At 68.9% G+C, this 57,671-nt stretch carries 42 protein-coding genes (2 of these 42 cut by a window edge); 25 read left to right on the forward strand and 17 right to left on the reverse strand.

The features are described 5' to 3' along the window. On the reverse strand, positions 1 to 676 hold the 5' portion of the coding sequence (locus ABD848_RS16020) for a glycosyltransferase family 4 protein (RefSeq protein WP_344972769.1). Its footprint begins 536 nt before the window's first position; 676 of the gene's 1,212 nt are visible here — the first part of the coding sequence; the start codon lies at positions 674 to 676; its stop codon lies beyond the left edge, outside the window. Between the two features lie 262 nt (positions 677 to 938). After that, positions 939 to 2,261, reverse strand: a complete 1,323-nt coding sequence (locus tag ABD848_RS16025) for a nucleotide sugar dehydrogenase (protein WP_344972675.1) — start codon at positions 2,259 to 2,261, stop codon at positions 939 to 941. Between the two features lie 699 nt (positions 2,262 to 2,960). Here ABD848_RS16025 and ABD848_RS16030 point away from each other — a divergent pair. Together ABD848_RS16030 and ABD848_RS16035 are read left to right on the forward strand one after the other, a co-directional pair. Further along, positions 2,961 to 4,658: a hypothetical protein gene (locus ABD848_RS16030; RefSeq protein WP_425567563.1), complete on the forward strand. Its 1,698-nt coding sequence runs from the start codon at positions 2,961 to 2,963 to the stop codon at positions 4,656 to 4,658. 71 nt (positions 4,659 to 4,729) lie between these two features. After that, entirely contained in the window at positions 4,730 to 6,862 is a 2,133-nt protein-coding gene (locus ABD848_RS16035) for a glycosyltransferase (RefSeq protein WP_344972771.1), read from the forward strand. Positions 6,863 to 6,940: 78 nt separating this feature from the next. Here the strand turns inward: ABD848_RS16035 and ABD848_RS16040 are convergent, their stop codons facing one another. The 3 genes from ABD848_RS16040 to ABD848_RS16050 form a co-directional block, all read right to left on the reverse strand. Next, on the reverse strand, positions 6,941 to 8,323 hold the full coding sequence (locus ABD848_RS16040) for an LCP family protein (RefSeq protein ID WP_344972679.1): 1,383 nt from the start codon (positions 8,321 to 8,323) through the stop codon (positions 6,941 to 6,943). A 351-nt stretch (positions 8,324 to 8,674) separates the two neighbouring features. Next, positions 8,675 to 10,111, reverse strand: coding sequence for an LCP family protein (locus ABD848_RS16045; RefSeq protein WP_344972775.1), 1,437 nt, complete (start codon positions 10,109 to 10,111; stop codon positions 8,675 to 8,677). Between the two features lie 22 nt (positions 10,112 to 10,133). Further along, positions 10,134 to 10,961, reverse strand: coding sequence for a TIGR03089 family protein (locus tag ABD848_RS16050; RefSeq protein ID WP_344972681.1), 828 nt, complete (start codon positions 10,959 to 10,961; stop codon positions 10,134 to 10,136). Between the two features lie 280 nt (positions 10,962 to 11,241). On the opposite strand from ABD848_RS16050, the gene ABD848_RS16055 reads away from it, so the two are divergent. From ABD848_RS16055 to ABD848_RS16075, 5 genes are all read left to right on the forward strand, one after another. Further along, positions 11,242 to 13,299: a hypothetical protein gene (locus tag ABD848_RS16055; protein ID WP_344972777.1), complete on the forward strand. Its 2,058-nt coding sequence runs from the start codon at positions 11,242 to 11,244 to the stop codon at positions 13,297 to 13,299. 104 nt (positions 13,300 to 13,403) lie between these two features. Next, complete coding sequence (locus ABD848_RS16060) at positions 13,404 to 14,342, forward strand: glycosyltransferase family 2 protein (protein WP_344972683.1); 939 nt, start codon at positions 13,404 to 13,406, stop codon at positions 14,340 to 14,342. 1,070 nt (positions 14,343 to 15,412) lie between these two features. After that, positions 15,413 to 16,246 (forward strand): hypothetical protein, encoded by an 834-nt coding sequence (locus ABD848_RS16065; RefSeq protein ID WP_344972685.1) that lies wholly within the window; start codon positions 15,413 to 15,415, stop codon positions 16,244 to 16,246. Beyond that, a complete protein-coding gene (locus ABD848_RS16070) occupies positions 16,243 to 17,424 on the forward strand; it encodes a glycosyltransferase family 4 protein (RefSeq protein WP_344972687.1) in 1,182 nt (393 codons plus the stop codon). Before ABD848_RS16065 ends, ABD848_RS16070 begins: the two co-directional genes overlap by 4 nt. A 131-nt stretch (positions 17,425 to 17,555) precedes the next feature. Further along, entirely contained in the window at positions 17,556 to 20,174 is a 2,619-nt protein-coding gene (locus tag ABD848_RS16075) for a bifunctional FO biosynthesis protein CofGH (protein ID WP_344972689.1), read from the forward strand. A 466-nt stretch (positions 20,175 to 20,640) separates the two neighbouring features. On the opposite strand, the gene ABD848_RS16080 is transcribed toward ABD848_RS16075, so the two are convergent. Further along, the gene (locus ABD848_RS16080; protein WP_344972691.1) at positions 20,641 to 21,894 is read right to left on the reverse strand and encodes a coenzyme F420-0:L-glutamate ligase; all 1,254 of its coding nucleotides are present in this window, start codon (positions 21,892 to 21,894) and stop codon (positions 20,641 to 20,643) included. 73 nt (positions 21,895 to 21,967) lie between these two features. Beyond that, positions 21,968 to 22,930, reverse strand: a complete 963-nt coding sequence (gene cofD / locus ABD848_RS16085) for a 2-phospho-L-lactate transferase (protein WP_344972693.1) — start codon at positions 22,928 to 22,930, stop codon at positions 21,968 to 21,970. Positions 22,931 to 23,224: 294 nt separating this feature from the next. Between cofD and ABD848_RS16090 the strand changes: the two genes are divergently transcribed. The 4 genes from ABD848_RS16090 to ABD848_RS16105 all read left to right on the forward strand — a co-directional run bounded on the left by ABD848_RS16090 (position 23,225) and on the right by ABD848_RS16105 (position 30,052). Beyond that, entirely contained in the window at positions 23,225 to 24,607 is a 1,383-nt protein-coding gene (locus tag ABD848_RS16090) for a mediator complex subunit 15 domain-containing protein (protein WP_344972695.1), read from the forward strand. 213 nt (positions 24,608 to 24,820) lie between these two features. Next, positions 24,821 to 25,108, forward strand: a complete 288-nt coding sequence (locus ABD848_RS16095; RefSeq protein ID WP_344972697.1) for a WhiB family transcriptional regulator — start codon at positions 24,821 to 24,823, stop codon at positions 25,106 to 25,108. Between the two features lie 226 nt (positions 25,109 to 25,334). Continuing rightward, on the forward strand, positions 25,335 to 28,607 hold the full coding sequence (locus ABD848_RS16100; RefSeq protein ID WP_344972699.1) for a glycosyltransferase family 2 protein: 3,273 nt from the start codon (positions 25,335 to 25,337) through the stop codon (positions 28,605 to 28,607). Further along, positions 28,604 to 30,052: a DUF5719 family protein gene (locus ABD848_RS16105; protein ID WP_344972701.1), complete on the forward strand. Its 1,449-nt coding sequence runs from the start codon at positions 28,604 to 28,606 to the stop codon at positions 30,050 to 30,052. The genes ABD848_RS16100 and ABD848_RS16105 overlap by 4 nt, the downstream gene beginning before the upstream one ends. Before the next feature lie 31 nt (positions 30,053 to 30,083). Here the strand turns inward: ABD848_RS16105 and ABD848_RS16110 are convergent, their stop codons facing one another. Next, positions 30,084 to 30,476, reverse strand: a complete 393-nt coding sequence (locus tag ABD848_RS16110; RefSeq protein ID WP_344972703.1) for a DUF3499 domain-containing protein — start codon at positions 30,474 to 30,476, stop codon at positions 30,084 to 30,086. 120 nt (positions 30,477 to 30,596) lie between these two features. Between ABD848_RS16110 and ABD848_RS16115 the strand changes: the two genes are divergently transcribed. From ABD848_RS16115 to ABD848_RS16135, 5 genes are all read left to right on the forward strand, one after another. Then, positions 30,597 to 31,022: a metallopeptidase family protein gene (locus tag ABD848_RS16115; RefSeq protein ID WP_344972779.1), complete on the forward strand. Its 426-nt coding sequence runs from the start codon at positions 30,597 to 30,599 to the stop codon at positions 31,020 to 31,022. Between the two features lie 105 nt (positions 31,023 to 31,127). Next, entirely contained in the window at positions 31,128 to 32,492 is a 1,365-nt protein-coding gene (locus ABD848_RS16120; RefSeq protein WP_344972705.1) for a phosphomannomutase/phosphoglucomutase, read from the forward strand. An 84-nt stretch (positions 32,493 to 32,576) separates the two neighbouring features. Next, positions 32,577 to 32,753, forward strand: coding sequence for a Trm112 family protein (locus ABD848_RS16125; protein WP_344972707.1), 177 nt, complete (start codon positions 32,577 to 32,579; stop codon positions 32,751 to 32,753). An 86-nt stretch (positions 32,754 to 32,839) separates the two neighbouring features. After that, the gene (locus ABD848_RS16130) at positions 32,840 to 33,964 is read left to right on the forward strand and encodes an SIS domain-containing protein (protein ID WP_344972710.1); all 1,125 of its coding nucleotides are present in this window, start codon (positions 32,840 to 32,842) and stop codon (positions 33,962 to 33,964) included. Between the two features lie 32 nt (positions 33,965 to 33,996). Beyond that, positions 33,997 to 35,367, forward strand: coding sequence for a serine/threonine-protein kinase (locus ABD848_RS16135; RefSeq protein WP_344972712.1), 1,371 nt, complete (start codon positions 33,997 to 33,999; stop codon positions 35,365 to 35,367). Positions 35,368 to 35,512: 145 nt separating this feature from the next. Here the strand turns inward: ABD848_RS16135 and ABD848_RS16140 are convergent, their stop codons facing one another. Both ABD848_RS16140 and ABD848_RS16145 read right to left on the reverse strand, forming a co-directional pair. Continuing rightward, a complete protein-coding gene (locus ABD848_RS16140; protein WP_344972714.1) occupies positions 35,513 to 36,745 on the reverse strand; it encodes a hypothetical protein in 1,233 nt (410 codons plus the stop codon). 801 nt (positions 36,746 to 37,546) lie between these two features. Beyond that, positions 37,547 to 37,927, reverse strand: coding sequence for a MerR family transcriptional regulator (locus tag ABD848_RS16145; RefSeq protein WP_344972716.1), 381 nt, complete (start codon positions 37,925 to 37,927; stop codon positions 37,547 to 37,549). 115 nt (positions 37,928 to 38,042) lie between these two features. On the opposite strand from ABD848_RS16145, the gene ahcY (ABD848_RS16150) reads away from it, so the two are divergent. Both ahcY (ABD848_RS16150) and ahcY (ABD848_RS16155) read left to right on the forward strand, forming a co-directional pair. Continuing rightward, on the forward strand, positions 38,043 to 39,479 hold the full coding sequence (gene ahcY, locus ABD848_RS16150; protein WP_344972718.1) for an adenosylhomocysteinase: 1,437 nt from the start codon (positions 38,043 to 38,045) through the stop codon (positions 39,477 to 39,479). Between the two features lie 177 nt (positions 39,480 to 39,656). Further along, positions 39,657 to 40,919 carry an adenosylhomocysteinase gene (gene ahcY, locus ABD848_RS16155; RefSeq protein WP_344972720.1) on the forward strand — a complete coding sequence of 421 codons (1,263 nt, stop codon included), beginning with the start codon at positions 39,657 to 39,659 and terminating at the stop codon, positions 40,917 to 40,919. 1,039 nt (positions 40,920 to 41,958) lie between these two features. Here the strand turns inward: ahcY (ABD848_RS16155) and ABD848_RS16160 are convergent. Next, positions 41,959 to 43,266 carry an RDD family protein gene (locus ABD848_RS16160; protein ID WP_344972722.1) on the reverse strand — a complete coding sequence of 436 codons (1,308 nt, stop codon included), beginning with the start codon at positions 43,264 to 43,266 and terminating at the stop codon, positions 41,959 to 41,961. Positions 43,267 to 43,406: 140 nt separating this feature from the next. On the opposite strand from ABD848_RS16160, the gene ABD848_RS16165 reads away from it, so the two are divergent. Next, a complete protein-coding gene (locus tag ABD848_RS16165) occupies positions 43,407 to 44,402 on the forward strand; it encodes a stage II sporulation protein M (protein ID WP_344972725.1) in 996 nt (331 codons plus the stop codon). A 6-nt stretch (positions 44,403 to 44,408) separates the two neighbouring features. On the opposite strand, the gene ABD848_RS25030 is transcribed toward ABD848_RS16165, so the two are convergent. The 6 genes from ABD848_RS25030 to ABD848_RS16190 all read right to left on the reverse strand — a co-directional run bounded on the left by ABD848_RS25030 (position 44,409) and on the right by ABD848_RS16190 (position 49,936). Then, positions 44,409 to 44,624 (reverse strand): type II toxin-antitoxin system Phd/YefM family antitoxin, encoded by a 216-nt coding sequence (locus ABD848_RS25030; protein WP_425567564.1) that lies wholly within the window; start codon positions 44,622 to 44,624, stop codon positions 44,409 to 44,411. A gap of 43 nt (positions 44,625 to 44,667) precedes the next feature. Beyond that, entirely contained in the window at positions 44,668 to 45,969 is a 1,302-nt protein-coding gene (locus ABD848_RS16170; RefSeq protein WP_344972727.1) for a DUF58 domain-containing protein, read from the reverse strand. Positions 45,970 to 45,981: 12 nt separating this feature from the next. Next, positions 45,982 to 46,965 carry an AAA family ATPase gene (locus ABD848_RS16175; RefSeq protein WP_344972729.1) on the reverse strand — a complete coding sequence of 328 codons (984 nt, stop codon included), beginning with the start codon at positions 46,963 to 46,965 and terminating at the stop codon, positions 45,982 to 45,984. A 75-nt stretch (positions 46,966 to 47,040) separates the two neighbouring features. After that, complete coding sequence (locus ABD848_RS16180) at positions 47,041 to 48,312, reverse strand: DUF4350 domain-containing protein (RefSeq protein ID WP_344972731.1); 1,272 nt, start codon at positions 48,310 to 48,312, stop codon at positions 47,041 to 47,043. Then, the gene (locus tag ABD848_RS16185) at positions 48,309 to 48,917 is read right to left on the reverse strand and encodes a DUF4129 domain-containing protein (RefSeq protein WP_344972733.1); all 609 of its coding nucleotides are present in this window, start codon (positions 48,915 to 48,917) and stop codon (positions 48,309 to 48,311) included. Before ABD848_RS16185 ends, ABD848_RS16180 begins: the two co-directional genes overlap by 4 nt. Next, complete coding sequence (locus ABD848_RS16190) at positions 48,914 to 49,936, reverse strand: glycerophosphoryl diester phosphodiesterase membrane domain-containing protein (RefSeq protein ID WP_344972735.1); 1,023 nt, start codon at positions 49,934 to 49,936, stop codon at positions 48,914 to 48,916. Before ABD848_RS16190 ends, ABD848_RS16185 begins: the two co-directional genes overlap by 4 nt. A gap of 781 nt (positions 49,937 to 50,717) precedes the next feature. Here ABD848_RS16190 and mtrA point away from each other — a divergent pair. The 6 genes from mtrA to ABD848_RS16220 all read left to right on the forward strand — a co-directional run. Beyond that, positions 50,718 to 51,395 (forward strand): MtrAB system response regulator MtrA, encoded by a 678-nt coding sequence (gene mtrA, locus ABD848_RS16195; protein WP_344972737.1) that lies wholly within the window; start codon positions 50,718 to 50,720, stop codon positions 51,393 to 51,395. A gap of 8 nt (positions 51,396 to 51,403) precedes the next feature. Then, positions 51,404 to 53,191, forward strand: coding sequence for an MtrAB system histidine kinase MtrB (gene mtrB, locus ABD848_RS16200; protein ID WP_344972739.1), 1,788 nt, complete (start codon positions 51,404 to 51,406; stop codon positions 53,189 to 53,191). After that, positions 53,188 to 55,068, forward strand: a complete 1,881-nt coding sequence (locus ABD848_RS16205; RefSeq protein ID WP_344972741.1) for an LpqB family beta-propeller domain-containing protein — start codon at positions 53,188 to 53,190, stop codon at positions 55,066 to 55,068. The genes mtrB and ABD848_RS16205 overlap by 4 nt, the downstream gene beginning before the upstream one ends. Positions 55,069 to 55,303: 235 nt before the next feature. Next, complete coding sequence (locus ABD848_RS16210; protein ID WP_344972743.1) at positions 55,304 to 56,002, forward strand: ComF family protein; 699 nt, start codon at positions 55,304 to 55,306, stop codon at positions 56,000 to 56,002. Between the two features lie 663 nt (positions 56,003 to 56,665). Beyond that, positions 56,666 to 57,361: a ribosome hibernation-promoting factor, HPF/YfiA family gene (hpf, locus tag ABD848_RS16215; RefSeq protein WP_344972746.1), complete on the forward strand. Its 696-nt coding sequence runs from the start codon at positions 56,666 to 56,668 to the stop codon at positions 57,359 to 57,361. Positions 57,362 to 57,548: 187 nt separating this feature from the next. Beyond that, positions 57,549 to 57,671, forward strand: the beginning of a protein-coding gene (locus tag ABD848_RS16220; protein ID WP_425567561.1) for a response regulator. The gene runs 606 nt beyond the window's last position; only the first 123 of its 729 coding nucleotides appear in the window; the start codon lies at positions 57,549 to 57,551; the stop codon falls past the right edge of the window.

The raw sequence follows: 57,671 nt of genomic DNA on the forward strand, positions 1-57,671 counted from the left end.
CCTCGCGCAGCAGCGAGCGACTCGGACGATCCGCCGGGCCGATCGCATCCATCGTGATGCCGTGGGAACGCAGCAGCCTGCCCAGTGCGACGAGTTCCTCGGCGCCGCGGGAGCTGGAGATTCGGCCCAGGTGTACGACGCGGTCAGGGCGGGGGGAGCGGGCGGGCCGCTCGGGAACGGTGGTGGTGTTGGGGGTGACCGGGTGCGGCTCGTGAAACCGGTCGCGGTAGCTCTCCTCTGCCAAAAGCAGGTGAACCCGTCGCTCCGCGTAGCGCTCGAACCGGCGCACCAGCGCCGCCAGGGTGCGCCGCAGCGTGGGGTTGGCCCGCGACGTGGCCAGCAAGGCCGCGGTGTCCTCATGGACATCCCATACGGCGGCCGGTCGCCTGCGGGGCAGCGACAGCAGCAACTCGGGGTCGTGGAACAGCACGATGTCGGCGGACGAGGCGTGCTGGGCAATGGCCTCCCGGGCGGCTCGCAGCGACTTCAGCCACGTGCGTCTTCCCGCGCGCGGCACGTCCACGGCCCGCAGTTCCAGCCAGGGCACCACCCGGTGTTCACGAAACGGCGCGATGTAGGTGACGCTGTGCCCAGCGTCGAGCAGTGCCCGAATCTGGCGGTGCAGAATGCGCGCGTCCTCGGGATGATGAGCCACTGTGGCCACGAGTACGTGCATAGCAGCCGTCACCTGACTTTCCTGGCCGTACGAAGTCCCCCGCAGAGATGGTGCTTCAGTCTGACCGTGACTCTAAGTCATCACGGGAAACAGCAGGTGAAAAGCTGGGTTACGCCAGAGTGGGGCGCGGATGAATCCGTGTTCGGGCGCCGCCCTCGCCCGCCTCACGCCACGGACCCGGGAGCCGACATGCCCCCGGGTCACCTCCCGACCGGCCGCGCCCATCCCTCTTTGCGCCGGCCCTGAACTCGGAATTCGTGGCCTAGAGAACCTCGACGCCCTCACGGGTGATCGGGCTGGTGGTCCGGTGCTCATCGCCCGCCGCAAGGGGCAGCCGCCGCAGTACGCCGCGGGTGTCGAGCAACAGGCGCGCGCGCTTGGTCAGCACTTCGGGTGTGTACTCTTCGTGATCAGTCAGCAGCACCGTCAGGTCGGCCTCAGCCAACGCCGTCTCCAAATCGAGAGCGCGTGGCACAGGCTCGCCGGTGGGTGCCCACTCCTCGACGTAGGGGTCGTGGTAGAACAGCGAAGCCCCCTTGGCGGCGAGCTTGCGCGCCACCGGCAAAGCCGGCGACTCCCGTTGATCGGCGATGCCGCGCTTGTAGGTGACGCCCAGCAGCAGCACTTTGGCCCGCGACAGCGCCAGCCCCGCGTCGTTGAGGAGATCCTGGGAGCGTTGCAGCACGTAGGTGGGCATACGTGCGTTGATCTCGTGGGCCAGTTCAACGAATCGGAACGGGTAGCCCAGGGTTTTGACCTTGTAGGACAGGTAATTCGGGTCGATGGGGATACAGTGTCCGCCCACGCCGGGACCCGGGTAGAAGGGCTGGTACCCGAAGGGCTTGGTGGCGGCGCAGGCGATGGCGTCCCACAGGTCGATCCCCAACTCCTGGCAGAACACCGCCATCTCGTTGACAAGGGCGATGTTGACGTGCCGGTAGGTGTTCTCCAGGAGCTTGGCCATCTCCGCCTCACGAGTGCCCTGCGCCAGCACCACGGTGTCGACGAATCTGCTGTAGAACTCCATGGCGAGTTCACCGCAGCGGCTCGTGAGACCTCCCACCACTTTGGGGGTATTGGCCACCCCGAAGGCAGGGTTGCCAGGGTCGATCCGCTCGGGGGAGAAGGCTAGGTGGAAGTCCACCCCAGCGCTCAGCCCCGATTGTTCCAACAGCGGCCCCACCACCTCTTCGGTGGTTCCGGGGTAGGTCGTCGATTCCAGGATCACCAGCGTTCCCTCGCCCAGGCGCCCGGCGATCGACGAGGCGGCTGCCGTGACGGCGCCCAGATCCGGGCCGCCTTCGTCGGACAGCGGAGTCGGTACGCAGATGACGATAGTTCGCGCACTAGCCAGCACGCTCGGGTCTGTGGTCGCGTGAAAACCCGCCTCCAGCATGGTGGCGATGTCGTCATTGGAGAGATCGTCGATGTGCGACTCCCCAGCGGTCAGGCTTTTCACAACGTCCTGGCTGGTGTCGAGGCCGGTGACCGCGAGTCCGCTGCGGGATGCCTCGAACGCCAGCGGCAGGCCGACATAGCCCAGACCGATGACGACCAGATTGGATGTGGAAGTAGCGACGTCCACAGGTGTCCCCTTCGATGGAGTTCGGTGCGGGAGTTGAGGACAGCGATCCCGCTCACTAGACGTCTGAGGTTAATCCGGTTGTGGCTCGTCCCTCAGGCGATGGCCTGCTTCGGACACGTAGCGGCTCACCGCACGCCGAACCGCGGTTCGACAGATAGGAGCGGCGATGCGTTGGTACAGCGGGACCGCATGCGCGGGTGCGCCTGCCGGAGCCGCCATGCTGCTATTCATGTGATCTTCTTCTGACGTTAAGACGTTCTGGTTCTTTGCCCTGGGAGCACTTCACGGAGATGAGTGGGAATTAACTCATTGGTTACCCCTGGATCAACAAAGCCCCGAGGGTCCCGTGTGCCCCCTCTCCGCCCTACCCGATCGGGGAGGGCGGCGCAGCAGCCGCACGCCGGGCTGTCCGGTGTCGGCCGCGAGGCGGGCGGAAGCGGACCGCGGCGGTAAAGGGTGGTAGGGGACGGCGATAGGCAGCGCCCTCGACCCCGCACGCCCCACCACTCGTCGGAACCTTCCGACGAGGGCGGTACAACGGAGATGGTGGGGAACCATCGGTGTCCCTCGACCGTCGCGGTTCACCGAGTGGCCCGACGCCATTGTGGGGACACGCCTTGCCCCACGGCCCGTGTTCGGCTACCCAAGAGTTGCGATTCCCTCCCCGAGCCACCGGCCGGGCACCCTCGGAGGTCCATGGTGAAACGGCGTGAACAGAGCCAGACTGAACAGCTTCGCCGCGCACTCGCCGACCGCGAGGCCCAACTCCAAGAGGCCCAAGCCCGGCTCGCCGCCCTGGAAGGGTCGACGTCGCTCCAGGTGGGGCGCGCCCTGACGTCGGCGGCAAAACGACCGGGGCGCGGGATCGTGCGGCTGCCACGCGACCTGTTCCGGCTGTGGCGCGGCGCCGGCGAGTCCCGCTCGGCGACGGCCGGCGCCGCGCCCGTGCGTTCCTTCGACACCGAACGCCCCGAAGCGCGCCTGTTAGCCGGCACGGCCGGTTCCCGCGACGGGCGTCTGGTCGTCGCCGGGGTGCTTTCGGCGCACGCCCGAGCGGCCCTCGAACCCTACGCCCACGTTGTCGCGCTGCGGCCTCATGACACCCAAGTCACCTTCGACACCATCGACGCCGACGTAGTGCTGGTGTCGGCGTCGGCGGCTGCGCCGGGGACGGTGTGGAGCCACGTCGGCGACCCCGCCGTCGCCGACCGCACGCGGGCGCTGAGCTGGCTCCTCGCCGCCGCGGCTGCGCGCTCGATTCCGTCGGTCCTCGTCGCTGACGCGCCCGCCCCGCCCGCTCTCGCAGACCTCGGTTTCGATCACGTACACAACGGTGACCTCGGGGTTCCCCTCCACCGCTTCAACCCCGTGGCCGCGCCGACCGAGCGTAGCGCCGCCCCTGTCCTGGTGGCGGGCCCTTCGCCCGCTCGTGGCCCGGTCGTCGCGCTGAACGCAACCCTGATCGCTGCGGGGCTGGAACGCACCGAGCCGGATTGGTGGGCGCTGCCCGACACGCTGCGCGCCCGCGCCTGTGTCGTCGCCGACACTCCGGCCATCGCCGACCGGGCTCTGGCGTGCGGCGCCCGCCCGCTGCTTCTCGGCAACACCGGCGACTCCGATCGCGCTGACCGTCCTGTCCGCACTGTTTCGGCCGGCAGCGGTGGCCCCGGCGCTGAGAGCGCGCTGGCCCGGGTCCGTGCCGCCGGCACGCTCGCCCCCACCGAGGTGCGCGCCGTCCTCCGTTCGCTGTTTTTGCGCGATGCCACACCGGTACGGTTGGCCGAGTTGTTGGGTCAGGTTTCCCTCGCCTCGGGCGCCGGCGATTCCCTGCTGCCGCTCAGGGGGCGCGCGGTCGCCGTCTTGGCGTTCCCGCGTGACGACATCGACTCGCTGGCCTTCGCCGACGATGTCCTCAACCAGTCGCACCTGCCGGCCGAAGTCGTGGTTCCGCGCGCCTCGGTGCGCTTTACCGGCGTCGAGCGGCTCCGTTCCCACGGCGCCTTGGTGCGCACGGTCGAGGGAGTGGCTCTCGATCCCGCCCCCGACGACTGGGCACGCATGGCGGCGCAGGCCACCACGCCTTGGACGGCGCTGTGGCATGGCCCCCACGGGCCGAACTTTCTCGCTGACGCCCTTTGTGCGGCCGAGTGTTCCGGAGCCGATGCCGTAGGACCCGCGCTGGGCGGCGCCGGAGCCGGCTCAGAGCCCGACTACGTTTTCGTCAGCGCCATCCAGCCCCACCTGACGCGCCGTGAACTCCTGTGCCGCGGCCTGCACCACGGGCAGTGGAATCGCCACGGCGCCCGGCTGCTCGCGTTGGCGCCCCTACGGGGGGCCGAGAGCGGTGCGTCCCACGACCGCCCCCAGGACACTCCTGGGACGAAGGGAACCATGTGACTCTCCGAGCGCTCGTCTATGGTGACGTCGATCTCAACCTCGTCGACGGGGCGGCGGTGTGGGCCCAGTCGATGACGCGGGCGCTGGCCGCAGCGGGCTGTGAGGTCACCCTGGTGTTGAAAGCGCCGGTCACCACAGACCGGATGCTTGAGCCCTTCCTGGAGACCCCGGGGGTGACCCTGCGGCGTCCTTACGAGGAGCAGTTGCTCGCCGACGTGGGGCCGCGCGGCCTCACCCCCGAACAGGCGGTTACCCTCCTGACCCGTCTCGACGCCGACTCCGCCTTCGATCTCGTGGTCGTGCGGGGGCGGCGGCTTTCCGTGCTGGCGGCCCACGAGTCCCAATTGGAGGGACGGCTGTGGACCTACCTCGCCGACATCCCGCAGCGCGTCACCGATCTGGTGTCCACGGCTGTATCGGAGTTGACCGACATCGCCGTGGCCTCGCGGTTCCTGCTGTGCCCCACGGGCCATATGCGCGACTTCCTGGAGTCCAACGTGCCGGCGGCTTGCGGCAAGAGCGTCCTGTTCCCGCCGGTCACCGCTGTTCCGGCGGGGGTTGCCGCCCCCGGGGCGCCGGGGCGGCCCCTGCGGCTCGTGTACGCCGGCAGGTTCGCGCCGCGCTGGAACACGCTGGAGCTGACCGAGCTACCGGAGGCGCTGTCCGAGCGCTCCATCCCGGCCGAGCTGCACGTCATCGGCGACCGGATGCAGCGCGAATCCCCCGACTGGGACCGGCGCGTCACCAAGGCGCTCCAGGAAACGCCGGGGGTCACCTGGCACGGCGGGCAGTCGCGCGCGGCAGCGCTGCGCCTGGCGTCCGACTGCCACGTGGGGCTGGCGTGGCGCTCCCCCGAGTTGGCCGCCGGCCTGGAACTACCGGTGACCGTGCCCGAGTTCGGCGCTTTGGGGCTGCCGGTGGTCCTCAACCACACGCCCATGCACGAAGAGCTCCTGGGCGCCGACTACCCCCTGTTCGCCGGGGACGACACCGAATCCGTGGTCGACGCGCTCACTTTGGCCACCGACCCGCGGGTCTACACGTGGGCCGCGCAGCGCTGCGCACAGGCGGCCGAGGCGTTCACCCTGGAGCGCGCGGCCGAGCGGCTGCGCGGATACCTGGGCCTGGCGTTCCCGCCCGCTCCTGTGGGCACGAGTGCGCAGCGCCCCCTGAAGGTCGCCATCGCCGGACACGACTTCACGTTCTTCGCCGGGATCATCGAGCACCTGTCGGCGCTGCCGGGAGTGGAGGTGCGGCTGGACGAGTGGGAGTCGTTGCACTCCCACGACCAGTACCGCAGCCGAGAGCTGGCCTCCTGGGCCGATGTGGTGATCTGCGAATGGTGCGGGCCCAACGCCCTGTTCTACGCTCGCTACAAGCGGCGGGGGCAGCGCCTCCTCGTGCGGCTGCACCGTTTCGAGCTCTACGCGGAGTGGCCGCGCAAGCTCGACATCGAACAGGTCGACGCGATCATCTGCGCCAGCCCTCGCTATGCCGAGCTCACCCGCGAGCGCGCCGAGTGGCCCGCGAGCAAGGTTGTCGTAGTGCCCAACTGGGTCGACGTTGACCAGCTTGACCGGCCCAAACTGGCAGGAGCCTCCCACACGCTGGGCATGCTCGGCATCACGCCCTCACGTAAGCGTGTCGATCGGGCACTGGACGTCCTGGAGGAGTTGCGTCGACACGACCAGCGCTACACGCTCGCGATCAAATCCAAGCAGCCGTGGGAACACTGGTGGGTGTGGAACCGGCCTGAGGAACGCGCCTATTACGAGCGCACCTACCGCCGTATCCAGCGTTCGCAGACGTTGACCGACAGCGTGGTGTTCGATCCGTTCGGTCCCGACACCGCGGTGTGGCTGCGCCGCGTGGGGTTCGTCTTGTCGACCAGTGACGATGAAAGCTTCCACCGCGCCCCCGCCGAGGGTGCGGCCTCCGGCGGCGTCCCCGTGGTGTTGTCCTGGCCGGGGGCCGAGGCGATCTACGCTCCCCACTGGCTCCACGACACTCCCGCCGAGATGGCCGCCGCCATCCACGCCATCGTCAGCGAAGGTCGGTTCGACTCCGCTCGGCGAGTCGCCCAAGAAGAGATCAGGGCCAGCTACGATCTGCGCCGCGTCCGGTCACTGTGGACCGAGTTGATCGTCAACGCGACGGTGCCTGAGGGGGGAGCACCGGAGCAGACGGGGACCGCTACCCGTTGACTCGGGCCTGCCCCGGAGGGCCGGCGCCGGCCCGGGCCGTGTGTGTCGGGCACGGGGAGCCGCCGCCGGCCGTGCCGGTTACGAGCAGGCGTTGGTCTGTTTCTCGGCGGTCTTGCTTTCGGTCGAGTCGGGCAAAACCGCCTCCTCGCTCTCGCTGAGTCCGTTCCAGTCGTTGCTGATGACGAGTTTGACGGTGCTGCCCAGGGTGGGGTCTTCTGCGGTTGTGGCGGTGGCTAGTTCGTCGGCCAGGGTTTGGGCGTGGTTTTGGTGGCCGGTGCCGTAGTAGACCGTGGTCTGTTCTGGCACCGTTCCCTGCGGGTTGGCCGCACCGACGACCTGGAAACCCCGCTCGGTGAGTTGGCTGCCCACGTCACTGGCCAGGCCAGGGGTGCCCTCCCCGTTGATCACCTCGACGGAGACGACGGCCGGCTCGACGGTGGCCGTGTCGTCCTCGGAGCTGTCGCCGGAGTCGTCGTTTCCGCTGTCGTCGCTTTCCCCGTCCTCGTCGTCGGAGCTGGAGAGGTCCTTGTCGGCGGCGATGGCGGCGAAGAGTTGGGAGGCGTCGGGCTCGCTCCAAGCAACCCGGTTCTCGTTGTCGGGGTGCAGGCCGTTGGGCACGGTGATGAAGCGGATATCGCTCATCTTGGTCTCGCGCATCGTGATGGCGATGTCCACCATCCGCTCCAAGGTCAACTCGTCGTCGGTGGTGATGGAGTCGGTGACCGAGCCGAGGAAGTCGTGCAGGTTGGCCGGGCTGGCCAGGATTTCGCTGCTGGTGGCCTTGCGCAGCATGGCGCCCATGAAGTCCTGCTGGCGTTTGATCCGGCTCAGGTCGCTGCCGTCGCCCTGGCCGTAGCGGGAGCGCACGTAGCCCAGGGACTGCTCCCCGTCGAGGACCTGTTGGCCCGCATCGAGCTCTAGGTGGGCTTTGGGGTCGGAGATGGGCTCGGGAATGCACATCTCCACGCCCCCTAGGGCCTCCACCACCTCGATAAACCCGGTGAAGTCAACACTGACGAAGTGGTCGAGGCGGATTCCCGTCAGCTCCTCGACGGTTTTCCACAGGCACTGCATCCCGCCGAAGGCCACCGTGGAGTTGATGACGCCTTGGTGGGCGGCGTAGCCCTCCTTGTCGTCGATAGGCGAGCAGGCCGGCAGTTGCAGGAGGGAGTCGCGGGGCAGGTTCACCAGGGTCGCCCCGTGATCGGGGGAGATGTGGGCGATGATGATCGTGTCGGGGCGCTCTCCCTCGATGTCGTCCCCGCCGTATTCGGCGTTGGCGCCGCTGCGCACATCGGAACCGGTCATCAGGATGTTGATCACGCCCTCGATCTTCTCGGGGCGCTCACCCATGGCGTCGGTGTCGATGGTTTCCTGGTTGATGTTGCCGTAGATGTCGTGGTAGGCGCCGTAGGCGGTCAGGCTGGAGGCGATCACCAGCACCGTGGTGATGACCGCCACCCAGCCACCGATGCTGAGCCGCCGACTGGTCTTCCGGGGTTTTCTGGAAGAACGGGAGGAACGTTGTCCAGGCATCACGAACCAAGGGGGTCAGGGGGCACGTGTCGATGGCCTGACGAAAGGCACACGAGCGGGGAGGCCACGAATACCCGTCGGCGGCCAATGCCAGACGGTGAAAAATCAAGCCAGAGAACGACCATAGTCCAAAACATGAATTATGTCAGCCTCTGATTGCTGTTTTCGGAAGGCACAAACCGGGTTACCGGCTTGCGAGCCGGCGGCGAATGCGCGGGCCGGAGCACCGCTGGGAAAGGAGGGGAGCCCCGCCGCGGTGGCCGCCGGCCGTGCCGGTTACGAGCAGGCGTTGGTCTGTTTCTCGGCGGTCTTGCTCTCCTCCGCGACGGACTCGGGGACTTCCCCGGCCTGGTTGAGTCCGTTCCAGTCGTTGCTGATGACGAGTTTGACGGTGCTGCCCAGGGTGGGGTCTTCTGCGGTGGTGGCGGTGGCTAGTTCGTCGGCCAGGGTTTGGGCGTGGTTTTGGTGGCCGGTGCCGTAGTAGACCGTGGTCTGTTCTGGCACCGTTCCCTGCGGGTTGGCCGCACCGACGACCTGGAAACCCCGCGCGCTCAGCCCATCGGCGGTCTCGCCCGCCAGGCCGGCGATCCCCGTGCCGTTGATCACCTCGACGGAGACGGTGGCCGGCTCGACGGTGGCCGTGTCGTCCTCGGAGCTGTCGCCGTCGGGTTCCCCGTCCTCGTCGTCGGAGCCGGAGAGGTCCTTGTCGGCGGCGATGGCGGCGAAGAGTTGGGAGGCGTCGGGCTCGGTCCAAGCGACGCGAGCGGGATTCGCTGGGTGCAGGCCGTTGGGCACGGTGATGAAGCGGATATCGCTCATCTTGGTCTCGCGCATCGTGATGGCGATGTCGGCCATGGTGTTCACGGTCAGCTCGTCGTCGGTGGTGATGGAGTCGGTGACCGAGCCGAGGAAGTCGTGCAGGTTGGCCGGGCTGGCCAGGATTTCGCTGCTGGTGGCCTTGCGCAGCATGGCGCCCATGAAGTCCTGCTGGCGTTTGATCCGGCTCAGGTCGCTGCGGTCGCCCTGGCCGTAGCGGGAGCGCACGTAGCCCAGGGACTGCTCCCCGTCGAGGACCTGTTGGCCCGCATCGAGCTCTAGGTGGGCTTTGGGGTCGGAGATGGGCTCGGGAATGCACATCTCCACACCGCCCAGGGCGTTGATCATCCCCTTGAAACCGGTGAAGTCGACACTGACGAAGTGGTCGATATGCACTCCCGTGAGCTGTTCCACCGTTTTCCACAGGCACTGCACCCCGCCGCTGCTCATCGCCTCCCCGATCATCCCGGTGTGGGCGCGCACGCCGGGCTTGTCGTCGGTGGCCTCACACGAGGGCAGGTCGACGAGGGAGTCGCGGGGCAGGTTCACCAGGGTGGCGCCCTCGGTGCGGGGGGAGATGTGGGCGATGACGAGGGTGTCGGGGCGCTCTCCCTCGATGTCGTCCCCGCCGTATTCGGCGTTGGCGCCGCTGCGCACATCGGAACCGACCAGCATGATGTTGAGCGCGCCTTCGACCCGGCTGGGGCGGTCGCCGAAGGCGTCAGTGTCGATGGTTTCCTGGTCGATGTTGCCGTAGATGTCGTGGTAGGCGCCGTAGGCGGTCAGGCTGGAGGCGATCACCAGCACCGTGGTGATGACCGCCACCCAGCCACCGGCGCTGAGCCGCCGCATGGGCGAGCGTGGGGCCGACCTACGGGAGGAGCGTTGTCCGGTCATCACCAGCCAATAATGGTGGGGTTCAGGTCAGCGGCCTGATCGAGCCTGCAAGTGAGGAGAACTCGGCACTGGAGCCGGCAACCGCCGAGACGTGCTCCATCTCAAGCCGTGACTGTAGGTTAGCCGAATCACTATCGCAGGTGAGCACCAAAGCTGCTCCCGCATAGACCGTCGCCAGGTAGAGGTCGAGCGCTTCCCCCAACACCGTCAGCGCTGCCTGTCCGTCGGTGATGATCGCCAGCCGGTCCGTGGTGGTGAGATCCCACTGTTCGGCACGCCTGCCCGCCGTGGCCACCAGATCCGCCCCGGAGCGCGCCTCGCCCGCTGCGCCGCCCCACACCAGGGCGGGGCCGGCCGCGTCGCCGGAGTGCGGCTCGAACACATCGCCATAGCCGCGGGCTTCCTCGCCGAAGTCCAGCGCAGCCGGGTCGCAGGCGGGCAATGGCGCCCCAAGGGGGTGCAGCCCGGTCACGACCACCTCGCGCGCGCCCGCGTCCAGCGCCGCCGCTGTGCGATCCCCCATGGCCACGATCACCTCACCCGCCGGGAAGTCCTCAGCGCTCTCGGGCAGCTCCCCGCAGGGCAGCGCCGTCGCCCCTACCGCCCAGCAGGCGGTGAGCCACACCAGGCTTTGCCAGTGCAGCGGCAGCGCCAGCACCACACGGTCGCCAGGCTCGGCGCCGACCCCGTCGCGCAGGAAGTTCGCGGTCTTGGCCACCCAGTTGTCGAACGTGGCATAGGACAGCTCTACCCGCCCGCCAGTGGCCTCGTCGTAGGAGGTGACAAAGGGTCGGGCCGCGTCGATGGCCACGGCTGCCCGCCATAGCTCGAAAGGTGTTTGTGTCGGCACGGAAAAGCATTCCTCGTCAATAACTCGGTGGACTAGGCAGCTCCAGACACCGGCCACGGGCTCGGCCAGCACCGCGCCGGGTCGCGAAGCCCTCGGGGCCAACAGTGGGCCAACCGGGCACATCGTAGGCCAGGTGCCGTCCGGAAGCCCGCGCATAGGCCCCTCACCGCTTATCGGGTTGGCTCTCCCAGGCGGCACGCCATGTGGCAAGGTGACCTTGGCACCGTAGCGAACCGGTGCCTCACCCGCTCGCAGACCATAGAACTGGTTCGTCTCTTTGATACGCCTCAGCCCCGGACACCTGCTTGCCCGCGTCACCGCTCTCCCCGTGCTCGCGCTCGCGGCTTGGCTGCTGGTTACGTTCCCGCTCCTGCTGGCGGGCCAGTTCACCCCGATCGTCGCGCTCATTACGGCCGGTCCCGTCGTCGTCGCGGCCATCGCCTTCCTGCCGCGCTGGGTACCTGCGCCCCGCCCTCCCGGTGGCGACGACGCCAAAGACTCGTGGTGGCCGCTGATCGCGATCGTGGTCATCGTGGTGGCGTTCGCCCTCGTGGAGATCGCCTACCACTCCGAACAGATCGTCGTCCGCCGCGACGCCGCCTCCTACTCCCAGTTCACCACCTGGATCGCCCAGCACGGCTCGTTGCCGATCCCCCAGCAACGCGACCTCATCGCCGGCGACCTGACCGGCCTGTCCTACGACAGCCCCGCCTTCTACCAGGTGGGCGACGTTATCTGGCCGCAGTTCCTCTCCGGCGCCCCCTTGATCCTGTCGGTGGGCTACTGGATCAACGGTGTGCCGGGGATGCTCGTCACCGCCCCCCTCCTGGGCGCCCTGGGCGTGTTGACCTTTGCCGGGCTGGCGGCGCGGCTCCTCGGCGCGCGCTGGGCGGTACTGGCCACCCTCGTGCTCGCCGTGTGCCTGCCCCAACAGTGGGTCAGCCGCTCCACCTACAGCGAACCCGCCGCCCAGATCCTGCTGTTGGGCGCTTTGCTGCTGGCCTACGACGCGCTGGCGCGGCGCCCCGACCGCCGCCAGCCCACCCTCTGGCAGTCGTGGAACACCACCCACCTGCTCGCGTTGGCTGCCGGTCTCGCATTCGGCTTGGGGCTCGTGGCGCGCATCGACGCGCTGCGCGACATCCTTCCCGTCGTGGCCTTCATTGGCCTGTTGCTGCTCGCCCGCCGTGGCCAGGCACTGCCGATGCTGGCCGGGCTGCTGCTCGGTGCCGGCTACGGCTTCGTCGCCGGCTTCTGGCTCTCCCAGCCCTACATGGAGCACCTGTCGGGGTCGCTGCAACCGCTGCTGCTCATCAGCGCCGTGGCCGTGGTGGCGGTCGGCGTGGCCACGGCCGTGCTGTGGCGCCGCGGTATCCCTCGTGTCGACCGCTCGCGTTGGCTGCCCACGGCCGTGGCCGTGGTGGCGGTGGTGGCTATGGCCGGTTTCGCGCTTCGGCCGCTGATCTATGTCCAGCACGGTCATGCCGACGAGCTGACCGCCTACTACATCGGTCAGGTACAAGAGATCGAGGGGGTGCCGATCGACCCCAGCCGCACCTACGAGGAGATGACTCTCTACTGGGTCGGCTGGTATCTGGGGCTGGCCACGGTCCTGTTCGCGAGCATCGGCGTCGCGTTGCTGCTGCGGCGGGTCATGCTGCGCCGCGACACCGAGTGGGTGCTGCCGCTGTTGGTGTTCACCTGGACCGTTGCCACGACGCTGGCGCGGCCGGCCATCACTCCCGACCACCCGTGGGCCAGCCGCCGGCTCGTCGTACTCGTCCTTCCGGCCTTCATCTTGCTCGCGGTGTGGTTCCTAGCGTGGTTCACGCGGCGGCTGCGGTCAGGGCCCACGGCCTCGCCGACGTGGTTCACCGCCCCGCTGATGTCGGTGGCCGCGCTCATCCTGCTCGTGCCCACTGCGCTCACCGCGAGCGGCGTCATGAGCTACCGCATGGATGTTGGTTCGGTGGCCGCGACCGAGCAACTGTGCGATGAGATGCCGCCAGACGCCAGCGCGCTCATCCTCGACGGCGCCACGTCAGCCAAGTTCATGCAGGTGATCCGCGGGATGTGTGGTGTGCCCACCGCCCACGTCAAACAGCCTGACTCGCCGGTGCTCGACCGCGCGATCAGTGAGATCCACCAGCGGGGGCGCCGCGCCGTACTCGTCGCCGACCGAGCCGAGAAGCTCACCCCCCACCTGCCCGCTGGAGTCGATCCCGCTCACCCCTTCAACGTCCGTACGGAGAAAGACCCGAGCACCCTGATGAAGCCGCCCCAAGGACCGTGGATCTTCGACACCGACGTGTGGGTCGCCGTCGTTCCCCAGCCGTGACCGGTAAGCCGCGTTCACGCTCGTCGGTCTCGCTATCCTTAGAGCCGTTGCCCGGCTCGGTAAGGGCCGGCCAAGCCCGACGTCCAGAGCCCCCGTGAGCCCCCATGCCCCAAAAACACGACGATACGGCGCGATCCGGTGACGCAGCCCCCTACGTCAGCATCATCCTGCCGTGTTACAACGAGCAGGATCACATCGCAGCCGAGATTGAACGTATCTGTGCAGCGATGGACGCTTCGGGCCACAGCTACGAACTGCTCGCCATCGACGACGCCTCCACCGATGGCACGCTCGCTCGGTTGCGCGATATTGAACACAAGTTCCCGGCGATGGAGATCGTCGTCTTCCCGCACAACGGCGGCACCGGGACGGTGCGCCGGATCGGCAGCCAACGGGCGCGCGGCGAGATCGTGGTCTGGACCGATGCCGACATGAGCTACCCCAATGAGCGCATCCCCGAGTTCGTCGCGTTTCTGGCGAACGAGCCCGAGATCGCGCAGGTGGTGGGTGCGCGGACCTCGGAGGCGGGCACGCACCGGTTCCTTCGGATTCCCACCAAATGGTTCATCCGCAAAGTGGCCGAGCGGTTGACCAACACCAAGATCCCTGACCTCAACTCCGGGATGCGCGCGTTCCGCCGTGAGGTCTCGCTGCCCTATCTACGGCTGCTGCCGCCCGGCTTCTCCTGCGTCACCACGATCACGCTGGCGTTTCTGTCCAACCAGCATCCGGTGCACTACATCCCGATCCACTACGCCAAACGAGCGGGCAACTCCAAGTTCCACTTCATCAGCGACGCTTACCGCTACATGTTGCAGGTGCTGCGGATGGTGATGTACTTCAACCCCCTCAAGGTGCTCATGCCGCTGGCGTTGTGGCTGTTGGGGATCGGTTTTGCCAAGGGGGTCTACGACGTCGTCACCGACTTCGCCAACCCCTTCTACATCAGCAACAACACGATCATGGTGTTTTTGACCGGTCTGATGGTGGCCTCCATAGCATTGCTGGCCGACCTCATCGTGCGTTCCCGCGACGGGGCATGACCCCTGCTGGGCCTGCGGGGCGCGACCGTTGGCCCGACCTCCCTCAAAGGTAATGAGGGAGCGGTGGGGTGGGGCTTTGGTCTGCGGAGAGCATGTGGGGTTTCCCGTCGCTCGTGCCTCGATCGCTGCGCGATCTCAGCAGCCCGGGGCGGGTTGTGCCTGAGGTGGAACGGGTGCCACGACGGGGCTGGGGGCCGACGGGGTGGGGCCAACACCGTGACCGGGCGGACGGGGATGGAACGGGTGCCACGACGGGGCTGGGGGCCGACGGGGTGGGGCCAACACCGTGACCGGGCGGACGGGGATGGAACGGATGCCACGACGGGGCTGGGGGCCGACGGGGTGGGGCGAGCGCCGTGACGGGGCCGACGGGAGCGGGGCGGCTCGAGGTCTTCCGGCGCGTCCTCAGCCACCATCCCACCGAGACGCTGCCCCACCGGCGTATCCCCCACACCAGCAGCACCCGGCACAACAGCGATGTGTCAGAGACACAGCGCCCCTTTTTGCAGTGCCCCTTTTAAGGCTGCCGAGATCGCGCAGCGATCGAGGCAGGAACGAACGGAGAACACTCCCGCCCCGGACACACACCAGCCCCCACCTACACCCCACCCCGACGTGACAAACCCATAGAAACACCCCCGGGTAGAGCGCAGCATCCCGCCGGACTCGCGCCGCGCCGTGGGGCGGCCTTGCCCGGGAGCGCCGCCGCGTGCGGCGGACCGCGGCCACGCCGCCGCGTGCTTTTGACCCTCGCGCGCTTGCCCGGCGGGGCTACTTACGGCGGCTCGCCGGCTGGTCTCGGGCGGGACGGCTCGACACTCACAGTGGGTTAAGCGACGAAACAATCACGCTCGGCTACATTCTTAATTACACTTTACCTGCGAAGCCATACGCTGCGCTCGTACGGAGGTTTGGGGCGGCTCGCGCGGCGATCGCTCCAGCGCTTCCGCGCGCCTTCGAGAGCCCGAGGCCCGTCCCGCTCACGGCCGATTCAGTCGAGACGTTCCGGGCAGTTGTGTGGCCATGCGTAATCGGCGGCTACACGCTCGCACCGGGCTCCTGGGGGGACAATGCAGGCCGAGATAAGCCGAGTAGACGTTCACGACACACTGCATCTGAGGTTTGGCGAAGCGCCGCCGGCGCTGGTGGGGGAATCCGAGCCGGCGCTCGCGCTGCGTTCACGGGGCGATCACACCGAAACCGTTCGGGTCCGCCGCGTCCAGCGCGAAGGCGGCCATGTTCGAGCCGATCTGTCGGAACTGCCGTTGGCCGACGGCGTGTGGGATGTCCTGCTCCTCGACACTGAGGGCAAGGCTCGCCCTGTGACCACCGCCGACTCCTGTTTCAGTCTGGCCGAGCGCGCCGCCTACATTGAGGTGCCGCGCCAGCGTGAACTGCGCGTTCAGCGGGGGGCAACCGGCCAGTTACGGCTGCGCTCGGCCCAGGCACGGCCCTACGCCCAGATCGAGTGGGTCGAGGTCGGCGACACCCACGTCACTGTGTCTGGGGTGCCGGCCTACCTGCCCCAGCGCTCCGGGCGTCAGGAAGCCCACATCGTGGCCCGACAGCGGAAACGCCCCGGCGTGGTCACCGCCGATGCCGAGTTCGTCGACTCCACGTTCCACTGCCGGATTCCGCTGCGGCCGATGGTCGACGCCCATGACTTCCAGCGCAAGCACAACGAGTGGGACCTGTGGTTGAGCGTCGCCTACGCCGGGGTCGAACTCCGTCTGGCCTCGCACGCCGATGACGTCAACGGCAAGAAGGAGCGCGTCTCCTTCCCCGGCGCCGTCCTCGACGCCGAGGCCGGACGCCACGTGCGGGTCAATCCCTACTACACGGTCTATGACGGGCTGTCGCTGCTGGCCCGGGCCGTAGCCGGGGGGAAAGGGGGGAAGCGGTGAAGATCGTCCTCGTCATCGCCAACGCCTATGGCATGGGCGGCACGATCCGTACCGTGTACAACATCGCGGGAGGGCTCGCCGCTGACCACGAGGTCGAGATTCTCAGCCTCGTCCAGCACCGCGAGCGCCCCTTCTTCGCCCCGCCCCAAGGTGTACGGCTGCACGCGCTGTGTCCCACCCCCGGCTGGACCGAACGTCCACGTCAAGGGGTGCTACAGCGGTGGCGGGAGAAGCGGCCGACCTTGACGGTCGCGCCCTCCGAGCAGCACGACAACGCCGCCTTCAGCGCCCGTACCGAGCGGGAGTTGCGCACCTACCTGCGGGCCAGCGACGCCGACGTCGTCGTGGGCACCCGCCCCGGAATCAACATGCTCCTCGCCAAATGGGCGCCGGAGCGGCTGCTGACCATCGGCCAAGAACACGTCCATCTCGACAACCACAAGCCCGACGTCCGCAGCCGTATCGCCGCGCTCTACCCCCGGCTGGACGGCATGACCGTCCTCACCCAGGCCGATCTGCGCTCCTACGAGGACTTCCTGCCGGTGCAGTCCGGCTGGCTGACCACGATGCCCAACGCGCTGCCTCCCGGGGAGTATCCGCGTTCCACCCTGGAAAATCCCATCATCGCCGCGGCCGGCCGGCTGACCCCGATCAAGCAGTACCCCAAGCTGCTGGAAGCCTTCGCGGTCGTGGCCAGGGCGCATCCGAACTGGCGGCTACGCATCTACGGGGGCGGCGGCAACGAGAGCAAGCTCAAAGCCAAGATCGCCGAACTCGGCCTGCACAACCAGGCCATGGTCATGGGCCGTACCAAAGACCTCACCGGTGAACTCGCCAAAGCCTCGATCTTGGCCGTCAGTTCGCGGGCCGAAGGGTTCGGTATGACCATCATCGAAGGTTTCTCGGTGGGGCTGCCCGCGGTCAGCTTCGACTGTCCGCACGGTCCCCGCGAGATCATCACCCACGAACGCGACGGACTGCTCGTGCCGCACCAGGACGTCACCGCTCTGGCTGAGGGCATGCTCCGCCTAGTCGAGAACCCCGAGGAGCGCCGCGCCATGTCGGCCGAGGCGTTGAAGTCGGCGCGCCGCTACGACCTGCCGCTCATCACCGAGCGCTGGGAGAAGTTCCTCACGGAGCGGATGGCGGCCAAGCCCAACCGGGCCAACCGCCGCTGACCGGCGGGGCCGCCGCTGTCACCGCCGCAGTTCCGGGTCGCCGGTGAGCCCGGAAACCGGTCGGGGTGGTGACGCGCCCAATCGGGCCCACCACCCCGACCGACGTGCCTCGCTGCGCGTATCGTGCCGGTATGAGTGGCTCCGAAGACGACCGCACCGATTCCGCCCCCACACCTGCCGCAGTGCGTCGTGCGCTCGCCCGAGCGCGCGACGGCAAAACCCTCGATCGGGATGAGGCCGAGACCCTGCTATACGCGCGCGGCGACGAGTTGGAGACCTTGCTCTCCCACGCCGCGCGGGTCCGCGACGCCGGCCTGGAAGCGGCGGGGCGGCCCGGGACCATCACCTACAGCCGCAAAGTCTTCATCCCCCTCACCCGGTTGTGCCGCGATCGATGTCACTACTGCACCTTCGCCACGACCCCCGGGCGGGTCGAAGCTCCCTACCTCTCGCCCGACGAGGTCGTGCGGATCGCGCGGGAGGGTGCGGCCATGGGATGTAAGGAAGCTCTCTTCACCCTTGGCGACCGCCCCGAGGACCGGTGGAGTCAGGCGCGACAGTGGCTCGACGAGCATGGCTACGATGACACGCTCTCGTACGTGCGGGCCATGGCGATCACGGTTCTCGAAGAGACCGGACTGCTGCCCCATCTCAACCCCGGCGTCATGAGCTGGTCGGATATGCAGCGGCTCAAGCCGGTCGCCCCCTCGATGGGCATGATGTTGGAGACCACCTCCCAGCGCCTGTACACCGAACGCGGTCAGGCCCATTACGGCAGCCCCGACAAGGACCCGGCCGTGCGGCTGCGCGTGCTCCGCGACGCCGGCCGCTGTAGTGTGCCGTTCACCACCGGCATCCTCATCGGCATCGGGGAGACCACCGCTGAGCGCGCCGATTCGATCTTCGCCATGCGCGGTGTCGCCCGCGAGTACGGCGGCATCCAAGAAGTCATCGTGCAGAACTTCCGCGCCAAACCCGACACGGCGATGATGCACCGCCCCGACGCCGAACTCGCCGAACTGGCGGCCACGATCGCCGTGACCCGCCTGGTGATGGGGCCGGGAGTGCGGGTACAGGCCCCTCCCAACCTCATCGGCGACGAGTACGCGCTCATGCTGCGCGCCGGCATCGACGACTGGGGCGGCGTGTCCCCGCTCACCCCAGACCACGTCAACCCCGAACGCCCCTGGCCCCACATCGAAGAGCTCGCTCGCCGCACCGCCGAGGCAGGGTTCGACCTGCGGGAACGTCTCACCGTCTACCCGGGCTATGTACGGCGGGGCGAACCGTGGCTGGACCCGCGCGTCATGGGCCACGTCACCGCCCTAGCCGAGCCCGAGACCGGGCTCGCCCGCGAGGACGCCGTTGTCTCTGGCCGACCGTGGCAGGAGCCTGAAGCCGGCATGACCGCCTCCGGCCGTACCGATCTGCACGTCGGCGTCGACACCGAGGGGCGCACCAGCGACCGGCGCGGCGATTTCGACGCCGTCTACGGCGATTGGGATCAGCTACGCGAGCGCGTGGCCTCCGCCGACTCCGGCGCTGTGCACCACTTCGACCCCCAGGTCCGGGAGGCGCTGCGCCGCGCTGAATCCGATCCCGCCGGCCTCACCGACGCCGAGGCGCTGGCCCTGCTGCACGCCGACGGCCCCGAACTGGAGGAGTTGGCGACACTGGCCGATGGCCTACGCCGCGACACCGTTGGTGACGACGTGACGTTCGTGGTCACCCGCAACATCAACTTCACCAACGTCTGCTACACGGGCTGCCGCTTCTGTGCGTTCGCGCAGCGCCGCACCGACGCCGACGCCTACACGCTCTCGCTGGACCAGGTGGCCGACCGGGCCGCCGAAGCCTGGCAAGCGGGGGCGACCGAAGTGTGCATGCAGGGCGGAATCCACCCCGACCTGCCCGGAACCGCCTACTTCGACATCGCCCGCGCCGTTCGGGAGCGCGTGCCCGAGATGCATATCCATGCGTTCAGCCCCATGGAGATCGTCAACGGCGCGGCCCGCACCAACCTGCCGGTGCGCGAATGGCTCACGCGGGCGCGCGAGGCCGGCCTGGGGTCCGTTCCCGGCACCGCCGCCGAGATCCTCGACGACGACGTGCGCTGGGTGTTGACCAAAGGTAAGCTACCGGCCTCGGAGTGGGTCGACGTCATCACCACGGCCCACGATCTCGGGATCGCGACGACGTCGACGATGATGTACGGCCACGTCGACACCCCGCAGCACTGGGTCGCCCACATCAAACTGATCCGTTCGCTCCAGGAACGGGCGTTGAACGCCAACGGCCGCCCCGGCTTTACCGAGTTCGTGCTGCTGCCCTTCGTCCACACCAACGCGCCGATCTACCTCGCCGGCCTGGCGCGCACCGGTCCCACCCAACGGGAGAACCGGGCGGTGCACGCACTGGCCCGGCTGCTGCTGCACGGCACGATCGACAACATCCAGTGCTCTTGGGTTAAGCAGTCCGACGAGCCGTGCCGACAGTTGCTCAACGGTGGGGTCAACGACATCGGTGGCACCCTCATGGAAGAGACCATCAGCAGGATGGCCGGTTCCGACAACGGCTCGTTCAAGACCATCAGCGACATCCGCGCCCTCGTGGAACCCCTGGGACGGCCGGTGCGCCAGCGCACCACCCTCTACGGGGAGGTGCCCGCAGACCGGCGCGAGGCGGCGGCACTCAGCGACGGCGTCGCCGAGAGCGTGCGCCGGCCGCGGTTGCCGGTGGCCCAGGCATAACCGCAGCGCTGCGGATGGCGGAACGCCCCGGGTGAAGGCAGGTGCGTCGTGGGTGGGGCAGGGCGGGCGACCGCGCCCCGTCCGGCCCGCGACGCCGGTCCGGCCGTAACCGCAAGCGAATATGTGTGCACGATTTGTAATCGAGTGGAGTATGAGCTTTGAGCACATCACGAGCAGCGTGCCCGGGGATATCGCGGCCAAGGCCCGACGCGCCGCCGAGTTCGGGCGGGTGCAGGTTGTCGGATGACGTTGTGCGTCTGGCACAACAAGAACCCGACTGGGCGGCGGCTGGTGGCGAGGGGAGCGGCTGGGTTGTTGTTTTTGGGAAAGGGCGGCGAGAGTGGGCGGTGGGCGCACGCTGGTGAGCGCCCCCGCGGCTGTCGAGAGCGCGAAGCGATCGAGGCACGAGCGAACGGCGCCCCCTCACCTCTCGGCGCGTGCCGGCGTGGGAAGAGGGCGACACCTCTCACCTGGTCTCGACGAACCCCTCCGGGCTTTGCGGGGGGTACTCCGCGAGGTGACCCTCACGACGGTCGGCGGGGTGGCCCACGGCCACGGCACCGAGGGGCTGCCAGTGCCCGGCCAGCCGCAGCGCCGTCCGCACGGACGCGGGGCGCCACGGCGGCGCCGGCAACCACGCCGAGCCCAGCCCCTCAACCGTCAGCGCCAGCAGCAGGTTCTGCACCGCCGCCCCCAGCGACAGCAGCGCAGCCGGGTCGGGTTCCTCGGAGCTGCCGGAGCGCGCCCCCGCGGCCAGGCAGACGACGACGATCGAGGGCGCGCCCGCCAAGGTGTCGCGGTCGGCGCGTTCGGCGGCGTCTCCCGCGCCGGTCGCCTCCGCTGGGAGAGACAGTTCGTCGAGGAGGTGCTGACGTGCCGCCGCCGATTCCACCACCACGAACCGCCACGGGGGCGGGCCATGGGGAGTGGGCGCGGTCAGCGTGGCGGCGATCGCCTGCCGCAGCACGGCCGGATCGACCGGGGCGGCGGTGAACTCCTCGGTTGTGCGCCAGGCGGTGACGACGTCGCGGGAGCCGTAACGGAACAGGTCGGCGTCGGCGGAGCGGATCAGCGCAGCCGCCCCCGTCCCGTCCTCGCCGGTGACCCGGTGTTCTAGCCCGCGCACCACCGCCGCCGGAACACCACTGGCCTTGCCTTTGACCAGTTCGCCCGCTGCCGCGATCTCGTCGGCGATCGCGCTGAGCGTTACCTCCATGACGTTGCCATGGGTGTCGGTGTGCCCGCGCAGGTCCTCCAGCGCGTCGAGGCCGGCCACCCCGATGGCGATGTCGGTCTGACCTACCCGCCAGGGGCGGCCGAACGTGTCGGTGATGACCACCCCCACGTCGACGCCCGCCTGTTCGCGCAGCCCGTGGCGGAGGCGGCGCGCGGAGGCGTCGGGGTCTTCGGGGAGGAGCAGTACGTGGCCGGCTTCGACGTTGGAGGCGTCGACCCCGGCGGCTGCCATGACCATCCCGTGCCGGTTCTGCACGATGCGGGTGGTGCCACGTTGGGCCACCACGCGCACCGTCTCGGCGTCGATCGCTGCCTCGCGCGTCATGCGCCGCGTTCGCCCTTCGGCCTTGCTGACGACTTTCGAGGACACGACGATGATGTCGCCGGCACGCGGGCGCGCGGCCCGCGCGAGCAGCCCGGCGAGATCGTCACCGGCCTGTACCTCCCCGATGCCGGTCACGCCGTGGATTCGGATTTCGTTCACGCTGTCCCCCGTGGGTCTCCCGCCCCGACCCCGACCGCGCGCTCCCGGAACCGGTGTGGTGACTGGCGGTGACTCAGTCTCGAAGTTCTTGGGCGAGTTCGATCGCGGCCGCGGCGATGGCCGAGGTTGATTCGGGGTCGTGCATGTACAGCGGGAGCGAGCGCACCTCGATCCCCTCGACCTGCACGTCGGAGTCGGCCACGTCGACCAGCCAGCCGTCGAGGAGTTCCGGGCCGTAGTGCGCGGCCACCGCGGCGGCACTAGTCTCCACGCCGATCGCGCTCAGGCAGGCGTCGGCCATGCCCCGCACCGGTGCCCCGCTGATGATGGGGGAGACCCCCACCACCGTGGTCTGCGCCATAGCTTCCCGGATGCCGGGCACGGCCAAGATGGTGCCGATACTCACGACCGGGTTCGACGGTGGCAGCAGTACGAAGTCGGCCGCGGCGATGGCCTCCAGGACCCCCGGGGCCGGTTTGGCGCTCTCGGCTCCCACTTCGACGAACTCTTGCGCCGGTAGCGCGGCGCGGTGGCGCACCCACCACTCTTGGAAGTGGATCGCGCGGCGTCCTGCGTCGTCGTCGACGACCACATGGGTCTCCACCCGATCGTCGGTCATGGGTAGTAGCCGCACGCCGGGCTGCCATCGGTCGCATAGCGCTTCGGTGACAGCCGATAGCGGGTAACCCGCCGCCATCATCTGTGCCCGCACGATGTGAGTGGCGATGTCGCGGTCGCCCAGTCCGAACCAATCGGGCAGTACCCCGTAGGACACCAGCTCTTCGCGTACGGTGAAGGACTCGCGTGCTCGGCCCCACCCTTGGGCCTCGTTGATCCCGCCGCCAAGGGTGTACATCACCGTGTCCAAATCCGGACACACCCGGAGTCCGGCCAGAGTGATGTCGTCACCGGTGTTGCCGATGACCGTGATCGTATCGCCGGCGTCGGCCTCCGCTGCCTCGGCTCCTAGTGCCGTCTTGAGCCCCCGCAAGAAACGGGCTCCTCCGATGCCGCCGGCTGGTACCACTATCCGCATAGCTTCAAGTCTGGCAGGCTGGTAGCGTGCACGCGCCGTGCGCCGCTATAGCTTGGGCGCAGGCATCCGTAGCGGGGCTGCGGGCCTCCCCCGCGCCATTGCAGGCAGCTGTGAAAAGCCGGATCGGCCCGGCCACCTCTTCTCCCCACCCGCATCGCCGGCGCTGCGGAGGATGTCGGCGACTTCGGATGTGGCCTTCGCTTATGCCTCCCGTTCTTGCCGATTCACTTGACATCGTGACGATATGCAAAGCTTCCACCGACGCGATAGCGATGCAGCGGAGGGAAACCTCTCTTGAATAGTGAAACCATCCAAAGGCTGCGGGAGCCTGCCGCATGGGTGCTACTCGGCGCCGTGCTACTGCGGATGCTCGCCGGCCTGATTTCGACGTTTGCCAGCGGGGCGGCCGGTGCCGGCGGTGCTCCGGTGGCGACCAATATGCTTGCCCAGCGCGAGGCGTTCTTTGGTCCGGTCAATATCGGGATGATTGTCTGCGCCGTGCTTCTGGTGGCTACCTCCCAGCAGAAGTCGCCGCGTACGCACCCGATCGTGCTGACCGCTCTGGTCGTCACCGGTGTCGCCGGCCTGCTCGGGGGCATCGTGCTGATTATGGGCTTTATCGCCACCGGCCCCTACAACGCCGCACTGGGGTTCAGTAACTTCTTCACCACGGTTGCCTACCTGGCGATGGGGGCTGTCGGGGCGCTCTTTGAACTGCGGATCTTCAACAACCACGAGCTTGTGCCGCGCGCTCCCGCCCGCGCGCCGGCCATGGGCTATCCCCAGACGGGTGCTCAGCCGGGCTTCGCCGGTACCGGTGCCCAGCAGTCCTTTGCTCCCCAGCCCGACCCGAACCAGACCGGGCAGGGTTACGTCGCCCACGCGCCGGGCGCTTACCCCTCCCCCCAGGATGAGTGGGCCGCGCACCACGGCCAGTACCCGCAGCAGGAGTGGGGCGCCCAGCCCTACGGTGGGGCGGTACCGGGCTATGGCCCCGGCTATGCCCAAACGGGGGGCCAGCAGCCCTACTATCCGCAGTACGATCCCGGTGCCTATGCCGGTGGCCCCTATGAGGCCCAACAGCCCTCTCCCGACCAGCAGGCCTACGCGCAGTCGCTGGGCCAGCAGCCTCAGGAATGGCAGCCCGGCCAGCCCGACTTCTACGGCCAATACCCACAGCAGGGCTATGCCCAGGCAGGTGGGCATCCCCCCTACGGGCAGGAGTGGGGGCAGGCGGCTCAGGTCGATCAGCCGCCCTACGCCGGCCAGCCCAGCTACAGCGACAGCGGCGGCCAGCCTCCCGGCTACGACCCCTACGCCGCGCAACAGCAGCCGATGGCCTACGGCACCGGCGGCCAGTCGGGTTTCGGTTCCGGCGAAGGGTTCCCTCCCAGTGACCAAGCGGCCCAGCAAGCCATCCAGTACGGGTGGTACCAGCAGCCCGTGGACAACGTCGCCCCAGAGCCCCAGCCCCAAGAGCAGCGCCGTGATACGCCACTGGAGCAGTTCTTCCAAAAAGACGAGCGCGGCAGTGGCGCTGCCGAGGCGACGCCCCGCCATGACCCGGGGTATCCCGGCGCCTACGGGGATAACCATCCGGTCGACCAGCAGCGGCATGCCGGCACCGATTCCGATGAGCAGCACTTGGGCTGGTACCGCGACGACGACCGTCGCTGAACAGCCCGCCCTCCGCGTTGGAAATTAGCGTGGTAATCCTTTGCCGCACCGCGTGCGAACAGCGAGTTGTTGTTCGTTACGTGATATTCAAGGGATTACCACGCCGCGTGCTTGACGTATAGCAAGACGCGCGCGTGTAATTTCTACAGTGTGATTCCACCCTCCCGGGGGTCGAATGGGAGGGAACATCGAGGGGGGCAATAGGAGGTGCGCATGAGCGAGGTTATCCCGCTGGCGCACGGCGCGGATGAAGATCTGGGCTGGCAGGAACGCGCCTTGTGCGCGCAGACCGACCCCGAGGCGTTCTTCCCCGAGAAGGGCGGCTCGACGCGAGAAGCGAAGAAGGTCTGCCAGTCGTGCGAGGTACGTGCGGAGTGCCTGGAATATGCACTGGAGCACGATGAGCGCTTCGGTATCTGGGGGGGTCTCTCCGAACGTGAGCGGCGCCGGCTGAAGAAAGCCTCCGGACAGGATTTCGATTTCCTTTCCGACATGCTCTAGCCAACCGCGCTGCTTGTGTGCCCTGGGTTTCCACTCAGGGCACACTCTTTTTATGTTGACTTTACCCGGATAATGGTAGAGCCGTCGCTGGGCCTTGGTGGAGTTGAGGCCAGCCCTTGCGGTCCCCCTTGTGCCCGTGAGTGGCGTATCGTGATCTGCCATCGGCGCCGGACCTGTCGTCCCAGCGCCGTTACCCCGATCTGCAACCCGAGAGTCGACACTCGCCGTGCCATCCCTGGACCCCGCTCGCCACATCGTTACGGCCGTCGTGGTCACGCATGACGGCGCTCGCTGGCTGCCCGAAACCCTGGAAGCCATTCGAGGCCAATCGCGGCCGGTACAGCGCGTGGTGGGCGTCGACACCACAAGCCGTGACCGCAGCGGGGCGATCCTCGCCGAGTACCTCGCTCCCGACGCGATCCTTACCCCGCCGCGCGACACCGGGTTCGGTGACGCGGTTCGCGCAGCGCTCGACCATCCCCGCGCCAACACCAGCTTCCCCGGCGCCGCAGAGGCCACCGAGTGGGTCTGGCTGCTCCACGACGACTGCACGCCCGACCCGGAGGCGCTGCGCCACCTGCTGACCGCCGCCGACGAAGATCCGCGGGCGGCCGTGCTAGGGCCGAAGCTGCGCGACTGGTTCGACCGCCGCCTGCTGGTAGAGGCCGGTGTCACCATCGACGGAGCGGGGCGGCGCGAGACCGGGCTGGAGCCGCGCGAGTTCGACCAAGGACAACACGACGGCACCCGCCAAGTGTTGGCCGTCTCCAGCGCCGGGATGCTCGTGCGTCGCGACGTCTGGGATGCCCTGGAAGGGTTCGACCCCCGGCTGCCGCTATTCCGCGACGACATCGACTTTTGTTGGCGCGTCGGCGGTGCCGGCCACCGCGTTCTCCTCGTCGCCGACGCGGTGGCTTACCACGCCGAAGCCGCTTCGCGCAGACGTCGCCGCATCAGCGCCACCAGCGACCACCCCCGCAGAGTCGACCGGCGCCATGCGATGTTCGTGCTGCTGGCCAACCTCCCCGCCGGCGCGATGGCCGTGGCACTGGTGCGCAACTCCTTCGCCTCGCTGCTGCGCATTTTCATGTACCTGCTGCTCAAGCAGCCGGCCAATGCTTTGGACGAGGCCATCGCGATCACCCTCGTCTACCTGATGCCGGTGCGGCTGATCACCGCGCGGTTCCGGCGCCGGCGCGACCGCCGCCGCACCTACAGCGCCATCCAGCCCTATCTGGCGCGCGGTGTGGCGTTGCGCCAGTTCATGGACATGGTGGGCAACCTGTTGGGGGGTGCGCCCTCGCCCGACAGCCCTGGCCGCCACCAAGCCGTGACCGTAGCTCCGCAGGCCGAGGAGGACGATCCCCTCCGCGATGACCACGGCCTCCTGCGCCGAGCGATCACCCACCCCGGTGTGCTGCTCGTGGTCAGCCTCGCCGTGGTCACGCTCGTGGCCGAACGTTCCCTGCTGTTGGGCGACCGGCTCGCCGGAGGCGCGCTCTTGCCCGTGTGGGGAAGCGCCAGTGATCTGTGGTCGATCTACCTCGCCAGTTGGCACGACGTCGGGGTCGGCTCGTCGGCGATCGCCCCGCCCTATATCGGGGTGTTGGCGATCCTGGCGACGCTATTGCTGGGCAAACCGTGGCTGGCCGTCACCATTTTGCTTTTGGGGTGTGTCCCGCTGGCCGGGTTCACCGCCTACCTGCTCGCCCGGCGCGTCCTGCGCCACTGGCCGGCTCAGGTGTGGATGGCCGCCTCCTACGCGCTGCTCCCGGTGGCCACCGGCGCCGTGGCCCAAGGCCGTATCGGCACGGCGCTGGTCCATGCGCTCTTTCCGGTGTTGGGCATCCTCTTGACCCGGGTGCTGACCCTGCCGCCGCGCCTGTCGCGCCGCTCGGCGTGGGCATTGGCGTTGTTACTGGCGCTGGCCACGGCGTTCGTTCCGCTGGTGTGGCTGCTGGCGTTGCTCACCGGGCTGCTGGTCGCCGTGGCGTTCGGGCATATGGGGCGCAGGCTTCAGGTGAGCCTGGGGATCGCGCTCGTCGTGCCGCTGCTGTTGCTGATGCCGTGGACCCTCGACCTGCTGCTGCACCCGTCGCTGTGGCTGCTGGAAGCGGGCCTGTACCAGCCCGACCTGGCCGATCCGCGGTTGGCCCCCGAGGCGTTGCTGCTGCTGTCTCCCGGCGGCCCAGGGGTGCCCCCGCTGTGGGTGACGGCCGGCTTCCTCGCAGCGGCCCTGTGCGCGCTGCTGCTGCGCCGGCGCCGGATGCTGGTGGCGGTGGGCTGGAGTATGGCGCTGTTCGGGATTCTCGTGGCGATCGTGCTCAGCCGGGTCGCCGTGGAGCCGATCCAGGGCGGGCCCGCCGCTCCCGCCTGGCCGGGGGTCGCGCTGGCCTTCGCCGCGACCGCGATGCTGCTGTCGGCGGCCACCGCCGCCGACTCCTTCGACGTCATGCTGCGCATGGGCGGACTGCGCCGCGGCTTCGCGTTCTGTGTGGCCCTGTTGGCGCTGACCACCCCGGTGGCGTCGGCCGGGGTGTGGATGTGGCACGGAGTGGAGGGGCCGCTGTCGGGCAACGCGCGGCCCGCCATGCCGCCGTTCCTGGAATCGCTGAGCGCTGACGGCACCCACCCGCGGACCCTGCTCATCTCGCCGGAGGAGGATGGTCCTATCAGCTACAGCGTGCTGCGTGGCCGCCCGCCGCGGTTGGGGGAAGCGCAGATTCCGCCGCAGGAGGCCGCCAGCGACCAACTCAACGCCGTCGTGGCCGCCCTCGTCGGCGGACGAGGCGGCGAAGAGGCCCAAGCGTTGGCCGAGTTCGGTATCCGCTACGTGGTGCTGCCGGCTCCCACCGTGGGCGACGGCGTGGATGTCACGCTCGTCGACACGCTGGATGCCACGCCCGGCTTGGAGCGGCTCCAACTCACCACCGACTTCGCCCTGTGGCGCTCGGTCTACGACACGGGACGGCTGCGCATCGTGGGGGAGTCGTCCGACGATCCGGTAGTGGTGCTCCAGAGTGGGTCGGTTGGTGCCGGGGTCGACGTCCCCTCCGGGCAGCAGCCCCGCACGCTGGTGCTGGCCGAGCCCGCCGACGAGGGGTGGCGCGCCACGCTCGACGGCACCGAACTCGCGGCCTCTTCGACCGAATACGGCATGCAAGCCTTCGAGTTGCCGGAGCGGGGCGGGCAGGTCGAGATCACCCGGGTCGGGGTGGCGCGTCAGGTGTGGCTGGGAGTCCAGGCTGTGCTGTTCCTCCTCACCCTGGTGCTCGCGCTGCCGGGGGTGCGCACCGAGGAGGAGTTGCGTCGCCAGGCCGAGCAGCCCAGCCCCCGCCCGCGGCGCCCCCGCGGCAGTACGGGCACGCGCCGTGCGGCGCGGCGCGGCCACCGGGGCACGCGCGCTCGGGCGGGCGGGCGCTCCTCGGCGGGGTCAGGCACGCCGGATGAGTCCAATCGGCACGGTCAGGCCAGTCGGGAAGGAGCACCGTCGGCGTGAGACTCATCGTTGAGAACCGGTTCGCACTGTTGCTGCTGGTCGTGATCGCCCTGGCCGCGCTGTTCGGCGTTGCCACGGTGACGCGCCCGCCGGCCGATGCCACCTCCTCCGGCGCCGACCCCGTGGTCACCAGCGTGGAGTCGGCCGTGCGCGTGTGCCCGCCGATGCAGGGTGAGCAGCGCGCCTCCCGCCTGAGTGCCATGGCACCCGGCCGCGACGAGGAGGGGGGAACGCTGCTCGTCGGCCCCAACGAGACTGACGCCACTGCGCTCGACGAAACCCGGAGCGTGGGCCAACCTTGGGGGGTGGCGGTCACCGATATCGAACGCCACACCGTAGTCAAGGCCACCGGTGCCATGGCCGCGGGGCTGGAGGTCACCCAGACCACGATCGACACCCAAGAGGCCGACCGGCCCGCGATGACGGAGCTTCGATGCGGCGAGCCGTCGCTGAGCACCTGGTTCGTGGCTCCCGGGGGCGAGTTGCTCGACGAGCTGCGGGTGTTTCTCGCCAACGTCGACGACACCTCGGCCACCGCCAACATCGATCTCTACGCCACTGACGGCCCCGCCTTCTCCGAGGCCACGCGCGGCATCTCCGTGCCGGCTCACGGCGAGGAAAAGGTGGATCTGACCGGTCTCGTCGGCTCCACCGACGTGGTGGCGGTGCACGTTCGCACCAACTCCGGGCGCGTCGCCTCCTCGGTACTCACCGATGGCCCCGGAGCGGCGATGGACTGGGCACCCCCCACGGCCGCCCCAGCGACGCGCCATGTCATCCCCGGGGTTCCCCCGGGAAACGGCCCCCGCACGCTCATCGTCGCTGCGCCGGGCGACTCCGCCGCGGCGATCTCGGTGCGCGTCCTCACTCCCGAGGGCGAGGTCGAGAACGAGACCTTGGAAGGGTTCAGCGTCCCCCCGGCCGCCGCGGCGTCGCTGGATCTCGAAGGGCCGCTGGGTAAGCAGCCGGGCACCGTGGTGGTCGAGTCGCAGCAGCCGATCCTCGCCGGCGTGGCGATGCGCCGCGGCGACGATGACCCCGACATGGCCTACGCGACGGCGGTTGACCCGTTGGACGGCCGGCTCAACGGGCGCGCTACGGTTCCCGCCGCGCCGGAGGGCACGACGACGTCACTGGTGTTCGGCGCGGTCGGCGAGTCGGCCACCGTGCGCGTCACTCCCGTCTCGTCCGAAGGTGAGCAGGGCGATACCGAGGAGGTCACTGTCGAACCCGATCACACGGTCATGCCGGAGCTGTCCGTCACCGAGGGCGGCAACGGTTGGATCGTGGATCTCGCGGAAGCCTCAGGGCCGGTGTACGCCGCCCGCCAGGTGCGGCGCGAGTCGGGCGAGGAACACGCCACCTCGATGCAGTCGTTGCGCCCGGCGCCGATGCGCCTCACGCTGCCGTCGGTGTGGAACACCCTGTCCAGCACGGTGCCGTGAGTGAGGGGCGTGGCGAGGGCGGCGGCGCGGTTCAGGTGTCGCGGCGCGGGGGCCTCGGTGACTCTTCGCGCTGTTCGGGGTCGGATTTGACCACGCGCAGGTGAGCGCGCCGGTTGGTCTCCACCCCCTGCCCGACGGGGCCGGGGTTCGCGGGCGGGCGAGCTGCCTCGCGAACGGCGTTGGCCAGGGCCTCCAGGTCGTCACTGCCGGGCCCGCCCGTGTTGTCGGCGGGGAGCCGTACCACCTCCCAGCCACGGGGGGCGGTGAGGCGATCGGCGTGCATCGCGCACAGGTCGTAGCAGTGTGGCTCCACGTAGGCGGCCAGTGGTCCGACCACGGCCGTGGAGTCGGCGTAGACATAAGTAAGCGTGAAGACTGCTGGCTGCCGGCACGCGGTACGCGAGCAGCGACGTACGACGCTCACAGGCACAGACGCTATCCGGTTCGGGGGCCACGCGCCAGCATGGGGGGCTTCGTGTCCATCACGCCGGCGTCGGGGCTGCGCGAGGAGGCGTCGATGACTTAGTCTCGAAGTGTGCGACGAATGCACCTTCACCGGTCTCAAGCCGACCGAGTGCGACGTAGGGACCGCCGCGGGCGGGGTATCCGCGGACCCCTGACGCCGCCGGAGCTGCCTGTTTCGCGGACCCGAGCCCAAGTCTTCGATGATCTGGTCCTCGACGCCGTCGAGCGCCTAGAACGGTTGTGGGCGCGCGAGCTCGCCGCCGTCGAGTTCTTGGTCGAGGATGTCCCTCTTGTGCCGAGAGGTGTCGGGGCCGAAGACGGCATTCCGTTCTCCCGGTTGGAGACCTCACCTTCGGGCCAGGCGCGCATCATCGTCTACCGGCGGCCGGTCGAGATCCGCACCACAGATCCCGAGGAGATGGCCTTACTGGTCTATGACACGGTCGTCGAGGAAGTCGCCAACCTGCTCGGTCTGGAGCCGGAGACCATCGATCCCGAGGCGTGAACGCGACAGTCTGCGCTGTGGCGGCGGTTGTGTAGGTTGGGAACGCGCGGTCTGCCGCGGGGCCGTGCGACCTGGAGACCACACATCAACCCGTCCGGAGTAGCAGTGGATGACCTCGGTCAGATCTTCAAGGCTTACGACATCCGTGGTGTGATTCCAGACACACTTAACGCTGATATCGCCCGTTCGATAGGGGCGGCCTTCGCGCGGGTGATCGACGGCTCCGCAGTCGTCGTCGCCCACGACATGCGCCCCTCGTCCCCGGAGTTGGCTACGGCTTTCGCCGCGGGGGTCACCAGTCAGGGAGTGGACGTCACTCTGGCCGGACTGGGCTCCACCGACTTGCTTTACTTCGCTTCCGGCTACCTCGGGCTCCCGGGCGCCATGTTCACGGCCAGCCACAACCCAGCCCAGTACAACGGCATCAAGATGTGCCGGGCCGGGGCCGCCCCGATCGGCTCCGACAGCGGCCTAGCCGAGATCCAGCGCCTGGCCGAGCAGGGGGTGCCCGCTTACGACGGCCCGCAGGGCTCGACTGTCGAGCGCGACCTGCTGTCCGCGTACGCGGCCCACCTGCGTTCTCTGGTCGACCTCTCCGGCTGCCGCCACCTCAAGGTCGTCGTCGACGCCGGTAACGGCATGGGCGGCTACACCGTGCCCGCCGTGCTCGGTGACACGCTGCTCGATCCCCTGCCGTTGGAGATCGTGCCCATGTACTTCGAGCTCGACGGCACCTTCCCCAACCACCCCGCCAACCCCATGGACGCGGCCAACATCGTCGACCTACAGGCTAAGGTCAGAGAGACCGGAGCCGACATCGGGCTGGCCTTCGACGGCGACGCCGACCGCTGCTTCGTCGTCGACGAGCGCGGCGACCCGGTCGCGCCCTCGGCGGTCACCGCCCTGGTTTCGGTGCAGGAACTCGCCAGGGAACCGGGCGCGACGATCATCCACAACCTCATCACTTCCAACGCGGTGCCCGAGATCGTCCGTGAGCACGGCGGCACCCCGGTGCGTACCCGGGTGGGCCACTCCTTCATCAAGGCCACCATGGCCGAGACGGGAGCCATCTTCGGCGGTGAGCACTCGGCTCACTACTACTTCCGGGACTTCTGGCGCGCCGATACGGGCATGCTCGCGGCCATGCACGTGCTGCGGGTGCTCGGCTCTCAAGATCGGTCGCTTTCAGAGATCACCGCTGAGTACGCGCGCTACGCCGCCTCCGGGGAGATCAACTCCGAGGTGGCGGACCAGGCGGAGCGATCCGCCGCTGTCGAGCGCGCCTACGCCGGCCAGGAGGGGGTCACCGTCGACCATCTCGACGGGCTCACGGTGGCTTTCGCCGACGGTTCCTGGTTCAACCTGCGCGCCTCCAACACCGAGCCGTTGCTGCGGCTCAACGTCGAAGGGCCCGATCAGGCGACCATGGCCAAGCTGCGCGACGAGGTGCTAGCCATCATCAGGGCCTGACCCCTCGCCGCGTCCGTTCCCAGCCCCCGCCCGCTCTGGTCAACCAGTGGCGCGACATCGGCCGATCAGGAGAAACTGAGAGTTATGACGACGAAAATCGACGATTGGCTGCTGGAAATCCTGGCCTGTCCCGAAAGTAAGGCGCCGCTGCGCCTCGACTCCGAGGCGGGCGAGTTGGTCTGTGACGAGAGCGGGCTGGCCTACCCCATCCGCGACGGTATCCCCGTCCTGCTGGTCGACGAGGCACGAAAGATCAACTAGGGCCGGTGTCACGGGCCGCCCCTCGCGAGCGGCGCAGTCGATTCACCGATAGGCCCTAAGAACACCGGTTTCCACTGGAGGTAGCTGTGTCGCTCGTGTTTGAGGAACACCGTCTCGACGATGTCGCCGCGCGTCCCGAGCTCGATCCGGGCGCGCTGCTGCGTCGGACCGCCTCGGTGGCGGCGCGGGCGCGTTCGGCGCGTTCGGTCGCGCTGGAGGCCGGTTTGGCCACATTGGCAGAGCAGGGCCGTCCCCGCGCCGTCGTGGTCGTGGGAACCGGGGAAGCCGCGCTGGCCGGGGAGCTGCTCGCCGCTGTGTGTGCGGGCAGCTCCCCGGTTCCGGTGAGCGTGGTCTCGGGCAGTCATCTGCCTGGGTGGGTCGGCGCCAACGACCTCGTGATGGCCGCTGCGGCCCTTCCCGGGCGCGAAGCCGACGACATCGCACAACTCGCTATGGAGGCCGTGCGGCGAGGCTGCCGGTTCTTCGCGGTGGGGTCGTCCGACGGCCCGCTGGCGGCGGTGGCTGAGCAAGCGCGCGCGCCCTATGCCGCGGTCACCGCCGAGCCCGGCGCCGCGCTATGGCCGATCGCCATTCCCCTGCTCACCGCCGCTACCGAGGTCGGGGTGGCCGCGCTGCCCACCGACGTCTACGAGGCCGCGGCGGCCAAGCTGGAAGAGGCGGCCTGGATCAACGGCCCTTCCGTCGAAACCTTCGAGAACCCGGCCAAGACGCTCGCCTACGATCTTGCCGGCACGTTGCCGGTGGTGTGGGGCGCCGGCCCCGTCGCCGGGTTCGCCGCACGGTGGTTCGTGGCCAAGCTCGCCGCCAATGCCGGCTATCCGGCCGCGGCCGGCGAGTTTCCCGGGGCGGGCGCCGAACAGCTCACCCTGCTGCGGGGGCCGTTCGGCGGCACAGGACCGCGCAGTATCTTCGACGATCCGATCGAGGACGACGTCACGCGGTTGCGCGCGGTCCTGCTGAGCGACACCGCCGATCCTCATGGGGCTGAGGGGTCAGTGGCCGAGCGGGAGATGGCCGCAGCAGTCGAGTTGGCTCGCGCCCGAGGTGTGGCGATTAGTGAACTCGGAACCGAAACCGGACGTGTGGTGGAACGAATGGCCGGTTTGCTCGCTCTAACCGAATACGTCACTGTTTACCTTGCTGTGGCTTATGGCCTAGACCCGTCAACGAATACTCTGGTCGCCGGATAGAGCTATCCGCGCGACCGCTCTGGAGGATACCGATGCCCGATCCCGAGTCGCTGTCCCCGAGCGATCCCACCTCGTTCGGTGGTTACAGCGTCGTGGGGCGGCTGGGGCGCGGTGGTCAAGGGATCGTCTATCTCGCGCGCAACGACGATGGCGACGAGTTCGCGGTCAAAGTGCTCAACGAGCAGTGGTCGCAGGACGAAGCGCTGCGCAGGCGCTTCGAGAAGGAGGTGCGGGCCGCACAGAAGGTCGCCTCCTTTTGCACCGCCGCGATCCACGAGGCCAACCTCGAATCCGAGCCGCCCTATGTGGTCAGCGAGTACGTGCCGGGCCCCTCGCTCCAGGACGCCGTGGTCAGGGAGGGGCCGCGCCGGGGCGCCTCGTTGCAGCGCCTCGCCGTCTCCACCGCCACCGCCCTGGTCGCCATCCACCAGGCCGGCATCGTGCACCGGGACTTCAAGCCGGGCAACGTGCTCCTCGGTCCCGACGGTCCGCGCGTGATCGACTTCGGGGTGGCGCGGGTGGTCGATGGCACCGCCACCATGACCAACTCGATCGTGGGCACGCCCTCCTACATGGCGCCCGAGCAGATCGAGGGGCGCGACCTCACCGACCGGGCCGACATCTTCGCCTGGGGCTGTGTCATGGCGTTCGCCTCCACCGGTAACACGCCCTTCGGGGCCGACAGCGTGCCGGCGGTCGTCCACCGGGTGGTCAGCGCCCCACCGTCGCTCGACGGTATCGCCGAGCAGTTGCGTCCGATCGTCGAGGAGTGCCTCAACAAGGACCCGGCACAGCGCCCCACCGCGCAGCAGTTGCTGATGCGGCTGTTGGGCCATGAGCACGTTGAGGCCGCCTCCCCCGACGAGGTGGTGGCCGCAGGGGAGCGGGTCGTCGAGCACGGTTCACCCAGCGGACCGCAGTACCCGCACAGCGCTCCCCCACCCCCGCATCAGGGCGGGCCGCAGACCCCGCAGCCCCAGAGTGGCCCCCAGGCCCCCCAGCAGGGCGGGCCGCAGACCCCGCAGCCCCAGCAGCCCTACCGTCCCACGCCCAGCGGTCCGCAGACGCCGTTTCCGGGCAGCCAGTCACCGTCGCCGGGCGCCCCGCCACGGTCTCCGCAAACCGGTGCCTACCCTCCGTCGCCGCATGCGCAGCAGCCCCCGCCCACCGGGGGACATCCGGGGATGGGCGGTGCGCAGCCACCTATGGGCACCCCCACCAACACCTCCTACAGTCAGGCGCCCCCCAACCGGCACCCGCATGCCAACGTGCCCCCTAAGCAGTACCCCCAACAGCAGCAACCCGTGGAAGACCCGGTGCTGTCGCAGGGCTGGATCGTTCCCGCTGTGCTCATCGGGATCATCATCTTGCTGCTTTTGCTGGTTCTGGCCTCGTTCACCTAGCTCTGGCGGCCTCGGCCCGTCGGGGCCCGGGGCTGCCGGCGCTGGGGCGCCGCCGTGCCTGGTGGCGGGCGGTCCCTAACCCAGTGGCCGGCAGTCCCCCGGCTTCCCGAATCCGCCGTCAGCCGCGGCGCTTTTCCGGTACGCCTTAGGCCATGAGCTGTTCCACGGTCCGCGAGACCGTGTCGTCCACGAACGCCACCACGTCGCCCTGCCGTTCGTCGGCACTGTCGGCGGGGATGATGGTCACGCAGTCGGTGCTGGCCAGGTCGAGCATGTCGTGCCCCCCGCCCGCTTCACCGTGCCGGGCGTCGGCGGTGACCGCGAGCACCCCGGTCGCCGGTGTCCCGACGTCTTGAACGGCCACCACCAGGCTCACAGTCGTACCGGCCACGGTCGCCGTCAGCTCCACCCAGCGGCACTCCGGGCCGGGCAGGAACAGGGCGCGTTCGGCCGCGGCCTCAAGGCGTGCGCGAAGCGCCGGGGGCTCCGGACCCGCGCCTTCGCCCACGGCCGTGCGCGCGTTCGCGTCGATCTCTCGTAGGACCGGCGTCAGCGAGGCGGCGCAGCCGCGCATGTGTTCCAGGAGTCGGCGGTGGATCGTCGTGCCGAGCGCGCCGGTGGCGGCGGAGCGGCCGGGACCGGTGGGGGTCCAACTCAGCTCGCCGCGCATGGCGGCGGTCTGTAGGCCGATGAACAACTCCACCACGACGCCGAGGTGTTCTTCGGCGTCTGGCCGGTGGGGCGCGCCCGCCAACCGCCGGTCCATGACCAGCGGCGGGTAGTTCGCCCGCATGAGGGAGAACGATGCGACCGCCCACGGCAACAGCCAGTGCCAGGGCGGCGCCTGCTCCGGGGGCGCTTGCGCCGTGGCCATCAGTGCCCGTTCGCACGCCACGTACAGGTGCGCGGCCCGGATGATCGGATGGGTGTCCACGGTGGCGGCTGCGGCGATCTCGTCGCTGAAACCTTCGGTTATGGAGGTCGGCTCCCCGCCGGCAGGGAGCCGGCGCGCCAGATATTCAAGATAATCGGGTGTGAGCGCCTGTCCAGCGCGGCAGTCCTCTGCCATAGCCAACAGCGCCTCCTCGGTGCGCCGGAACCGCTCGCGCGTGGCCGCGTCGATCTCGGCGCTCTCCCAGCCACCTGCCACGAGGTGCCGGACGGTCGCCTCCGGTAGGGGGTCCGCTCCGCTCAGCGCGTGCAGTTCCAGCATGTGGCGGCGGAAGAACCGCCGCTGCACCTCGCCCTCCTGCTGCCCCGGCCGGCGGGTGGGATGGCTGGCCCACACCTCGCGTAGCCGGTCCACAGCGGTGAGCCGGCGGCGCACGTCGTCCGAGAAGCGGATCGGTGCGAGTTCAAAGCCACGTCGCAGAGTCACGTAAGTCACCGTAACCAGGGGGATGCCCAGGAAAACCGATACAGCCGGTTTTCGGTGACAGGCGGCGGCCGGCAACCGTCCGGAGGGGGTCTATGGGGCTATCAAGCCGGAGGTTGGGGTGCGGCTGGGGTGCCGTTCGCTCGTGGTCATGTGTTTCTTACGCGTCGCCCTGCGCGGGTGGGTTGTGGCTGGAGGGTTTGCCGTTCGCTCGTGCCTCGATCGCTTCGCGATCTCGGCAGCCTGAAGGGGGCGCCGTGGCTGAGGCGACCGGAAACGATGCGGGCGGCCACGGAGGTGAAGGAACGTCGCTCTGTCCCGGGGGTTTTCGTTAGTTCAGGGTCTTTGTGGTGTGGCTCTGTTGGATGGCAGTCGCACTCCGGAGCTTTCTGCTAGCCCAGGATGTTGCTGTAGCGCGGGGATATAGCGATGGGCGGCGATCTCTTCGGGGATGGCGCCGGGCGCGGCACCCACCCCGGGTACAGCCCACCTCAGGCTGTCGAGATCGCGAAGCGATCGAGGTATGAGTGGTGGGAAGCACCACATGCTCTCCCGGGTACAGCTCACTTCAGGCTGTCGAGGTCGTGAAGCGATCGAGGCACGAGCGGTGGGAAACACCACATGCCCTCCTCCGCACCCAGGCCCCGCGTACGCGGATGCCCGGCCACCGCGTGAGGCATAGACACCACCACCGAGGCTGCCAGGCCCCCGCGCGGGTGCCCAGTCGAGGAGGAAACCGGGTCCCCACCCCTGGGGAGGGGGAGGCAGCTCTCGTTGCACTCTGGTGCGGTTCGCGGCGTTTTCTCACCGTCCCTGCTGGCGCAGCAGCCGCAGCGCCTTTTGTTTTTCAAAGTCCATGGCGCGTGCGGGGCGCGGGGCCAACCGTCCTAGACGCTCACCGTAGGCGCGCACGCTGGCCATGGTGGCCGGCTCGGACAGGACGCGCAGTGCGAAGGACAGCGCCGTTGGGGTGATGTCGTAGCTGCGCTCCAGCTCTAGGCCGGCGGCGACGGTGGAGAGGTCGGCCTCGGAGAAGCGGCGGTGCCGGTGGCCGCGTCCCGTGGGCTGCTCCTTGGTGACCGGGAGCAGGCCAAGGCTTTCGCGGTAGCGCAGCATCCGGGCCGTGGTGCCCAGTTGTTCGGCCGCGGCTGAGATGGGAATCGAGCGAGCGGAATTGTGTTCCATACCACCGGATTAGACATAATCTAACAAAGCGCTGTCAATTTTGCCGGTTTGGCGCTGCCGAATCGGGCTCTCGGCCCTAGACTCGGGGTGCACCGACAGCGAGGAGATATGACGTATGGCTTTCGACTACAAGGTCGCCGACCTCTCTCTGGCAGAGTTCGGACGCACGGAGATCCGGCTTGCAGAGCATGAGATGCCGGGTCTGATGGCTACCCGTGAGGAGTACGGCCCCTCCCAGCCGCTCCGGGGCGCCAAGATCATGGGTTCCCTCCACATGACCGTGCAGACCGCAGTCCTCATCGAGACCCTCGTCGCCCTGGGCGCCGAGATCCGTTGGGTCAGTTGCAACATCTTCTCCACGCAGGACCACGCCGCCGCGGCGGTTGTCGTCGGCCCTGACGGCACCCCTGACAACCCCAAGGGTGTGCCGGTCTTCGCCTGGAAGGGCGAGACGCTGGAGGAGTACTGGTGGTGCACCGAGCAGGCGCTCACCTGGCCCGACGGTGAGGGTCCCAACATGATCCTCGACGACGGCGGCGACGCCACGATGCTCGTCCACAAGGGCGCCGAGTACGAGAAGGCCGGCGCCGTGCCCGACCCTTCGACGGCCGACAACGAAGAGTTCCGGGTCGTGTTGCAGCGGCTCAAGGACAGCTTCGCCCAGGACTCCCAGAAGTGGACGCGTATCGCCTCCCGCATCAAGGGCGTCACCGAGGAGACCACCACCGGCGTGCACCGTCTCTACGAGATGGCGCGCGACGGCAAGCTGCTCTTCCCCGCCATCAACGTCAACGACTCCGTCACCAAGAGCAAGTTCGACAACAAGTACGGCTGCCGCCACTCCCTGGTGGACGGCATCAACCGTGCCACCGACGTGCTCATCGGCGGTAAGGTCGCCGTTATCGCCGGCTTCGGCGACGTCGGCAAGGGCTCCGCCGAGTCCCTGCGCGGCCAGGGCGCCCGGGTTCTCGTCACCGAGATCGACCCCATCTGCGCCCTGCAAGCCGCCATGGAGGGCTACGAGGTCGTTCGCCTTGAGGACGTCGTCGAGACCGCCGACATCTTCATCACGACCACCGGCAACTTCAACATCATCACCGCCGAGCACATGAGCCGGATGAAGCACCAGGCCATCGTCGGCAACATCGGCCACTTCGACAACGAGATCGAGATGGTCGGCCTGGAGAACATGCCCGGGGTGGAGAAGAAGGAGGTCAAGCCGCAGGTCCACGAGTGGCGCTTCCCCGACGGGCACTCGATCATCGTGCTTTCCGAGGGTCGCCTGCTCAACCTGGGCAACGCCACGGGCCACCCCAGCTTCGTGATGTCCAACAGCTTCACCAACCAGACGATCGCCCAGATCGAGCTGTTCACCAAGACCGAGGAGTACTCCCTCGACGTCCACGTGCTGCCCAAGATCCTCGACGAGAAGGTCGCCCGGCTGCACCTCGACGCCCTCGGCGTGAAGCTCACCGAGCTCACCAAGGAGCAAGCCGCCTACATCGGCGTTGACGTGGCCGGCCCCTACAAGCCGGACCACTACCGCTACTAACGGCCGCGGGCCTGGCGTAGCCGGCCCCCCGCCGTTCATCGCGTGTCGGCCGGTGCCAGCGGTTGCGCTGGCACCGGCCGGCGTGTCCCAGCGAGGGCGGGGGCATCGGGTCTCCCGGCCCTCGCCGCCTTCGCGTTCGGCTTTTCACAATCACCACGAGAGGGGCGTGGTCGGCTGATGACACTGTCGCAGTACGACGTCGCCGACCTTGGCCTAGCCCCGGCCGGAGTCCGCCGGGTCGAATGGGCCGAGCGCGCCATGCCGGCGCTGTCGAGCATCAACGAGCGCTTCGCCCGCTCCCGCCCCCTCGACGGGCTGCGCATCAGTGCCTGCATGCACGTCACGGCTGAGACCGCGAACCTGCTGCGGGTACTGCGCTCCGGCGGGGCCGAGGTCATGCTCGCCGCCTCCAACCCCCTGTCGACCCAGGACGACACCGCCGCCGCACTCGTCGCCGAATACGGCATGCGTGTCTACGCCCGCTCCGGCATCGACGCCGCCACCTACGACCGCAACCTCGCCACCGTGTTGTCGCAGCGCCCTCACCTGCTGCTCGACGACGGCTGCGACCTCGTCAACACCGCCTACCACACCGGCGCCGAGCTGCTCGAACACACCATGGGCGGCTGCGAGCAGACCACAACCGGGGTGATCAGGCTGCGCCAGATGAGCGCCGAAGGCGTGCTCCAATTGCCGATGGTCGCCGTCAACGACACCGCCACCAAGCGGATGTTCGACAACCGATACGGCACCGGGCAGTCCACGATCGACGGCATCATGCGCGCGACCAATGCCTTGCTCTCGGGCCGCACGCTGGTCGTGGCCGGATTCGGCTACTGTGGCCGCGGGTTGGCCGAACGCGCCCGGGGGATGGGCGCGCGCGTCGTCGTCACCGAAGTCGATCCGGTCAAGGCGCTCGACGCCGTCATGCAGGGTTACACGGTGCTGCCCATGGCCGAGGCCGCGCGCGTCGGTGACGTATTCGTCACCGTCACGGGCAACCGTGACGTGATCCGCGCCGAACACCTGGCCGACCTCAAGGACGGCGCGGTCTTGGCCAACGCCGGCCATTTCGACGTCGAGATCGACCTGGCGGCCCTGGATGACCTGGCGGTGGAGATCCGGCCCGACGTGCGACCGCAGGCCGACGAGTACGTTCTAGCCGATGGTCGCCGCATCGTCTTGGTCTCCGAAGGGCGACTGGTCAATCTGGGCGCGGCCGAGGGGCACCCGGCAGCGGTCATGGACATGTCGTTCGCCGTGCAGGCGTTGACCGTCGAGTGGCTGGCCCAGCAGCACGAACAGCTCTCACCCGGAGTGCTCGACGTCCCCACCGAGATCGACACCGAGGTGGCCAGTCTGGAGCTGGCGGCGCTACAGGTCCACATCGACGAGTTGACCGCCGAGCAGCGGGACTACCTCAGTTCCTGGGACGCCTAGTACCGCAGTGACAGACCACGAGCCGACCTCGGCCGTCCCTTAAGCCAGGAGGGCGCCCTCGCCCGGCCTTCAGGTGGGCTCGCAGGGGCGCCGCCTGTGCTTTCCGTCGAGTAAGGCCGGGGCCTGGGGGAGCGGGAGCCGGGACGGTGCCGCCTAGCGCGACCTGCAACCGGGGTGACGTGAGGGCTCTTCGTCCGCTCGTGCCTCGATCGCTGCGCGATCTCGGCAGCCTAAAAGGGTGACGGCTCCGAAGTCTGGCAGCTTCAAAGGGTCTTTCCGATGGTGTGGGGCAAAGCCCAGTGTCCTCAACGAGTGGCCCCCTCCAAAAAAACCGGCGACGTCAAGAGCCCCACAAAGGGGCTGCCCAATGGGCGCGGTCTCGAAGAGGGCAGCCGGAAAGGGACGGTCTCAGGGCGAGTGGCGGTGTCCCTGTGCGGTAGCGCCTCGACTGCTTGGGCGGTCAGGAGGGCGACAACGGTGGGTGAGGTTGTGGTGTTTTTGTGTGGTGGCGTTCCGGTCTGGTTGTCGCCTGTATGGCTTTGTTTCTCGATCGCGTGTGGCTATTGATGCTGTGTTGGGTGAGGTTGTGGTGTTTTTGTGTGGTGGTGCTCCGGTCTGGTTGTCGCCTGTATGGCTTTGTTTCTCGATCGCGTGTGGCTATTGATGCTGTGTTGGGTGAGGTTGTGGTGTTTTTGTGTGGTGGCGTTCCGGTCTGGTTGTCGCCTGTATGGCTTTGTTTCTCGATCGCGTGTCGCTACTGATGCTGTGTTGGGTGAGGTTGTGGTGTTTTTGTGTGGTGGTGCTCCGGTCTGGTTGTCGCCTGTATGGCTTTGTCTCTCGACCACGCGCCGCCACTGAAGCTGCCGAGATCGCGAAGCGATCGAGGCACGAGCGATGGTGTAGCGGTCAGCCGAGATCAACCACGGTGCCGGGCGCCACAGCAACGTCCGGGAAGTCCGAGGCACAACCACGCTAACGGTCCGCCGTCGTTGTTGTGCAGAGCACGGCCCCCACACAGAGTCTCCCGAATGCGTCCCGGTCAGCTCCCGAACGGGCGGCCGGGCCAGTACGGTGCGTCCTGGCCGGGCTCCTGCGCCTCTGGTGCGGCCTGCTCCGGCGCCTCGGCACCTGTCGGCCCCTGCCATCCGGGCGCGGCCTGCCCGTACCAGCCGTGCGGGGGCTGCCCGTGGGGCGGCGGTGGCGCCGGCGCGTTCCCATACGGCGCGCTCTGCCCGTAGGGGTCTGGAACGGCCTGCCCGTGGCCGTACGGGGCGGCGGGGTGAGGTCCGGGCCACGGCGGCCCCGGCGGTGGGGGCCCCGGCGCGTGCCACTGCGGCGCGCCGTAGCCGGGCCAAGCCGGCGTGCCCTGCGTGCGCGGGTCCGGGGGCGGCTGCGCGGGCCAGCCTCGGGGGGGCTGCGCGGAAAAGTCGGCGTGGCCGTGGCCCGGCCAGCCCGGATGCTGTTCTCCCGGCCAGGGCGGGGCGCCCTGGGCCGGGGGCGGCTGCGTGGGCCAGGCGGGCGGACCCTGGCCGGGCGCACCCGGCGCGGCCTGGTCGGGCGCTGCCTGCCCCTGGTTTCCCAGTCGAGCCTCCTCGCGGCGGCGCCGTTCGGCCAGGACCGCCGAAAGGAACTCCAACGCCGAGACGTTGGGCGGCGGGGGAGGAGCCACCATGCCCGCCACGGTGTTGGCCACCTGATTGCCCATCTCGTAGCGGGCCTGCTCGGTGAGTTCGTTGAACCGCGTCACGTACTGGCGGGCCATGGCCGCCGCTTCGGGTGTCAACCGGGACAGCTCCGCTGAACTGGCCCACCCGCTCAGGTGCGGCGGCATCATGATCGGCACCTCGGGGGAACGGTTCGTGCGCTCCTGCATGACCAGGGTGCCGGCCAGGAAGTCCCCGACCCGGCGGCCATTGGGGTTGATCATCGAGACGATGAGCGCGATCGTCCCCGAAGCCAGCCAGATCTCCACAAAGGCGCTCAGCCCGCGGGCCAGCGCCTGGCGGAACCGCTCCGGTGAGCCGTCGGTTCCCACCACGCGCAGCCCAAAAGCCAGCTTGCCCAGGGAACGTCCTCGCGACAACGTCTCGAAGGTTACGGGGTAGCCCACGAGGATCAGCACCGTCAGTGTTATCTGCACCGCCGCCGTCGCCGCTTCGTCCAGCTCGGAGCCGATGGTCCCGATCGCGATCAGCGCCCCGACCATCAGCAGGATCTGGATCAGTACGTCGAGCAAAAACGCGGCCATGCGGCTGGCGAAGCCTGCCGGCTGCAACTCCATGACCACGGCGTCGCCGGTGACCAGCCCCGATTCGCCGTAACCGCCACTAGCGCCCGCCAAACTCACCACCGCCTCTTTCCCCGTGACTCGTGAAGTTGTCCTCTTCCCAGTCTGGCAGCGCGCGTGCCCCGCGCGCGCCTCGGACCGCGTCGCGCCCGCCCGGCGCCGCCCCGTGCCACACCGGCTCCGCCAGTAGAGTCGGGCACGTGGATATCGACGTCTTCGCCACTGCGCACCGTTTGGAATGGCAACGCCTGGATGCGCTGATCCGCAGGCGCCGCCGACTCACCGGACCGGAGGTGGACGAGCTGGTCGAGCTGTACCAGCGCGCCGCCACCCACCTGTCGACCGTGCGCTCCTCGGGGCAAGATCCCGCTCTCACCGCGCGGCTGTCGGGGCTCGTGGCGCGCGGTCGTTCCGCGGTTACCGGCGCCCACGCCTCCGCTTGGGGCGATGTCAGCGGGTTCTTCGTGCGCACTTTCCCGGCGGTGCTCTACCGGATGCGCTGGTGGTGGATCGGGTCGGCGCTGCTGTCGCTGGCGCTGGGCGCGGGGATCGCGGTGTGGATCATGGCCGACCCGCAGGTGCAGGCCGCGATCGGTCCGCCTGAGGAGATCCGCGCCTACGTCGAGCACGATTTCGCCAACTACTACGTGGAGCACCCGGGCGCCTCGTTCGCCGCCCAGGTGTGGACCAACAACGCCTGGGTGTCGGCTCTGGCGTTGGTGCTCGGGGTGTTCGGCTGCCTGCCCACCGTCTACGTGCTGGCTCAAAACGCCGCTAACCTCGGCGTCGCTGGGGGGCTGATGTTTGCCCACGGCAAGGGCGACATCTTCCTGGGGTTGATCATCCCGCACGGGCTGCTGGAGTTGACCGCCGTGTTCGTTGCGGCCGGGGTCGGCATCAAGCTGGGGTGGACGCTGATCGCGCCGGGGCCGCGTCCGCGCCTGCAAGCACTGGCCGAGGAGGCACGCGCGGCTATGGCTGTCGTTTTGGGGCTGGTGGTGGTGTTGTTCGTCTCGGGACTCATCGAGGGGTTCGTCACCGGCTGGGTCCACATCACGTGGCTGCGCATCGCCATCGGCGTGGCTGCCGAGGCCCTGTTCCTGGCCTACGTTTTCGTGCTGGGCCGCAAGGCGGTCCACGAGGGGGAGACGGGCGACATCGCCCACCGCCCCGAGACCGCCCCCGTGGCCGGTTGAGGTCGCCTAACACCCTGGGAAACAGTGGGAGAGCTGTGCCGTCGTGCCCGTGCCCTCCGCGTGGAACGGCACAACCTTGCCCACTGGCGTCCCGTTGCGGGTGATGACGAAGTTCTCCCCTTTTTCCACGTCGTTCAGGGTCTGAGCATTGTTGTTGCGTAGCTCGCGCTGGCTGATTCGTCTGAGATTCGCGTTGTCGGGCTCGTCGTTTGTGACTCTCAGCGTAGGTCGAGGTGCGACGTTGTGCTACGCACAAGGAGAGGTGCTACAGCCGTCCCGCCGCCTTCAGCGAGATGTAGGCGTCGGCCAGCGCGAGGGCGATGGCCTCCGGCCCGGCGTCGACGACCTCCACGCCGCGGCGGCGTAGCTCGGCGGTGACGCGGCGGCGCTCGCTGCGGGTCCGCTCGGCCGCCGCCGCTTCGTAGACCGCGGGGGCGCTGCCGCGCCGCTGGGCCATCTCGCTCACCCGCGGGTCGCTCACCGCGGCCACGAGCACCAAATGCCGCGAGGTCAACGTGGACAGCCGAGGCAGCAGCCCCTCCTCCATAGCCGCGGCGTTGAGGTCGGTGAGCAGCACCACGAGCTGGCGGGTGCGGCTGTGCCGGCCCATGATCTCCGAGATCAGCCCCGCCGGCTCGGATTCCACCAGTGCGGCCTCCAGCGGCGCCATCGCCTGCACCATCGCCGATACGGCGCTCCCGCGCCCGCTGCTGCGCACGCGGGCGCGCACCTGGCGGTCGAAGGCCAGCATGTCCACCCGGTCGCCGGCCCGGGCGGCCAGAGTGGCCAGCAGCAGGGCCGCGTCCATCGAGTGGTCCAGCCGCGGCGTGTCGCCCACCCGGCCGGCCGAAGTGCGGCTGGTGTCGAGCACGACGAGGATGCGCCGGTCGCGCTCGGGCCGCCAGGTGCGCACCACGACGGACTCGCGCCGGGCCGTGGCGCGCCAGTCGATGGAGCGCACGTCGTCACCGGGCACGTACTCGCGCAGCGAGTCGAATTCGCTGCCCTGCCCCCGCACCATGGCGAGGTTGCGGCCCTCCAGTTGGCGCAGCCGCGAAATCTTGCCGGGCAGGTGCCGCCGGCTGTGGAAGGGCGGCAGCGCCCGCACCGTCCACGGCACCGTGTGCGTGCACTGCCGTGCCGCCAAGCCCAGCGGGCCGACGCTGCGCACGGTGACCCTGGCCGCGCGCTGGTCGCCGCGCCGTACCGGCGTCAACGTGGTCTGGAGCCGCCGTGTCCCGCCGCGGGGGATCGTGACCGTGCTTGATGCGGGGTGCGCCTCGGCGCTGGGGGGCCATGCGTCGCGGATACGGGCGCGTAGGTGGCGCCGGCTGCCGTTGCGCACCAGCAGTCCCACGGTCGCGCTCTCCCCGAGCCGCACCGACGTGTCTCCCTCGCGCTCGAAGCGCACCTGGCGCGCGCTGGCGGCCAGCAGCAGGTCCAGGGCCAGGAGAGCGGCCAGCAGCCCGGTCATCCCCCATAGCACCCACGGGCCCGCGCCGCCGGCGATGAGGACCGCGGCCACGCCCGCGAAGGCCAGCAGTACCGCCCGGCCGGTGATCGCCATGAGTACCCCGCCCTACCGGGGAACCTGGACGGCGGCGAGGACGCCGTCGAGCAGCCCGTCGGCGGTGGCGCCCTCCAGTTCGGCCTCCGGGCGCAGGGCGACCCGGTGCCGTAGCGTCACCCGCGCCAGTGCCTTCACGTCGTCGGGGGTCACGTAGTCGCGCCCGGACAGCCACGCCCACGCCCGGCTGGTGCGCAGCAGTGCGGTCGTCCCGCGCGGGGAGGCGCCCAGTTGCAGCGACGGCGAGGCGCGGGTGGCCCGACAGATGTCGACGATGTAGGCCAACACTTCGGGAGCCACGCGAACCCCGGTCACGGCCTCCCGCGCGGCGCGCAGCTCGGCCGCCCCGGCGACGGGCCGGACCCCGGCCGCCTCCAGGTCGCTGGGGTCGAAACCGGCGGCGTGCCGGTTGAGCATGTCGATCTCCTCGCCGCGCTGGGGCAGCGATACGACCAGCTTGAGCAGGAACCGGTCGAGTTGGGCCTCCGGCAGCGGGTAGGTCCCCTCGTACTCGACCGGGTTCTGGGTAGCCGCCACCACGAAGGGGTCGGCCAGCGGGCGCGGCTCCCCTTCGATCGTCACCTGCCGCTCCTCCATGGCCTCCAGCAGCGCGGCCTGGGTCTTGGGCGGGGTCCGGTTGATCTCGTCGGCTAGGAACAGGTTGGTGAACACCGGCCCCTCGTGGAATTCGAACTTGGCGGTCCGGCTGTCGTAGACCAGCGAACCGGTCACGTCCCCGGGCATCAGGTCGGGGGTGAACTGGGTCCGTTTGTGGTCGAGTGAGAGCGCGGCGGCCACGGTGCGGATCAGCAGCGTCTTGGCGACGCCGGGCACGCCTTCCAGTAGCACGTGGCCGCGGCACAGCAGCGCCACGACGAGCCCGGTCACGGTCTCCTCCTGGCCGACGACGGCCTTGGCGACCTCGTTGCGCAGGGCCACGAGCGCCGCCCGCGCCTCCTCGGCCGGTGGCTGCCCGGGGGTGGTCTGGACGGTCACGGCTGCTGTACCTCTTTCACGTCTGTGGCGTTCCTACATTGTCGTCGCGGCCGTCGCCGGCTCGGGGTCACCGGGTCACCGTAGGGTGTCGGTGACCCGGTCGAGTTCGTCGGCCAGGCGCACCAGGCCATGATCGTCGGCGCTGTAGGGGTCGTGGCCCTCGGAGTCGCCCGCCCCGTAGAGCAGTTCGCCCAACCGCCGCGGGTCTTCTCCCGTGCGTGCGGCCACTGCCTCGACGACGGTCTCGGGTGAAGCGTCAGGACCCAATTCCACCAAGGGTCGAATCCGTTCGAGACACCCCGAGCGCAAGGCGAGCGCCGCCCGGTCCCGTGCCCGCCGCGCCGTGTACAACCGCGCTCTGCCCTCGGTGGTCTCAGCGGCGCGCACCACCACCGGTAGCCGTTCGGCCACCAGCGGCCCCAGGCGCCGTCCCCGCCATAGCGCTAGCAGGGCCAGCGCCAGCACCAGCGCGATCAACGAGAGGGGGACCGAGTCCGGCAGCAGTGACCACAGCGACTGCTCCTCTCCCGGTGTTGGGACATCGGGCAGCAGCCACACGACGTGGCGCTCCTCGGCGGTGCCGCTGTCGCTGCCGGTCCCCGCTGCGGGCGCGAGCGCGAGGTTGAGCAGCAGCGCCGCGTTGCCGCGCTCGGCCAGGGCGAAGTTGCGCAGCGGGTCACCGGTGCCGAGCACGGTCACCGTTCGATCCTGGGTGTCGGTGCGCACCAGAGCGCTCCCGCTCTCCTCCGGAGCGGGGTAGCACGCGGCACCGTCGTCGACCGTGTAGAGCTCGGCGGGCACCGACGGGCCGTTGACCAGGGTGCCGCCTACCGCGATGTCGCCCGCCGCGGTGGCCGCCGCCAATGCGCACTCCGGGGTGAGAACCTCGGCGTCGCTGCGGCCCGTGACCGTCACGCCCGGCGCTAGCCGTTCCAGTGCCTGGGTGGTGGGCCGGATCAACAGTCGGTGGCCCGGCGCCTCGGCCAGTCGGGTGAGCTCCTCGGCCGTGAGCCGGTGGGAGTGCGCCACGAGGAGGAGCGCGTCGGGGGTGTCGCTCACGGCGTCGATGGCGCTGCCCGAATCGCGGGCGATGGTGACTTCGGCCCCGCGCTCGCCCAGGATCTGGGCCAACGCCCGGGAACCGGTGGGGTTGGGGGCATCGGGGTCGAGGTCGCCTGCGGGCAACGGTCGAGAACCCAGCGATACCACGATGGCGATCAGGATGAGTCCGGCGGCGAACGCCAGCGGGCCGCGCCAACGCCGCCATAGTTGTCCCGGGGTGACTGAGCTGATCTGCGTCGACTCCGAGGGCGACTCGGGCGCGGGGGCGGTCGGCGCGGCGCTCATGGCGTGGGTCCCATGTTCACCTCGGCCCGCTGCACCTGCTCGTCCACGTCGCGCAGCAGATGGTAGCCCGCTGCCGTGGCCGCGCGCTCGCCGTAGCAGACCTCGTTGAACACCCCGGCCGCCGCGTTGAGCGCGTCACGGTGTTCGGGCAGTGCGTGACCGGCGGCCATGGCCAACTCGGTGGCGGTGCGTCCAGGGCGGGGGGTGACCACGGCCCGGTCCTCCAGTTCGCGGCTGATGGCGCGCAGCCGCTCCCGGATGGCTTCGCCGTAGGTGCCGTTGCGCGCGTGCTCTTCGGCGCGGTCGCGGTGGTCGCGTGCCGTCAGGGGCGCGTCGGTGTCGACGAGCGCCCCCCGGCGCCGTGCCCGCCGCGTGGGCCGGTTGTAGACGATCAGAGCGATCACCAGCAGTGCCGCGGTCACCAGCAGCGGGGCCAGCGTCCACCACCCGCCGGGCAGCGCCCGGCTGGCCCCGTTCAGCACCTCCGCCAGCCACTCCATGATCCGGGTGTAGATGATTTCGATCAGGCTTGGCTCGGCGTTGCCGTACTCGGGCTCGGCTAGTTCGTCTCGGGCCAGTCGGGAGCCCTCGTCCCGTCCGATCAACCGGCGCCTCCGCCGGGAGCGGCCATGCCGCCGGGCGCGGGGTCGGGCAGGTAGATGTCGGCGTCGACGTGCCGGCCGGATTGGGTGGCGGTTTGCAGTTTCAGGTCCAACCCTTCGCGGCGCATGCGCAGATCCACGTAAAGCAGCGCTGTCACACCGGCGACGAACGGTCCGGTGACCGCTCCGGCGAGCACCGAGCCCACGAAGATCGAGGCGCTCTCAAGGACCACCAGCCATGCCGAATCCGACATCCCCAGCGCGGCGAGGCTCGGCACGATCGAGAACGGGATCGACAAGATGTTGGCGACGATGGTCACAAGGATCTGGGCCAGGAGCAGGATGCCGAACACGCGCCAGAAGCTGTTCGCCGTCAACCGCCAGGAGCGTCCCAGCGCTTGGAAGGGGCCGAGACGTTCCAGGACCACGATCGGCATCGCCAAGGCGAGCTTGACGTAGATCCACGCGCCCAGCACCACCATCACCGCCAGGCCCGCCAAGGTCAGCAGCACGCCGAGAACCGCACCGGCGCCCTCGAGCAGGAAGCCGAGCGTGGCCACGACGAAGAAGAGCGCCACCAGGGCCAGTATCCATGCCACAGAAAGCAGGAACATCACCCCGCCCAGTCCCAGGATCGCGCCGATCCTGGGGCGCACGGCTTGTACCGCCTCGCCCAGCGAGAGGTGTCGGCCCACGACGGCCAGTCCGCACACCATCGCCAGCAGGCCGCTCAGGACTAGCCTCGCGACGAGCTCGATCAACGCGCCACCGAAGAGGCTGATCAGGCCGAATGTGGAGAAGGGGACGGGGCCGAGTTCGGAAGGCTGGCTCGTCGGAGCGGTCGCCTGATCGATCCAGTCGGCGTAACTTTGCGACACTGAGGAGAAGCCCAGGGTCGGCAGGATGGCGGCGATGGCCATGATGATCACCGCCAGCCCCAGGGTGGCCTTGGGGTTGGCGCGGATATAGCTGAACGCGCCGTTGAAGATGTCGCCCAAGGTGAGGGGGCGCAGCGCGATCACACCGGGACGGGGGGCCGGCGGGCGTGGCGGCCCGCCTCCCGGGGGATAGGAGCCGTACGGGGGGGAGCCGCCGGGTGGGGGAGGGCCGGCGGGCGGTTGCCAGCCACCCGCGCCGGCAGCGTTGTGGGGGTCAGGTGAGCCATAGGGGGGGTGGCCGCTGTCGGGAGGCGACTCGCCGTCGGCCGGGGGAGGGCCACCGGGGGCGGACCACCCCGGAGACGGGGCCTCGGGGTCACGGGGATCACGGGAACCCCACGCGCTCCGGCCGTCGTCCTGGGTCATCCCGAGCCTCCTGTCTCGCTCATCCGCACGGCGCCAGGGGCTTGCCGGAGCAAAGGTGTGAGGCCGTGCATGGGTCGTATCCGTTCAGCTTCAACCTACCGGCGTCGGATCTCGTCCCAAGACTCGTTACACCACTTATCAGCGACCCAATACCGTTCATTCTTTTTGTATGCTTTCGTTATCTGGACGACCGTGCCACATGCGAGGTTAAAGCCGGCATCAGCCACCCTTTGCTCTGGACGAAACAGCGGGTCAAGCGGCAGGGTGTGCGTGGGACCGGGTTAGGACATGCGCGCGTGGCGCCATAGTCGCTTTGCGTGGCCATCGGAATCGACCACACGCGATGGCGCCTCGGATAATGGCAAGGTTGAGTTTGGATGGTCACTCCATGTGGGGGCCCGGCGGAAGAGACCGAAGTTGTGCCGCTTGAGTGTCCGGAAAGGAGAGGGCGCTCGTTCCATCGCCCCACCGGGGGATGTCGATGAGTGCCGGAAAAACGATGAAGGGACGCGTACTGGTCGTCGATGACGACCTCGCTCTCGCCGAGATGCTGGGCATCGTCCTCAGAGGCGAAGGCTTCGAGCCGTCGTTCGTACACGACGGCGACAAGGCGATGGAGGCGTTTCGGGAGACCAAGCCCGATCTCGTGCTGCTGGACCTCATGCTGCCCGGCGCCGACGGTATTGACGTGTGTCGCCAGATCCGAGCCGAGTCCGGTGTGCCCATTGTCATGCTGACCGCGAAAAGCGACACCGTCGACGTCGTGCTTGGGCTGGAGTCCGGCGCTGACGACTACATCATCAAACCGTTCAAGCCCAAGGAGTTGGTGGCTCGCATCCGGGTGCGGCTGCGCCGCACCGAGGAGCCCGCACCTGAGGTTTTGCAGATCGGGGACATCACTATTGACGTCGCCGGCCACGCAGTGCGTCGCGACGGCCGTCCTATCAGCCTGACGCCGCTGGAGTTCGACCTCCTCGTGGCGCTGGCCCGCAAACCCCGGCAGGTGTTCACCCGCGAGGTCCTGCTCGAACAGGTGTGGGGCTACCGGCACGCCGCCGACACGCGCTTGGTCAACGTCCACGTCCAACGGCTGCGCGCCAAGATCGAGAAGGACCCCGAACACCCTGAGGTCGTGGTCACTGTGCGTGGCGTGGGTTACAAGGCCGGGACGGCCTGATCCGGGCGGTGACGGCACCGGTGTCGGCCACCGCCGCGGACACAGCGGACACAAAGACGGCGCACTCGCACGAGGGCGAGTCCGCTGTCCCCTCTCGCCTGCACCGCCTCGGCTACGCGCTGCGTCAGGGCTATCTCACTGCGCAGCGCCTCGCGCGCGGGCTAGTGCGCGGGGTGCACAGCCGCTGGCGGCGTTCGCTGCAACTGCGCGTGGTCACCACCACGTTGGTCATCTCGGCGTTCGTCACCGCTGTACTCGGCTTCTTCCTCATGCAGCAGGTGCAGGCCGGCCTGCTCGACGCGAAGCAGAACGCGGCGCTCAACGACCACCACGCGGGCCTGACCTACGCCCTCAACGTGATGCAGGACAGCGACCAGTCCGAGCGCGAGGGCCAACTCGACGACATCGCCAAGGCGCTCGGGGACCGCAGCGGCCAGACCGGACTCTACGAGGTGGCGATCCTGCCGATGGTCGGTGGCCTCAACGGTCGGGTCACCAACGATGTCGAAAAAACCAGCGTGCCCGAGCAGTTGCGCGAGCAGGTGCAAAACAGCACCGAGCCCGAGGCGCAGTACCAGCGCTACACCGAGATCGTCCGGGACGACGGCTCGCGCGAACCCGGCTTGGCCGTGGGTGCGCAGCTCTCCAGCGCCTACGAGCTGTACTACCTGTTCCCGCTCGACCATGAGCAGGACATGCTGGACCTGGTCCAGCGCACCCTGGTGCTGGTGGCGTCGGCACTGATCCTGCTGCTGGCCGCGATCGCCTACGTCGTTACCCGGCAGGTGGTCATCCCGGTGCGCCAGGCGGCCAGCTCGGCCGAGAAGCTGTCCTCGGGCGACCTCTCGGAACGGATGCGGGTGCGCGGCGAGGACGATCTCGCCCGGCTGGCGATGTCTTTCAACGACATGGCCGGCAACTTGCAGGAGAAGATCCGGGAACTGGAGGAGCTGTCCCAAGTGCAGCGCCAGTTCGTCTCCGACGTTTCCCACGAGCTGCGCACCCCGCTAGCAACCATGCGCATGGCCGGTGACCTGCTCTACGAAGAGCGCGAGGATTTCGACCCCACGATGCGTCGGCCGGTGGAGCTGCTGCAAAGCCAACTGGAGCGCTTCGAGGAGCTGCTTGGGGACCTGCTGGAGATCAGCAGGCACGACGCGGGTGCGGCCACATTGACCATCGAGCGCCTCGACATCCGCGACGCCGTCATGAAGGCCGTGGGGGACGCGGAGCAGATCGCCGAGCGCCGCGGCATCAAGGTGGTGCTGCGCCTGCCGGCCGAGCCGTGCGTGGCCGAGTTCGACGGCCGCCGCATCAACCGCATCCTGCGCAACCTCATCGTCAACGCCATCGAGCACAGCGAGGGCAAAGACGTGGTCGTGACCGCGGCCGGCGACCGCGACGCGGTCGCGGTGGCCGTGCGCGACTTCGGCGTCGGCCTGAAGGAGGGCGAGGAACACCTGTGCTTCGACCGGTTCTGGCGGGCCGATCCCGCGCGGACCCGTACCACAGGCGGCACCGGTCTGGGGTTGCCGATCGCCAAGGAGGACGCGCGGCTGCACGGCGGCTGGCTCCAGGCGTGGGGGATGCCGGGCAAGGGCTCGCAGTTCCGGCTGTCCCTGCCGCGCAAGTCCGGCGCCGAGCTGCGTGGATCTCCCCTGCCGCTGGCGCCGCTGGAGATGACGATCACCCGTACCCGCTCGCCACACCAGGTCTCTCCCTCCTCCGTCGAGCCGGCTTACGCGCCGCAGGAGGTTGAGACGACCTGGTCGGGAAGTCTGGGGGAGACGCCGTGACCCGGAAACGGCACCTGCGGCTCGTGACGACAGCCTCGGCGCTGTGCCTGTTCGCTCCCCTTACAGCCTGCGCGACCGTGCCCACCGGTGGGCCCGTCGTCAAAGGCGCCGGAGGCGACGATGGCGCCGGCCACGGCGGCACCTACGTACAGTTGCTGGCCGCCGGTCCGCAAGACGGGGTCGGGGAGAACGGGCTCATCCGCGGTTTCCTGCGCGACATGGGCAGCTTTGACGAGGACTACCGGGCGGCACGGTCCTACATGACGCCCCAGCGCCACGACGCATGGCAGCCCAACGGCACGGTGTGGGTCTACGAGGGGCTCGACTCCGTCGTCCTTGAGACGACCACCGCAAACGACGGCCAAAGCGCCAACGTGCGCATGCGCACGCGCCGCGTCGCCACGATCGAGGCCACCGGCCAGTACATGCCCGCCAGCCCGGAGGAGTTCATCGACGTCACCTTCGAGCTGGCCAAGGTCGAAGGGGAGTGGCGCATATCGGAACTGCCCGACGAGCTGCTGCTTAGCCGGCGCGACATCGACCGCGTGTACCGGCCGCTCAACCTCTACTTCTTCAACCGCGACCGCAGTTCCCTCGTGCCCGACCCGATCTTCTTGCCCGTGCAGCCCGCCAGTGACCTGCCCGCCCAGTTGTCGCGGACCCTGTCGCAGATGCTGGTGGACGGCCCCACGCCGTGGCTGTCCTCGGCGGTGCGCTCGGCCTTTCCCGAAGACACCCGCGCCGAGGTGGAGTTCGACTCCGGCCGCGTCACTGTCCAGCTCAGCAACGAGGCGGCGGCAACCGGCTCGGATGGCCGCGTCGACATGGCCGCCCAGCTCATCTGGACCCTCAAGCAGATCCCCGAAATCCAGGAGCTCGTCCTGCGTATCGGCGACGAGGAGGTCCTGATGCCCGACACCGGCGCCGACGTCCTGCGCGCCGGCAGCGAGGTCTGGAACTCCGTCAACCCCTCCGGGGTCAACGGTGACCTGCACGCCTACTTCATGCGTGACGGTCAATTGTGGTCGCTCGACGACGAGCAGCAGGAGGAGCCGATCCCAGGCGCCCTGGGGCAAGGCGCCCTGCCGCTGGAGCGCCACGCCATCGCCCTCGCCGAAGACAAGGTCGCCGGCGTCACCGGCCAGGGGAAGGTCGTCGTCTCCGACATCAGCGCCGGCAGCACCTACGCCACCGTCCTCGGCCAGGGAGAGTACTCCGCCCTGTCGTGGGACGGCTACGGCAACCTCTGGGTGGTGGAGGACCTCTCCGAAGACAGCGAGGAGGAGGGCGAGGAGCCGCAGTCAGCGGCCGACGCCGACGACAACACCGACCGCGACGCCAGCGCCCAACCCAGCCCGGACACGGCCGAGAACACCGAACGCAGCCGGGTGTGGCTGCTGCGCGACGGCATCGATCCGGTGCAGGTGGCAGCGCCCCACCTGGAAAGCACCAGAGTCACTGAGCTGCGCGCCTCGCGCGACGGTGTCCGGGTCGCGGCCATCACCACCGAGGATGAGGAGAGCCGCCTGCTCGTGGGGCGGGTGGTCCACAGCGAGGGCACCGTCGCCGCCCAGCAGTTCCTGCCGTTGGCCACCGACCTCACCGGGGTTTTCGACCTCTCTTGGCGCGGCGCCGACCAGCTCGCCGTTTTGGGCAGCAAGGAAATCGACTCCGTCAAGGCCTACCTCGTCTCCCTGGACGGCAGTACCGAATCGACCAGCGCCAGCGCCACTCCCGGTACCGATATGAAGAGCATCGCCGCCGCCCCAGGCGAGCCGATGCTCTCCGGCGTGGAGAACGACCACGTGTGGCTGACCAACGATCGGGTGACATGGCAGCGCATGACTGACGGCACCAACCCGATCTACCCCGGTTAGGTGCTGTTTTTAGGCGAGGGCGGGCGGTGGGTGCACGCGGGTGAGTGCTTCCGCTGTCGCTCTCGCGGGGTGGCGAGATCGCGCGACGATCGGGGCACGAGCGAGACGGCGAACACCTCCACGGCACCACACCCCAGCCGTTCGGAGAACAGAACCTAGCGTTTCCGCCGGCGGGTTATCCACAGGGAGACAGCCGGAGTGGCGGGTGCGACCGCGGCGGCCACACGATGGGGGCATGGTCGCCTTGCCCACCCTGTCCACCTTGTCCGCTCTGCTGTCCTGCCTCCTCGATCTCGTCTTGCGCGAGAGCTGCGCCGGCTGTCGCCACAGCGGCGTCCCCTTGTGCACGCGGTGCCTGGAGGTGTGCACCCGCGCTCCCGCGCCCTGCCACCCCAGACCCGGCTGCCCGCCGGCCTGGGCCGCCGGCCCTTACGCCGGTCGCGTGCGCGAGATTGTGCTGGCCTACAAGGATCGAGGACGCCGTGGGCTGGCAGTGCCCCTCGGGGCCGCTCTCGCCGCCGTCGCCGGGCGTGCTTGGCCACGGCAGGCCGCACCGTTGCTCGTGCCCGTGCCCGCCCGGCCGCACGCGCTGCGGCGTCGCGGCTACGACCCGGTCCGGTTGTTGGCCATGTCGGCGGCGTCGCGGCTGCGTCGGCGGTGGCCGGCCACCGCGGTGGTTCCCGTGTTGCGCCACACCCGCCGCGTCGCCGATCAGGTCGGTCTCGACATCACGGCGCGCCGTGCCAATCTGGCTGGGGCGCTCACGGTCCCTCGGAGCGCTGTCCGCCGGGTGCGCCACCGGCGGGTCATCGTCGTTGACGACGTGCTCACCACGGGCGCCACCGTGGCCGAGGCCGCTCGCGCGTTGACGGAAGCGGGGGCCGATGCCGGTAGTGTCGCAGTGCTCGCTGAGCGTGTTCGGGCGCGATGGTGAGTCGGATCGCCGCCTCCACCGCCCCTTCGACCTCACGGCGTGGGCGCCATTCGACGGCCCTCCCTTCACCGCTGGTGGGAGCGGCTGGGCAATGTTCTCCCACAACACTCCTGACATTCGGTGAATAAGGGGTTAGCGTTCCAGTCATGGGGCACACCCATCCGGGTCCGTGGTTGCGCTAGGCGCGGCGCCTGCTCAGTAGGCTCCGTGTCTGGCAAGCCGATGCCAGCCGCAGGCGAAACGGCCCACGTAAGGCGACTTTTGGTCGACCGATCACGGTGCGGCTTAGAGGTAAGTCCTGCCCCGTCCGGGGACCGGATGTCCCTCACAAACGGGAGAAGGGCAGTAGTGGTGCTCAAGCGCTGCGAGCCCCTCAGCAGGCGGATGTGGGGACGAAGACCAGGTCGGCCGGATGGGTGGCCCCCATGCCGCTGCCGGGGCGAGCGCCCTGGCAGCGGCACCGTCGACAAATAATGCTGGAGGGGCTGAAACGTGAGTGAATATTGTTGACCCATTGGGTATACGGGTTTCAAAGCACAGCCCTTACCAGCGATGACCGATGACGGAGAGGAGGGGCTCCGTAGATGATGCCCGCCGCTTTCGGTGGGCACATGGCACAAGCTGGGCCATCCGCCGTGGTGGCCATGCGATAAAGGGGGTCTTGTGGACATCACCGTCAAGGGTCGGCGTACACATGTCAGTGACAAGTTCCGGCAGCACGTCGAGACGAAGCTGAACAAGCTCTCCAAGTGGGAGCGAAAAGGCATGAGCGTCGATGTGGAGGTCTCCAAGGAGCGCAACCCCAGGCTCGCCAACCAGCGCGAGCGCATCGAACTCACCATGCGGTCCAGCGGCCCCGTCGTCCGTGGGGAAGCCGCAGCCGACGACCGCTACGCCGCACTCGACCTCGCCTTGGACCGCATTGAGGCTCGGTTGCGCAGGGACGCCGATCGTCGCAAGGTGCACAGTGGAAGTCGTACCCCCGTATCTGTCGCGGCTGCTACAGCCGACCTAGCCAACTCCGGTCTTTCGGCGAACGTGGCCAGCGCCCCCCCATCCGACCCATCCGCGGCGGACGAATCCGAGGCCGTCCCGGAGCACGAGGAGGAGATCGACGGCGTCGCGTTGGACAGCGCCTTCGGCGACGACGACCTCGAACTCGACACCCAAGGCGGCAACCCGCTCATCGTCCGCGAGAAATTCCACCGTGCCAAACCTATGAGCATCGATCAGGCGTTGTTGGAAATGGAGCTCGTCGGCCACGATTTCTACTTGTTCCACGACGAGAAGAGCGACGTTCCCAGCGTCGTCTACCGCCGTAAAGGTTTCAATTACGGCGTGCTGCGCCTCATCGAATAGTCTCAGCGGTTAAAGAAAGACGGTGGGGCGCGCCAGAACCGGGTTTTTCACGGCGGCGCGCCTCCCGTGTGTCCGTTCTCCACAATTGACGACCACGTATCTGAAAACAGGGCAGCGACACGGGCATATCGGTGTCCCCGCGTCACTGCGCGAAGGCTCATGCCCTTATCGAGCGGGTGTGCCCCCGATGTCTCCCCGCCCCCACGGGAGAAAGGGACAACCAGTCGTGAGCGGGACTCCCCCCACTCCTGGCGAGCCCATCAAGGTGCTCGTCGTCGACGATCACGCTTTCTTCCGGCGCGGCCTGGTC

The organism is Salinactinospora qingdaonensis (genome assembly GCF_039539445.1).
GTDB classification, from domain to species: Bacteria; Actinomycetota; Actinomycetes; order Streptosporangiales; family Streptosporangiaceae; genus Salinactinospora; species Salinactinospora qingdaonensis.

Bases quoted from the DNA above. Each gene is read 5' to 3' on its own strand.
- ABD848_RS16135 (WP_344972712.1), top strand. From the start codon at position 33,997: ATGCCCGATCCCGAGTCGCTGTCCCCGAGCGATCCCACCTCGTTCGGT.
- ABD848_RS16075 (WP_344972689.1), top strand. From the start codon at position 17,556: ATGAGTGGCTCCGAAGACGACCGCACCGATTCCGCCCCCACACCTGCC.
- ahcY (WP_344972718.1), top strand. From the start codon at position 38,043: ATGGCTTTCGACTACAAGGTCGCCGACCTCTCTCTGGCAGAGTTCGGA.
- ABD848_RS16180 (WP_344972731.1), bottom strand. From the start codon at position 48,312: ATGAGCGCCGCGCCGACCGCCCCCGCGCCCGAGTCGCCCTCGGAGTCG.
- ABD848_RS16065 (WP_344972685.1), top strand. From the start codon at position 15,413: ATGCAGGCCGAGATAAGCCGAGTAGACGTTCACGACACACTGCATCTG.
- mtrA (WP_344972737.1), top strand. From the start codon at position 50,718: ATGAAGGGACGCGTACTGGTCGTCGATGACGACCTCGCTCTCGCCGAG.
- ABD848_RS16210 (WP_344972743.1), top strand. From the start codon at position 55,304: ATGGTCGCCTTGCCCACCCTGTCCACCTTGTCCGCTCTGCTGTCCTGC.
- ABD848_RS16060 (WP_344972683.1), top strand. From the start codon at position 13,404: ATGCCCCAAAAACACGACGATACGGCGCGATCCGGTGACGCAGCCCCC.
- ABD848_RS16125 (WP_344972707.1), top strand. From the start codon at position 32,577: ATGACGACGAAAATCGACGATTGGCTGCTGGAAATCCTGGCCTGTCCC.
- ABD848_RS16095 (WP_344972697.1), top strand. From the start codon at position 24,821: ATGAGCGAGGTTATCCCGCTGGCGCACGGCGCGGATGAAGATCTGGGC.
- cofD (WP_344972693.1), bottom strand. From the start codon at position 22,930: ATGCGGATAGTGGTACCAGCCGGCGGCATCGGAGGAGCCCGTTTCTTG.
- ABD848_RS16115 (WP_344972779.1), top strand. From the start codon at position 30,597: ATGCACCTTCACCGGTCTCAAGCCGACCGAGTGCGACGTAGGGACCGC.
- ABD848_RS16045 (WP_344972775.1), bottom strand. From the start codon at position 10,111: ATGACCGGACAACGCTCCTCCCGTAGGTCGGCCCCACGCTCGCCCATG.
- ahcY (WP_344972720.1), top strand. From the start codon at position 39,657: ATGACACTGTCGCAGTACGACGTCGCCGACCTTGGCCTAGCCCCGGCC.
- ABD848_RS16035 (WP_344972771.1), top strand. From the start codon at position 4,730: ATGACGCGGGCGCTGGCCGCAGCGGGCTGTGAGGTCACCCTGGTGTTG.
- ABD848_RS16145 (WP_344972716.1), bottom strand. From the start codon at position 37,927: ATGGAACACAATTCCGCTCGCTCGATTCCCATCTCAGCCGCGGCCGAA.
- ABD848_RS16170 (WP_344972727.1), bottom strand. From the start codon at position 45,969: ATGGCGATCACCGGCCGGGCGGTACTGCTGGCCTTCGCGGGCGTGGCC.